Origin of the sequence: Streptomyces sp. NPDC052225 (genome assembly GCF_040679615.1) — a bacterium.
Classification (GTDB): Bacteria; Actinomycetota; Actinomycetes; order Streptomycetales; family Streptomycetaceae; genus Streptomyces.
On record NZ_JBFAVD010000011.1, the window covers coordinates 114,389 to 171,514 of the forward strand.

At 70.8% G+C, this 57,126-nt stretch carries 50 protein-coding genes and 2 tRNA genes (2 of these 52 only partly in view); 14 read left to right on the forward strand and 38 right to left on the reverse strand.

What is annotated here, in order from left to right; translation table 11 throughout:
• Together AB0L37_RS18365 and AB0L37_RS18370 are read left to right on the forward strand one after the other, a co-directional pair.
• On the forward strand, positions 1-1,082 hold the 3' portion of the coding sequence (locus AB0L37_RS18365) for a cytochrome b/b6 domain-containing protein (RefSeq protein WP_365505939.1). Its footprint begins 61 nt before the window's first position; only the last 1,082 of its 1,143 coding nucleotides appear in the window; its start codon lies beyond the left edge, outside the window; the stop codon is at positions 1,080-1,082.
• Entirely contained in the window at positions 1,079-2,665 is a 1,587-nt protein-coding gene (locus tag AB0L37_RS18370) for an NADH-ubiquinone oxidoreductase-F iron-sulfur binding region domain-containing protein (RefSeq protein WP_365505942.1), read from the forward strand. Before AB0L37_RS18365 ends, AB0L37_RS18370 begins: the two co-directional genes overlap by 4 nt.
• Positions 2,666-2,736: 71 nt before the next feature.
• Here AB0L37_RS18370 and AB0L37_RS18375 read toward each other — a convergent pair.
• A tRNA-Ala gene (locus AB0L37_RS18375) sits at positions 2,737-2,809 on the reverse strand.
• A 147-nt stretch (positions 2,810-2,956) separates the two neighbouring features.
• Between AB0L37_RS18375 and AB0L37_RS18380 the strand changes: the two genes are divergently transcribed.
• On the forward strand, positions 2,957-4,147 hold the full coding sequence (locus tag AB0L37_RS18380; RefSeq protein ID WP_365505944.1) for a glycosyltransferase 87 family protein: 1,191 nt from the start codon (positions 2,957-2,959) through the stop codon (positions 4,145-4,147).
• Here AB0L37_RS18380 and AB0L37_RS18385 read toward each other — a convergent pair.
• The 3 genes from AB0L37_RS18385 to AB0L37_RS18395 form a co-directional block, all read right to left on the reverse strand.
• Positions 4,116-4,349 (reverse strand): hypothetical protein, encoded by a 234-nt coding sequence (locus tag AB0L37_RS18385; protein WP_365505947.1) that lies wholly within the window; start codon positions 4,347-4,349, stop codon positions 4,116-4,118. The genes AB0L37_RS18380 and AB0L37_RS18385 overlap by 32 nt on opposite strands.
• 10 nt (positions 4,350-4,359) lie before the next feature.
• Positions 4,360-4,569, reverse strand: coding sequence for a hypothetical protein (locus tag AB0L37_RS18390; RefSeq protein WP_365505950.1), 210 nt, complete (start codon positions 4,567-4,569; stop codon positions 4,360-4,362).
• 88 nt (positions 4,570-4,657) lie between these two features.
• Entirely contained in the window at positions 4,658-6,130 is a 1,473-nt protein-coding gene (locus AB0L37_RS18395; protein ID WP_365505952.1) for an MFS transporter, read from the reverse strand.
• Positions 6,131-6,252: 122 nt separating this feature from the next.
• Here AB0L37_RS18395 and AB0L37_RS18400 point away from each other — a divergent pair, with 122 nt between their 5' ends.
• Positions 6,253-7,206, forward strand: a complete 954-nt coding sequence (locus AB0L37_RS18400; RefSeq protein WP_365505955.1) for a helix-turn-helix transcriptional regulator — start codon at positions 6,253-6,255, stop codon at positions 7,204-7,206.
• Positions 7,207-7,246: 40 nt separating this feature from the next.
• Here the strand turns inward: AB0L37_RS18400 and AB0L37_RS18405 are convergent.
• The 7 genes from AB0L37_RS18405 to AB0L37_RS18435 all read right to left on the reverse strand — a co-directional run bounded on the left by AB0L37_RS18405 (position 7,247) and on the right by AB0L37_RS18435 (position 11,532).
• Positions 7,247-7,319: transfer RNA gene (locus AB0L37_RS18405), tRNA-Ala, on the reverse strand.
• 143 nt (positions 7,320-7,462) lie between these two features.
• Positions 7,463-8,113, reverse strand: coding sequence for a histidine phosphatase family protein (locus tag AB0L37_RS18410; protein ID WP_365505958.1), 651 nt, complete (start codon positions 8,111-8,113; stop codon positions 7,463-7,465).
• Positions 8,110-8,568, reverse strand: a complete 459-nt coding sequence (gene rsfS / locus AB0L37_RS18415) for a ribosome silencing factor (protein WP_365505961.1) — start codon at positions 8,566-8,568, stop codon at positions 8,110-8,112. The genes AB0L37_RS18410 and rsfS overlap by 4 nt, the downstream gene beginning before the upstream one ends.
• A gap of 131 nt (positions 8,569-8,699) precedes the next feature.
• The gene (locus tag AB0L37_RS18420) at positions 8,700-10,346 is read right to left on the reverse strand and encodes an LCP family protein (RefSeq protein ID WP_365505964.1); all 1,647 of its coding nucleotides are present in this window, start codon (positions 10,344-10,346) and stop codon (positions 8,700-8,702) included.
• A gap of 25 nt (positions 10,347-10,371) precedes the next feature.
• Entirely contained in the window at positions 10,372-11,034 is a 663-nt protein-coding gene (gene nadD / locus AB0L37_RS18425) for a nicotinate-nucleotide adenylyltransferase (RefSeq protein WP_338696401.1), read from the reverse strand.
• A 45-nt stretch (positions 11,035-11,079) separates the two neighbouring features.
• The gene (locus tag AB0L37_RS18430; RefSeq protein ID WP_338696402.1) at positions 11,080-11,244 is read right to left on the reverse strand and encodes a hypothetical protein; all 165 of its coding nucleotides are present in this window, start codon (positions 11,242-11,244) and stop codon (positions 11,080-11,082) included.
• A 126-nt stretch (positions 11,245-11,370) separates the two neighbouring features.
• Positions 11,371-11,532: a hypothetical protein gene (locus AB0L37_RS18435; RefSeq protein ID WP_365505968.1), complete on the reverse strand. Its 162-nt coding sequence runs from the start codon at positions 11,530-11,532 to the stop codon at positions 11,371-11,373.
• Between the two features lie 97 nt (positions 11,533-11,629).
• On the opposite strand from AB0L37_RS18435, the gene AB0L37_RS18440 reads away from it, so the two are divergent.
• Positions 11,630-12,742 (forward strand): M48 family metallopeptidase, encoded by a 1,113-nt coding sequence (locus AB0L37_RS18440; protein WP_365505971.1) that lies wholly within the window; start codon positions 11,630-11,632, stop codon positions 12,740-12,742.
• A gap of 37 nt (positions 12,743-12,779) precedes the next feature.
• Here AB0L37_RS18440 and AB0L37_RS18445 read toward each other — a convergent pair whose 3' ends face one another.
• The 5 genes from AB0L37_RS18445 to proB form a co-directional block, all read right to left on the reverse strand.
• Positions 12,780-13,868 (reverse strand): hypothetical protein, encoded by a 1,089-nt coding sequence (locus AB0L37_RS18445; protein ID WP_365505974.1) that lies wholly within the window; start codon positions 13,866-13,868, stop codon positions 12,780-12,782.
• 78 nt (positions 13,869-13,946) lie between these two features.
• Complete coding sequence (locus AB0L37_RS18450; RefSeq protein WP_365505976.1) at positions 13,947-14,522, reverse strand: hypothetical protein; 576 nt, start codon at positions 14,520-14,522, stop codon at positions 13,947-13,949.
• A 68-nt stretch (positions 14,523-14,590) separates the two neighbouring features.
• Positions 14,591-15,880 carry a glutamate-5-semialdehyde dehydrogenase gene (locus AB0L37_RS18455; RefSeq protein ID WP_365505979.1) on the reverse strand — a complete coding sequence of 430 codons (1,290 nt, stop codon included), beginning with the start codon at positions 15,878-15,880 and terminating at the stop codon, positions 14,591-14,593.
• A gap of 77 nt (positions 15,881-15,957) precedes the next feature.
• Positions 15,958-16,434 (reverse strand): hypothetical protein, encoded by a 477-nt coding sequence (locus tag AB0L37_RS18460; protein ID WP_365505982.1) that lies wholly within the window; start codon positions 16,432-16,434, stop codon positions 15,958-15,960.
• A 169-nt stretch (positions 16,435-16,603) separates the two neighbouring features.
• Positions 16,604-17,731, reverse strand: coding sequence for a glutamate 5-kinase (proB, locus tag AB0L37_RS18465; RefSeq protein WP_365505985.1), 1,128 nt, complete (start codon positions 17,729-17,731; stop codon positions 16,604-16,606).
• Positions 17,732-18,004: 273 nt separating this feature from the next.
• Between proB and AB0L37_RS18470 the strand changes: the two genes are divergently transcribed.
• Positions 18,005-20,098 carry a hypothetical protein gene (locus tag AB0L37_RS18470; RefSeq protein WP_365505987.1) on the forward strand — a complete coding sequence of 698 codons (2,094 nt, stop codon included), beginning with the start codon at positions 18,005-18,007 and terminating at the stop codon, positions 20,096-20,098.
• Positions 20,099-20,216: 118 nt separating this feature from the next.
• A complete protein-coding gene (locus AB0L37_RS18475) occupies positions 20,217-21,200 on the forward strand; it encodes a teichoic acid biosynthesis protein C (RefSeq protein WP_365505990.1) in 984 nt (327 codons plus the stop codon).
• A gap of 88 nt (positions 21,201-21,288) precedes the next feature.
• Here the strand turns inward: AB0L37_RS18475 and obgE are convergent, their stop codons facing one another.
• From obgE to AB0L37_RS18510, 7 genes are all read right to left on the reverse strand, one after another.
• The gene (gene obgE / locus AB0L37_RS18480) at positions 21,289-22,737 is read right to left on the reverse strand and encodes a GTPase ObgE (protein WP_365505993.1); all 1,449 of its coding nucleotides are present in this window, start codon (positions 22,735-22,737) and stop codon (positions 21,289-21,291) included.
• A 148-nt stretch (positions 22,738-22,885) separates the two neighbouring features.
• Entirely contained in the window at positions 22,886-23,140 is a 255-nt protein-coding gene (gene rpmA / locus AB0L37_RS18485; protein WP_161306244.1) for a 50S ribosomal protein L27, read from the reverse strand.
• A 16-nt stretch (positions 23,141-23,156) separates the two neighbouring features.
• The gene (gene rplU / locus AB0L37_RS18490; protein WP_338696421.1) at positions 23,157-23,477 is read right to left on the reverse strand and encodes a 50S ribosomal protein L21; all 321 of its coding nucleotides are present in this window, start codon (positions 23,475-23,477) and stop codon (positions 23,157-23,159) included.
• 180 nt (positions 23,478-23,657) lie between these two features.
• Positions 23,658-24,986: a phospholipase D-like domain-containing protein gene (locus AB0L37_RS18495; RefSeq protein ID WP_365505998.1), complete on the reverse strand. Its 1,329-nt coding sequence runs from the start codon at positions 24,984-24,986 to the stop codon at positions 23,658-23,660.
• 268 nt (positions 24,987-25,254) lie between these two features.
• Positions 25,255-29,325 carry an Rne/Rng family ribonuclease gene (locus tag AB0L37_RS18500; protein ID WP_365506001.1) on the reverse strand — a complete coding sequence of 1,357 codons (4,071 nt, stop codon included), beginning with the start codon at positions 29,323-29,325 and terminating at the stop codon, positions 25,255-25,257.
• A gap of 250 nt (positions 29,326-29,575) precedes the next feature.
• Positions 29,576-30,364 (reverse strand): TIGR03936 family radical SAM-associated protein, encoded by a 789-nt coding sequence (locus tag AB0L37_RS18505; protein ID WP_365506004.1) that lies wholly within the window; start codon positions 30,362-30,364, stop codon positions 29,576-29,578.
• Positions 30,365-30,544: 180 nt separating this feature from the next.
• A complete protein-coding gene (locus AB0L37_RS18510) occupies positions 30,545-31,549 on the reverse strand; it encodes a hypothetical protein (RefSeq protein WP_365506007.1) in 1,005 nt (334 codons plus the stop codon).
• A gap of 145 nt (positions 31,550-31,694) precedes the next feature.
• Here AB0L37_RS18510 and AB0L37_RS18515 point away from each other — a divergent pair, with 145 nt between their 5' ends.
• The gene (locus AB0L37_RS18515) at positions 31,695-32,279 is read left to right on the forward strand and encodes a TerD family protein (RefSeq protein ID WP_365506010.1); all 585 of its coding nucleotides are present in this window, start codon (positions 31,695-31,697) and stop codon (positions 32,277-32,279) included.
• 72 nt (positions 32,280-32,351) lie between these two features.
• Here AB0L37_RS18515 and AB0L37_RS18520 read toward each other — a convergent pair whose 3' ends face one another.
• The 10 genes from AB0L37_RS18520 to AB0L37_RS18565 all read right to left on the reverse strand — a co-directional run bounded on the left by AB0L37_RS18520 (position 32,352) and on the right by AB0L37_RS18565 (position 45,211).
• A complete protein-coding gene (locus AB0L37_RS18520) occupies positions 32,352-34,307 on the reverse strand; it encodes a TIGR03960 family B12-binding radical SAM protein (RefSeq protein WP_365506013.1) in 1,956 nt (651 codons plus the stop codon).
• 41 nt (positions 34,308-34,348) lie between these two features.
• Positions 34,349-35,866, reverse strand: a complete 1,518-nt coding sequence (locus AB0L37_RS18525; protein ID WP_365506016.1) for a CYTH and CHAD domain-containing protein — start codon at positions 35,864-35,866, stop codon at positions 34,349-34,351.
• 199 nt (positions 35,867-36,065) lie between these two features.
• Entirely contained in the window at positions 36,066-37,268 is a 1,203-nt protein-coding gene (gene rodA, locus AB0L37_RS18530; protein ID WP_365506019.1) for a rod shape-determining protein RodA, read from the reverse strand.
• Positions 37,269-37,274: 6 nt separating this feature from the next.
• Positions 37,275-39,455: a penicillin-binding protein 2 gene (gene mrdA, locus AB0L37_RS18535; protein WP_365506022.1), complete on the reverse strand. Its 2,181-nt coding sequence runs from the start codon at positions 39,453-39,455 to the stop codon at positions 37,275-37,277.
• A gap of 49 nt (positions 39,456-39,504) precedes the next feature.
• Positions 39,505-40,179, reverse strand: coding sequence for a rod shape-determining protein MreD (mreD, locus tag AB0L37_RS18540; protein ID WP_365506024.1), 675 nt, complete (start codon positions 40,177-40,179; stop codon positions 39,505-39,507).
• An 18-nt stretch (positions 40,180-40,197) separates the two neighbouring features.
• Positions 40,198-41,148 carry a rod shape-determining protein MreC gene (gene mreC, locus AB0L37_RS18545; protein ID WP_365506027.1) on the reverse strand — a complete coding sequence of 317 codons (951 nt, stop codon included), beginning with the start codon at positions 41,146-41,148 and terminating at the stop codon, positions 40,198-40,200.
• A gap of 126 nt (positions 41,149-41,274) precedes the next feature.
• On the reverse strand, positions 41,275-42,294 hold the full coding sequence (locus tag AB0L37_RS18550) for a rod shape-determining protein (protein WP_111668333.1): 1,020 nt from the start codon (positions 42,292-42,294) through the stop codon (positions 41,275-41,277).
• Positions 42,295-42,630: 336 nt separating this feature from the next.
• Positions 42,631-43,044: a nucleoside-diphosphate kinase gene (ndk, locus tag AB0L37_RS18555; protein ID WP_338696446.1), complete on the reverse strand. Its 414-nt coding sequence runs from the start codon at positions 43,042-43,044 to the stop codon at positions 42,631-42,633.
• 287 nt (positions 43,045-43,331) lie between these two features.
• Positions 43,332-43,676: a DUF4233 domain-containing protein gene (locus AB0L37_RS18560; RefSeq protein WP_365506030.1), complete on the reverse strand. Its 345-nt coding sequence runs from the start codon at positions 43,674-43,676 to the stop codon at positions 43,332-43,334.
• 5 nt (positions 43,677-43,681) lie between these two features.
• Positions 43,682-45,211 carry a folylpolyglutamate synthase/dihydrofolate synthase family protein gene (locus tag AB0L37_RS18565; protein WP_365506033.1) on the reverse strand — a complete coding sequence of 510 codons (1,530 nt, stop codon included), beginning with the start codon at positions 45,209-45,211 and terminating at the stop codon, positions 43,682-43,684.
• A gap of 133 nt (positions 45,212-45,344) precedes the next feature.
• Here AB0L37_RS18565 and AB0L37_RS18570 point away from each other — a divergent pair, with 133 nt between their 5' ends.
• Positions 45,345-46,358: a rod shape-determining protein gene (locus AB0L37_RS18570; RefSeq protein WP_365506226.1), complete on the forward strand. Its 1,014-nt coding sequence runs from the start codon at positions 45,345-45,347 to the stop codon at positions 46,356-46,358.
• Positions 46,359-46,524: 166 nt separating this feature from the next.
• Here the strand turns inward: AB0L37_RS18570 and AB0L37_RS18575 are convergent, their stop codons facing one another.
• Positions 46,525-47,715, reverse strand: coding sequence for a histidine kinase (locus AB0L37_RS18575; protein WP_365506035.1), 1,191 nt, complete (start codon positions 47,713-47,715; stop codon positions 46,525-46,527).
• A 185-nt stretch (positions 47,716-47,900) separates the two neighbouring features.
• Between AB0L37_RS18575 and AB0L37_RS18580 the strand changes: the two genes are divergently transcribed.
• From AB0L37_RS18580 to AB0L37_RS18595, 4 genes are all read left to right on the forward strand, one after another.
• Positions 47,901-48,461 carry a hypothetical protein gene (locus tag AB0L37_RS18580; RefSeq protein ID WP_365506038.1) on the forward strand — a complete coding sequence of 187 codons (561 nt, stop codon included), beginning with the start codon at positions 47,901-47,903 and terminating at the stop codon, positions 48,459-48,461.
• A complete protein-coding gene (locus tag AB0L37_RS18585) occupies positions 48,458-49,177 on the forward strand; it encodes a response regulator transcription factor (protein ID WP_365506041.1) in 720 nt (239 codons plus the stop codon). The genes AB0L37_RS18580 and AB0L37_RS18585 overlap by 4 nt, the downstream gene beginning before the upstream one ends.
• A gap of 161 nt (positions 49,178-49,338) precedes the next feature.
• Entirely contained in the window at positions 49,339-50,382 is a 1,044-nt protein-coding gene (locus tag AB0L37_RS18590) for a glycosyltransferase family 2 protein (RefSeq protein WP_365506044.1), read from the forward strand.
• 33 nt (positions 50,383-50,415) lie between these two features.
• Positions 50,416-50,577 (forward strand): hypothetical protein, encoded by a 162-nt coding sequence (locus AB0L37_RS18595; RefSeq protein ID WP_365506046.1) that lies wholly within the window; start codon positions 50,416-50,418, stop codon positions 50,575-50,577.
• A gap of 69 nt (positions 50,578-50,646) precedes the next feature.
• Here the strand turns inward: AB0L37_RS18595 and AB0L37_RS18600 are convergent, their stop codons facing one another.
• Positions 50,647-53,277, reverse strand: a complete 2,631-nt coding sequence (locus AB0L37_RS18600; protein ID WP_365506049.1) for a valine--tRNA ligase — start codon at positions 53,275-53,277, stop codon at positions 50,647-50,649.
• Between the two features lie 115 nt (positions 53,278-53,392).
• On the opposite strand from AB0L37_RS18600, the gene AB0L37_RS18605 reads away from it, so the two are divergent.
• Complete coding sequence (locus tag AB0L37_RS18605) at positions 53,393-54,355, forward strand: hypothetical protein (RefSeq protein WP_365506052.1); 963 nt, start codon at positions 53,393-53,395, stop codon at positions 54,353-54,355.
• A 73-nt stretch (positions 54,356-54,428) separates the two neighbouring features.
• On the opposite strand, the gene clpX is transcribed toward AB0L37_RS18605, so the two are convergent.
• The 3 genes from clpX to AB0L37_RS18620 form a co-directional block, all read right to left on the reverse strand.
• A complete protein-coding gene (gene clpX / locus AB0L37_RS18610) occupies positions 54,429-55,715 on the reverse strand; it encodes an ATP-dependent Clp protease ATP-binding subunit ClpX (RefSeq protein WP_365506055.1) in 1,287 nt (428 codons plus the stop codon).
• 155 nt (positions 55,716-55,870) lie between these two features.
• Positions 55,871-56,530: an ATP-dependent Clp protease proteolytic subunit gene (locus AB0L37_RS18615; RefSeq protein ID WP_365506058.1), complete on the reverse strand. Its 660-nt coding sequence runs from the start codon at positions 56,528-56,530 to the stop codon at positions 55,871-55,873.
• Positions 56,531-56,592: 62 nt separating this feature from the next.
• Positions 56,593-57,126, reverse strand: partial view of an ATP-dependent Clp protease proteolytic subunit gene (locus tag AB0L37_RS18620; protein WP_365506229.1) — the 3' portion only. Its footprint extends 72 nt past the window's final position; the window shows 534 of its 606 coding nt (coding positions 73-606); its start codon lies off the right edge, out of view; the stop codon is at positions 56,593-56,595.

A 57,126-nucleotide genomic window follows, 5' to 3' on the forward strand; every position in this document is an offset into this window, starting at 1 on the left:
TCCGGGCGGCCCTCGACTTCACCACGGGCGTGCTCTCGCTGGTCTCCCTCACCGCGTCCGTGGTGTGGGGCCTGGTCGCGTCCGACCGCCTCTTCCTGACCTCCCGGCAGCGGCTGCTCGCCCAGGCCGTGCACCGGGCCACCGCGGTCGCCTCGATCGGCTTCCTGCTGCTGCACGTCAGCGTGAAGCTGGCGCTCGCCCATGTGACGCTCATCGGGGCGCTGATCCCCTTCGGGACGGGCGTCGCCGGCAGCAGCGGCCTGATCGGCCTGGGCGTGCTCGCGGGCCTCCTGATGGTGGCCACCGGCGTCACCGGCGCGCTGCGCAGTTCGATGGCCTCCCCGGCCCGCCTCGCCGCCCGCTGGCGCGCGACCCACATGCTCGCCTACCCGGCCTGGTGCATGGCCCTCGTGCACGGCTTGTATGCGGGCCGCGCCCCGAAGACGTACGTGATCGTCCTGTACTGCCTGTGCCTGCTCGCCGTCACCGGTGCGGTGGGCCTGCGCTCGGCTCCGCTGTCGGTCAAGCGCAAGGTGGCGGCGCGCATCCTGGAGTTCCTCGACCGCGGTCCGCGCGCGCCCCGTGACGTGGCCGAGCAGCCGCTGCCCGCCACCGCGCCTCCCTTGTCGGCCGCCGACGCCCCGGCCCGGCCCGCATCCGCCCCGGCCGGAGTGGGCTTCGCGGCCGCCTACCGCGCCGTCTCCGCCGCGCCCCGCGCGGAGGCCGCCACGCAATCGATGCCCTACGTAGACGTGGACCACGTGGTACCGGCCCAGACCGTCTACACGGAACCCGGGGAACCGGCGCCCACCCAGCGCTGGCCGGCCCCGTCCCCGCCGCCTCCCGCCGAGGCGCCCCGCTCGGCGTACGACCCGGCGTACGACACCCCTTATGGAGGCGTGCCCACGTATCCACCCTCCTACGGGGACACCGCGAACAGCGGCACCTACCCAAGCGCCTACCAGGGCACTTATGAAGGCGCCTACGACGACGGCAGCCCCCGGACCGAACCGCTCCCCGACCCCTTCCAGGCCCCCACGCCCGGCGAGCCCTGGACCACGCCCTACGGAGGCACGCAGTGAACACGGCGCTGCCCGACGTCCCCGAAGTCCGCGTCGTCGGCCTTCCCCAGCTCACGTCGGGGTTCGACCTCATGGAGCGCCTCGACCTCGACATGCACCTGAAGGTCCACGGCCCGCTGGAACCCCTGGCGGGCGAGCCGCTCGCGCGCCTGGCGCAGGCGGTGTCGCTGCGCGGGCGGGGCGGTGCGGGCTTCCCGTTCGCCAAGAAGCTGCGCGCCGTCGCCGAGTCGGCGATCCGGCGCGGCGTGCGCCCCGTGGTCGTCGTCAACGGCAGCGAGGACGAACCCGCCTGCCGCAAGGACACCGTCCTGATCAACCGGGCCCCGCACCTGATCCTGGACGGCGCCCTCCTGGTCGCCGAGGCGCTCGGCGCCCGCACCCTGATCGTGGGCGTGACCCGCGACTCCACCGAGGCATCCATGCGGGCGGCGCTCGCCGAGCGCGGTCTGACGAACCGCCGCAGCGCTCCGCTCCGCGCGCGCGTGCAGCGCAATCCCGTACGCATGGTGACGGGCGAGTCATCGGCGCTGATCCGCTCCGCGGACGGCGGCCCGCCGATGCCGCCCGGCCGCAAGGTGCGCGCCTCCGACTCCGGGGTCGGCGGCGCCCCGACGCTGCTGTCGAACGCCGAGACGTTCGCGCAGCTCGCCGTCGCCGCCCGCACGGGCCCCGAGCGCTACTGCCGCACGGGCCTGCACGACGAGCCCGGCACGATCCTTCTGACGCTCTCCGGGGCGGTCGCACGCCCGATGGTCCTGGAAGTCCCCTCCGGCGTACCGCTGCGCTACGTCCTCCAGCTCGCCGGCGCTCCCCCGCTGCCCCAGGGCGTCCTCACGGGCGGCTATCACGGCAAGTGGCTGGACGGGGTCGGCGCGCAGGACGCGATCGTCTCCCGGGCCTCTCTGGAGGCGTGCGGCGGCGCCCTGGGCGCGGGCGCGATCCTGCCGATCGGTCCGGACACCTGCCCGCTCGGCGAGTCGCTGAAGGTGGCGCAATGGCTCGCGTCGGAGAGCGCGGGCCAGTGCGGCCCCTGCTACCTCGGTCTTCCGGCGGCGGCGCGCGGCCTGGAGGACGTCCTGAACGGCGGCGGCCCCACGGCCCTGGAGGCGCTGCGCGAGGTCACCCGCGCGGTGAAGCGCCGCGGCGCGTGCAAGCACCCCGACGGTTCGGCGGCGTTCATCGAGTCGACGATCGCGGCGTTCACCGACGACCTGGCCGCGCACGTCCTGGGAGCCGGGTGCGGACGGCCGGTGCGCGGTGTGCTGCCGCTGCACAATCAAGCCCCGGCGAGTGCGGCGCCGAGCGGCAAGCGTCTCGCCGTCGACTGGACGCTGTGCCAGGGCCACGGCCTGTGTGCGGACATCGCGCCGGAACTGCTCCAGATCGGCCCGGACGGCTTCCCGACGGTCGCCGAGGCGGCGGTGCCCCGCTACTCGGAGGCGAACGCGGTGCGTGCCGTCCGTCGCTGCCCGGCACTGGCCCTGCGCATCGAGGAGGACCCGGCGGCCGCCGCATCCCGGCTCGCCCTGCCGCCCGCACTGCCTCCGGGCCGCGGCCGTGCCCGCCGACAAGTAGGCAGGTAGCCGGCCGTCCCAAAAGGCCCACACACACGAAAGCGGGCCATCCGATTCGGATGGCCCGCTCTCAATTCCTGTGGAGCTAAGGAGAATTGAACTCCTGACCTCCTGCATGCCATGCAGGCGCTCTACCAACTGAGCTATAGCCCCTTGCTTGGGTTCCGCCCGGTCTCCCTGTCGGTTTCCCCGGCGGCGACGCCAACATTACACGGTCCCCCCGGTGCATCACCAAATCGTTTCCCGTCTGCCCCGGTCTGTAGGCAAAGGTGTCGGATACGACCACTACTGTCGCCTCACGTGACCGTGCTCGTCCTGCCCCGCACCCACCGCCGTGTGCCGCTCGCCCTGGGCGCCTGCCTGCTCTCGTTCACGGCCTTCTGGGTCGCGCAGCGCGCCGCCGACGTCTCGATGATCGACTTACTGGTCTACCGGGCGGAGGGAGCGACCGTACGGGAAGGAGGCGACCTGTATGCGCTGCGTACGACGCACGCCCGCCTGCCGACCACGTACCCGCCGTTCGCCGCCCTGCTGTTCACACCGCTGACGCTCCTGGACGTCGCGACCATGAAGGCCGCCGCGACCGTCGCGAACCTCGCCCTCCTCGTCGGGTTCACGCATCTCTCCTTGCGGCTCGTGGGCCGCCACGCGCGCGTGGAGCACGGTTTGTGGGTGGCGGCCGGCGCGGTGTGGTGCGAACCGGTGTGGACGACGCTGCGCTACGGGCAGATCAACCTGCTCCTCGCCGTGCTGGTCCTGTGGGATCTGACCCGGCGCCCCGGACACCGCTGGGCAGGTGTCGGCATCGGCGTCGCCGCGGCGATCAAGCTGACCCCCGCGCTCTTCGCCCTGTTCCTGCTCTGTACGGGGATCACGCAGGCGGTGCGGGGCGGTGCCTGGCGGCCGTGGCTGCGTCCCGCGCGCGCGGCGGCGTACGCGTTCCTCGGCACCACCGCGCTGACGGCGCTCGTCCTGCCGCACGACTCCGTCCGCTTCTGGACCCGGATGGTCTTCGAGGCGGGCCGGGTCGGCCACGCCGAGGACACCGCCAACCAGTCGCTGCGCGGCGCCCTGGCCCGGCTCCTGCACACCGGCGACCCGGGCCTGTGGTGGGCCGCTGCCGCCGCCGTGACGGGGGCGCTCGGCCTCGCCGTGGCGGTCGCGGCGGCGCTGCGCGGGCGGCAGGCCCAGGCCGTCCTGGCGTGCGCGGCGACGGCCCTCCTGGTCAGCCCGGTCTCCTGGTCGCACCACTGGGTCTGGTGCGTGCCGCTGACCCTGTTCGTCTGGGAGTCGGGGCGGCACCGCGCGGCCGCCTTCATGGCGCTGATCTTCTGCTCGTACGCCCTGTGGTGGGTTCCGCACGGTCACGGCAGGCCGGAACTGCACCAGGACGGTGGGCAGTTGGCGCTGTCGGCGCTCTACGTAGGGGCGGGCTGCGCCTTCCTGGCGCTCTGCGGGGTCAGGCTGTGGCGAACGAGTAGAACCGCTTGAGGGTGCAGTGCTCGTCCAGGAGGCGGCCGTAGATCGGCTCGCCCTCCAGTTCCCGATACGTCTCGATCGGGTCGCCCTTTATGATCAGCGCCCGCGCGCACTCCTCGCACCAGTACTGGTACTCCGGATTCACCGGCTCCATGTCGCGCACGATGGGCGTACCGCTGTCGCACCAGTCGCACTTTCTCCTGTGTGCACCCATGTCGATCCGCTCAGCTCCAGCTGTGGCCGCAGGCCGTGCACACGTACGAGATCCCGCCGTTGTCACCCAGCATCTGGGCGACATGGGAGGAGCCGCAGGACGGACAGTTGAGGAGATGCGGGGCGTCTCCCGGGACGGTGTCGGAAGGGGTCGGGGGCTCGGTGGATATCACTGCCACGCCGAGGCGGCGGTCGGCCTCCTCGTTGATGCTCAAGGGCATCGCGTACTCCCTCCCGTCGGGCCGTCTTCGTCGGTCGGACGCAGCCCCCTTCCGGCCGTCCGATTCTGCCACGGCCGGAGCAATACGGTCAGCGACGCCTGCGTACCAGTCCGGACACGGCACCCAGGACCGCCGCCCCCGCCAGCGCGTAAGCGCACACCAGGAGCGCGTCCGACGATGAGTACGCCCCCAAAGGCCCCGATGCCTCAACGCGATTGAGGAAAAGTGTCCCGAAGGCGGCCACGCCGACGAGCTGGCCGAGCTGGGTCACGGTGGCGAGCAGCCCGCTGGCGTCGGCCGCGTCCTCGGGCCGTACCGCGGCCAGGGCCCGGGTGAGCGTCGGGCTGAAGCCGAGCGCGAGACCGGCACCGACCGCCGCGAACGAGACATAGAGCCAGAATCCGGCCCCTGCCCCGTCGCGCAGCGCGAGCCCGGTGCCGAGGCTGCCGGCCGCCGCGAGGGCGAACCCGCCCGGGATCATGGCCCGTTGGCATCCCTCGGGCCAGCGCCGCCAGGTCAGCCCCACGACGCCGAACACCACGGCGATCGGCGCGAAGGTGAGCCCCGCGCGCAGCGCGCTGTAGCCGAGCCCGGTCTGGACGTGCAGGGTCAGCGTGAAGAGGTACCCGGCGTTGACCGCCATCACGGCGAGCACCCGGAAGACGGCGAGGCCGATGCCGGGCAGCGCGAGCACCCGCGGCGCGATCAGCGGGGCGCCGCCGCGCCGGGCGAGCGCGGCCTCGTAACCGCGGAACAGGGCGAACAGCACGGCGGACGCGGCGAGGCAGAGCCAGGACCACAGCGGCCAGTCCTCCTCCTGTCCGAGCACCAGCGGGACCGCGCACAGCGAGACGGCGCCGCCGAGCAGGACGAGCCCCGGCAGGTCGAGCGGCCGGCCGCGCCCCTGTCCACGGGCCTCGGCGCGGGGCAACTCCCGCCGCCCGAGCGCGAGCAGAACGAGGCCGACGGGCACGTTCACCAGGAACACCAGGCGCCAGCCGGTGCCGAAGAGGTCGGCCGCGACCAGCACCCCGCCGAGGACCTGCCCGGCCGCGGCGCCCACCGCGAGCACCGCGGAGTACGCGCCGAGCGCCCGCACCCGGGCCTGGCCCGCGAAGTGGCGCTGGATGAGGCTGAGCACCTGCGGGATCATCAGCGCGGAGCCGACGCCCTGCACCATGCGGAATGCGATCAACTCGCCGCCGCTCTGCGCCAGTCCGCAGGCCAGCGACGCCGCGGTGAACACGGCGAGCCCGCCGAGCATGAGCCGCCGGTGCCCGAACCGGCCGCCGAGCCGCGCGCCGGTGATCAGCAGGACCGCGTACGTGATGGTGTACCCGGCGACGACCAGCTGCAACGCGGCGCCGGACGCGTCGAGTTCGATACGGATCGTGGGCGCGGCGACGTTCACGATGAAGACGTCGAGCACCGCCATGAACTGGACGGCGAGGACCACCGCGAGCAGCAGCCCGCGACCGGTTGAGGGGCCGTTGTCAGTGCCAGGGGCTTTACTGGATCCGGGAGTTGGGGACTGCGGACTTTCCGGGAGGGTTGTCGTCATGCGTCGAGCCTGACGGCGATCGGATACGGGTAACGAGAGCCCGCTGATGCTGGTACTGGCACCACCCGGTAGGCGCCTTCCGGGGCCTGGCACGGGCGCACACGATGGGGGATGTGACGACGATGACCACGACGGATCACACGGCCGCGACGACGCACGCGGCCACGACGGCACACGCGACGACGGACCGCACACCACCCCGCCCGGACCGCACACCACCCCGCGGCCGCGACCGCCGCAGGACGCGGCCCGAGCTGGCCGCCTTCCTCAAGAGCCGCCGCGCCCGCGTCACTCCGGCCGACGTCGGCATGCCCGCGGGCCCCCGCAGGCGCACCCCTGGCCTGCGCCGCGAGGAGGTCGCGCAGCTCTCCGGCGTCGGCGTCACCTGGTACACGTGGCTGGAGCAGGGCCGCCCGATCAACGCGTCACCGCAGGTCCTGGACGCGGTGGCGCGCACGCTGCGGCTCGACCGGCCGGAGCGGGAGCATCTCTACCACCTGGCGGAGGTGGCGTACGAGCCGGCGCGGGAGGCCACCTCGGAGGTCGTCGGCCCCGACATCCAGGGCATCATCGACGCGCTCGACCCGCTGCCCGCGGTGGTCTACAACGCCCGGTTCGACCTCCTGACGACCAATGCCGCCTACCGCGCGCTGTTCATCCTCTCCCCCGAGACCCTGCCCCGGCTGCCGAACGCACTGCGGACGCTGTTCCTCGCCCCCGAGGCCACCTGCCCCCTGGTCCTGCGGGAGGCGGAACTGCCGGTGATGGTGGCGACCCTGCGGTCGGGATACGGGCGGCATGTGGGCGAGCCGGCCTGGGAGGACTTCATACGCGAGCTGGCCAAGGCCAGCCCGTACTTCGCCGAGCTCTGGGAGAGCGGCGACGTCGTCCCGCCGGGGCCGCGCGTGAAGGTCTTCCGGCACCGGGCGGTCGAGGGCGAGCTGCGGATGACGTCGGCCTCGCTGTCGATCAACGGAATGCCGGAGTGCCGGATCGTCGTGTACTCGCCGGTCGACGAGGAGACCCACGAGCTCCTGGCGGCGGTGCGTGCGGACAACGAAAAATCCCGCCCCTGACGGGACGGGATCTTCGGTTCCTTCGAATCGGAACTTTCTGTGGAGCTAAGGAGAATTGAACTCCTGACCTCCTGCATGCCATGCAGGCGCTCTACCAACTGAGCTATAGCCCCTTGCTTTCGTCCGCTCCCCCGGTCTTTCCCCCGGCGGGCCGAACAAGAAGAACTTTAGCCTGCGACCTGCCGGAAAGTGAAATCCGGTCCCTGCTGCCCGCAGGGACCGGCCACAACCGCCTCGACCAGGGACGACCGAGGTCTCAGTCGTCGTCGCCGAGGACCGGCTCCGGCAGTGTGCCGGCGTTGTGCTCGAGCAGCCGCCAGCCGCGCGCGCCCTCGCCGAGGACGGACCAGCAGCAGTTCGACAGACCGCCGAGCCCCTCCCAGTGGTGGGACTCGAGACCCAGGAGGCGACCGATGGTGGTGCGGATGGTGCCGCCGTGGCTGACCACGACGAGCAGGCCGTTGTCCGGGAGCTTGTCCGCGTGCCGCAGCACGACGGGCGCGGCGCGGTCGGCGACCTCGGTCTCCAGCTCGCCGCCGCCCCGGCGCACGCTCTCGCCGCGCTTCCACGCGGCGTACTGCTCGCCGTACCGGGCGATGATCTCCTCGTGCGTGAGGCCCTGCCACTCACCGGCGTACGTCTCGCGCAGACCCTGCTCGTAGGCGGCTTCCAGGCCGGTCAGGGAGGTCAGCTCGGCGGCGGTCGCAGCGGCCCGCTTGAGGTCGGAGGCCACGACGGCGTCCGGCTTCAGGGAGGCGAGGAGCCGGGCGGCGCGCTTGGCCTGCGCGACGCCGGTCTCGGTCAGCTCGATGTCCGTGGTGCCCTGGAAGCGGCGCTCCAGGTTCCAGGACGTCTGGCCGTGGCGCCACAGGACGATCCGGCGGCCGCGGTGTGAACCGCTGGTCAAAGGACCTCACCGCCGAATTCGCGGATCTCCTCCGCATCCTCGGCGGCCTGCTCGCGCTGCGCGTGCTCGGCGCCCTTGCCACGGGTGGCCTTGGCGTCGGCGGGCAGGTCCAGCTCGGGGCAGTCCTTCCACAGGCGCTCGAGGGCGTAGAAGACGCGCTCCTCGCTGTGCTGGACGTGGACGACGATGTCGACGTAGTCGAGCAGGATCCAGCGGGCGTCGCGGTCGCCCTCGCGGCGGACGGGCTTGGCGCCGAGCTCCTTGTTCAGGCGCTCCTCGATCTCGTCGACGATCGACTTGACCTGGCGGTCGTTGGGCGCGGACGCGAGCAGGAAGGCGTCCGTGATGGACAGCACGTCGCTGACGTCGTAGGCGATGATGTCGTGCGCGAGCTTGTCGGCTGCCGCCTGTGCGGCAGTGGTGATGAGCTCCAGGGAACGGTCAGTGGCGGTCACTACAAGGCTTTCCGTCGGGGGTCAGGATCCCCCGGGCGATGCCTGACGGGGGTACCTCAAGGGTCTCACGGACCGCCGTACTGCCTCACGGCCTTCCCGGCGCCCCCGATTCGGGGGCGCCGGGGCCGGGATCACTTGCCGGTGTAGTCCTGGCCGAGGACCACGGAGACGTCCGCGTTCGCGGCCGCCTTGCCCTTCTTCACCGCCGTTGTCGGCAGGCCCAGCGTCTTGGCGACCTCGACGGCGTCCTGCTTGCGGGCGGCGTCGGCGTACGTGACCTGGGACGTCGGCACTGCGCCTGCGGTGCCGGCCGAGACGAAGGTGTAGCCGCCGTTGACGAGGCTGACGCGGGCGTCCTCGGCGCGGGCCTTGGCGCCGGTGGCGTTCCTGATGCCGACGCGCAGCGAGTCGCCGTCGGCCGGGGCCTTCACGGTTCCGCCGAGGACGTCCTTGACGACGGAGTTCGCGGCGGCGTCGGAGAGCGTGCCGTCGCTCCGGACCGGGAGCAGGGCGGTCTTGTAGTCGCCCTCCTTGGCGTGGTCGGCGAGCTTGGCGAGGAAGGCGCCGAGGTCCTTCTCGGTCAGCGACGGGTCGAGGATCTGGGCGAGCGTCTGCACGGTGGTGGTCGCGGCCTGCGGGTCGGACGACAGCTTGCGCAGCACGCCCTGCATGACCTGCCCGAACCGCATGAGCTGCGCGGTCTCGGCCTCGCCCTTGGCCCGGTAGGTGGCGTAGGCGACGGCCATCGGGCCGCTGAGGGTCTGCTGCTCGCCCTTGTGGACGAGGGTGGCGCCCTTCTTGTCCGGGTCGGGCACGTTCGCGTCGGTGTCGATGTCGATGTTGCCGACGAGTTCGACGAGGTTGTTCAGGTACGGGGTGTCCAGGCGCCAGGTGCCCTGGACGTCGGTGCCGAGGAGCGCGTCGATGGCATCGCTGGTGCCCGAGGAGCCGTCGTCGTCGACGGACTTGCCGAGCGTGGAGGTGGTGCCGTCGTCGCCCGACACGGCAAGGGAGTTGGGCAGCAGGACCGTGGTGCCCTGCTGGGTGGTGGTGTTGTTCACCAGGAGCGCCGTGGAGGTGGCGCCGCCCTTGGTGTTGTGCAGGTGGACGACGATGACGTCACGGTTCTGCGGTCCGGCCGCGACCGCGCCGCCGGTCTTCTTGGCGTCGTCCGACAGGAAGGGCAGCTTGCCCGCGGACCAGAGGTAGCCGATGCCGCCGACCACGCACAGGGCGAGGACGACGACGAGCGCGACGACGCGGTTGCGGCCGCGCCGCTTGGCCTCCTCGCGCCGCTCGCTGCGCGACTCGGTGAACTTCAGCCAGTCGATGACGTCTTCGGAGTTCTCGTCCGGTTCCTCGACGAACTGGAACTGCTCGGTGCGGTAGTCCCGGTCCTGCGCCGGCTCCGCCTCCTGGGGCGAGGGCGCCTGCTGCGGGATGTAGGCGGTGGCCTGCTGCTGCGGTACCTGCGGCGGGGCCTGCTGGGCGGCGACCCGCTGCTGCTCGCCGGTTCCGGCGGCCGCGCCGTACGGGTCGTAACCGCCGTGCTGCGCGCCACCGTAGGTGTCGTACGACGGTGAGGGCGCGGGCGCCTGCTGCACCGGCTGCTGCTGGCCGGTCGTGTACGGGTCGTAGCCGTATCCGTACGCCGAGTACTCTCCGGACCGCTCGTACGACGGCGCCTGCTGGACCTGCCGGTAGACCGGCTGCCCGAACTCGTCATAGCCGACCAGCTCGTACTGCTGCTGGTCGTAACCGTCGTATCGGTCGTTCACCGATGCCCCTCTCGGCGGTGCAGGGTCATTCGCCTCGGTACAGCTGGCGCTTGTCGATGTAGCGCACCACACCGTCCGGCACCATGTACCAGATGGGGTCGCCCTTGGCGACTCTGTCACGGCAGTCCGTGGACGAGATCGCGAGGGCGGGGACCTCGACGAACGAGACGCCGCCCTCGGGGAGTCCTGGGTCGGCGAGTGTGTGGCCCGGACGGGTCACGCCGATGAAGTGTGCCAGGGAGAAGAGCTCTTCGGTGTACCGCCAGGTGAGGATCTGGCCGAGAGCGTCGGCACCCGTGATGAAGAACAGGTCCGTGTCCGGATTGAGCGCGCGCAGATCGCGCAGCGTGTCCGTGGTGTACGTCGGCCCGCCGCGGTCGAGGTCGATGCGGCTCACCGAGAACTGCGGGTTCTCGGCGGTCGCGATGACCGTCATCAGATAGCGGTCCTCGGCCGGCGAGACCTTCTTGTCGCTCTTCTGCCAGGGCTGCCCGGTCGGCACGAACACGACCTCGTCGAGGTGGAACTGCGCGGCGACCTCGCTGGCCGCCACCAGGTGTCCGTGGTGGATCGGGTCGAACGTTCCGCCCATGACGCCGAGGCGTCGCTTGGTCGGTGAGGCCCACTCACGATCCGGGCCGCCGGCCGGGCTGTTGACCGGGCCGGTAGGCATGTCCTGCGCTCCCATGCGTGCAGAGCCTACTGGCCCGGTCCGAATGCTCGGTGCCCCGGCTCAGCGGTCGCGGTTGAAGCGCGTCGTGATCCACAGCAGCAGAAGCAGGATGACGAACGCGGCGCCACCCGTCATGAGGGGGCTGATGCTCTCGTGGTTGCCGCCGTGCTCGCCGCCCTCGGAGGCGAGAGTGGCCAGCTGGGCAGCGGTGCTGTGGAGGCTCATCTTCAGCAGGACCTATCCGGTGTGGGATCGGGATAAAGACTTCTGACCCATCGTAAGCGGGGGCACTCGCGCCGCTCACGCCGACTCTGCCGTACGGCCTCATCAGGAGCCGCGTCCGTACCCGCGTCAGTCGTCGCCGCGGTCGTCGTTCTTGTAGCCGCGCAGCAGGAACCAGGCGAGGAAGACCGCGCCGAGGACACCCACGATCAGCACGATGCGCAGCAGATTGCCGGCCCCTTGCTCCGCTGCGGCGCTGATGACGTGATCGAGGTGATCGGCATGATCCATGGGGGTTCGCTCCTTCTGTGTGCTGCCCCGTCACGGTATCTCCGCCTAGTGTGGAGTCCGTCTCGGGGGCACAACCACACACACCATGGGGGGCCGCATGCCCGACGTACCGAACGAAGAGCACGAGAACGTACCCAGTAGGCAGCGCAGGCGCTTCCCCGGGATCTCATCGCGGGCGTACGAGCACCCCGCGGACCGCTCCGCCCTCGTGGCACTGCGCAAGCTCACCGGCTTCGACACGGTCTTCAAGGCGCTGAGCGGTCTGCTGCCGGAGCGCAGCCTGCGCCTGCTGTTCCTGTCGGACTCGGTGCGCGTCTCCGACGAGCAGTTCGCGCACCTCAACGCGATGCTGCGGGACGCCTGTTACATCCTGGACCTGGAGAAGGTCCCGCCGATGTACGTCAACCAGGACCCGCAGCCGAACGCGATGTGCATCGGTCTCGACGAGCCGATCATCGTCGTGACGACCGGTCTCGTGGAGCTGCTCGACGAGGAGGAGATGCGGGCGGTCGTCGGTCACGAGGTCGGCCACGCGCTGTCGGGCCACTCGGTCTACCGGACGATACTGCTCTTCCTCACCAGCCTCGCGCTCCGCGTCGCGTGGATCCCGCTCGGCAACCTCGCGATCATGGCGATCGTGACGGCGCTGCGCGAGTGGTTCCGCAAGTCCGAACTCTCCGCGGACCGCGCCGGGTTGCTCGTCGGCCAGGACCTGCGGGCCTCCATGCGCGGCCTGATGAAGATCGCGGGCGGCAACCACCTGCACGAGATGAACGTCGACGCGTTCCTCAAGCAGGCCGAGGAGTACGAGGCCGGGGGCGATCTGCGCGACTCGGTCCTGAAGATCCTGAACGTGATGCCGCGCTCGCACCCCTTCACCACGGTGCGCGCCGCCGAGCTGAAGAAGTGGGCCGAGACCCGCGACTACCAGCGGCTGATGGACGGGCACTACCCGCGCCGCACGGAGGACAAGGAGACCTCGGTGACCGACTCCTTCCGCGAGTCGGCCGCGCACTACTCGGAGCACGTGAAGAACTCGAAGGACCCGCTGATGAAGCTGGTCAGCGATATCGCGGGCGGCGCCGGCGACATCGGCGGCCGGGTACGGCGCGGCTTCGGGAACTTCGGCGGGACCAACGGCGGGACCAACGGGGGCAGCAGCAACGGCGGGGGCAACGACGGCAACCACGGCACCCCTGACGACGAGTAGGCCCCTCCGGAAGCAACTCCCTTGAGACGTAAGGGAGTCACACGGACGGCTGGGCACTGGGTGCGAGCGCGCCGCACAGCGCGGACGCGGTCGCACTGCCCGTCGCGTACGGGTCGGTGCCCGCCGGGCCGTCCTTCTTCGCCGTCTGCCCCGCGAGCAGCGGATGCAGGTGCTCGGCCGAGTCGGCGGCGCAGGCGAGCGGCCCGGCCTGGACGTAGGACACGAGCAGTTCGGCCTGGTGGTTGCGCAGGTCGTCGCGGTCGAAGCGGAAGTGCAGCTCGCGCCGGACCGTGAACAGGGAGGCCTTCGCCCCGGCGACGGAGCCCGCGGGCCGCAGCGCGTACACGAACGTGTGGTCCGAGGTGACCTCGAGGGTGTCCGCGTCGGTCTCCGCCACGTGCAGGGCGCCCTGGACGCGGATGTGCGGGTCGGCGAGCTCGGCCTGCGCCGGGTCGAAGCGGATCAGCCAGCCGGTAGCCGCGTGCCGTCCGTCGGCGGCGGGCTTGTCGATGCTCTGGTCGAACTGGCCGAGCTGCTGCGGGTCGACGAGCGTACGCACCGGGCGCACGGACCCTCCGGTGAGCACGTCCGGGTCGAGCGAGGAGTCGACGAGGTAGTCCTTCGCGGTGGTCAGCGCGGTGACGACCTGGCTGTCGGAGAAGTGCGCGGTGCGCCGGGTCGACGTCGGCAGCTCTATGCCGCCGGCGGCGACGTGGAAGTTGGCCGCGGGGCTGTGCGCGTACAGCTCGGCGACGGAGGCGGAGCCCGGCACCTTGCCGGCCGGGGCGAGCGGTATGACGGTCATGCGCAGCGGGTCGGTGTGCCGGGCGACCGGGGCCGTGCGGTACGGGCTGCGGACGCCCATGTAGATCGCGGTGCCGAAGGCGATCATGATCAGGACGACGAGGATGACGGCCTGCCGGGTCAGGCCGCGGCGCAGCGCCGGGGTGCGGCGCACGGCGGGCGCGTGGTCGGTGATGCGCTCCTGTGCGGAGAACTCCTGGAGGCGGGCAGCCTTGACGAACGACTCGTCGAACACGACGGATCGGTATTCGTCCTCGCTTCCGCTGCCACCGCCGGGGGTGCCTTCCGGTGTCCCCTCCGGTGGGTCTCCTGGCCCGCCCATACCTTCAGGGTAGGTCTCCGGGACCTCAGGTAAACGCCCTGGTACACGACAAGTTCGGACAGGCTCCCACGCGCCTGCTCAGGGCGTGCGCGGGACCGCCGAAACCGCGGGCTGCGAGTAGTCGGCGGAGGCGGAGGGCGGGCCCGGCAGGCTCTTCTCCAGCTCGGTCGTCGCCGGTGGCGGCACCCGGTCCTGGCGGCCCGACGCGGCACCCCGGTAGACGGCGGTGAAGGCGAGGGCGACCATGCCGACCCCCATCAGCAGGGCGAGCGCCCAGGCGACGGGCCTGCGCCAGCGGACCATCCCGGAATACGGGCCGGGCCGGCCCTCCCGGGCGAGCTCTTCCTCGTACAGCTCGTCGAGGCCCCGGTCGAACTCGTCCGCGCCGTCGGCGAGGAACCCGTCCTCGTAGAAGTCGTCGTCGGGTCCGCGGCGTATGCGCGCCCTGCGGGCCTCGGACTCCTGGGCCTCTGCGCGCGCCTGGGCCGCGGCGAGCAGCCGCTCGACCGCGGTCGGCTCATGGACCTCGGCGGCCTTCACGAAGTCCTCGTCGAAGACCACGGAGGCGAACTCTTCGTCCCAGCCCCCGCGGTCGTGGTCGTCGTCGGGCTCCCAGCCGTCCGGAAACGGCCTGCCCCCCACGTCCTCCGGCACCCGTCCAGAGTAGACCGGAGGGGTCAATTTGGGCAGACGGTAAGGGAATTCACCTCACAAGAGTGCGCTTAACGGATGTGGCCGTCGCCCGTGACGATGTACTTGGTGCTGGTCAGCTCCGGCAGACCCATGGGGCCGCGGGCGTGCAGCTTCTGCGTGGAGATGCCGATCTCGGCGCCGAAGCCGAACTGGCCGCCGTCGGTGAACCGCGTCGAGGCGTTGACCGCGACCGTCGTGGAGTCGACGAGCTGGGTGAAGCGGCGGGCGGCCTGCTGCGAGGTGGTGACAATGGCCTCGGTGTGGCCCGAGGACCACAGGCGGATGTGCTCGACGGCCTTGTCGAGGTCGTCGACGACGGCGGCCGCGATGTCGTACGAGAGGTACTCGGTCTCCCAGTCGTCGTGCTGGGCCTCGACGACGGTCGCCTTGCTGGCGGGGGCGTACGCGAGGATCCGCGGGTCCGCGTGGACCGTGACACCGGCGTCGGCGAGCGCGTCGAGGGCGCGCGGCACGAAGGCGTCGGCGATGTCCTGGTGGACGAGGAGCGTCTCGGCGGCGTTGCAGACGGAGGGCCGCTGCGCCTTGGAGTTGATCAGGATGTCGACGGCCATGTCGATGTCGGCGTGCGCGTCGACGTACACGTGGCAGTTGCCGGTGCCGGTCTCGATGACGGGGACGATCGAGTTCTCGACGACGTTCTTGATGAGCGAGGCGCCGCCGCGCGGGATCAGGACGTCGACGAGGCCGCGGGCGCGCATCAGCTCGGTGACGGAGTCGCGGGACTCGCCGGGCACGAGTTGGATGGCGTCGGCGGGCAGGCCGCTGCCGCCGACGGCGTCGCGCAGCACGCGCACGAGCGCGGTGTTCGACTCGTACGCCGATGAGCTGCCGCGCAGCAGGACGGCGTTGCCCGACTTGAGGCAGAGGGCGGCGGCGTCCACGGTGACGTTCGGCCGGGCCTCGTAGATGATGCCGACGACGCCGAGCGGGACGCGGACCTGGCGCAGGTCGATGCCGTTCGGGAGGGTGTTGCCGCGCACGACCGTGCCGACCGGGTCGGGCAGGGCTGAGACGCCGCGCACGTCGGAGGCGATGGCGCGGACCCGCTCCGGGGTGAGCGTGAGCCGGTCGATGATCGACTCGGAGGTGCCGGCCTCGCGGGCGCGGGCGATGTCCTTGGCGTTGGCCTCGACGATCTCGGACGTACGGACTTCCAGGGCGTCGGCGATCGCCGCGAGGGCGTCGTCCTTCTCCGCGCGCGGCAGCGGGGCGAGGTCGTTCGCGGCGGCGCGGGCGCGGTAGGCGGCCTGGGTGACCGGGGTCAGCGAGTCGTACGGGTTCAGCGAAGGCGACGTCATGCTCCGCAGCGTAACGGGGGCACGGCACGCGTCCAGCACGCGTTTCGGGTGCTGAGACATGGCTCAAAACGGTCCGCTCAGAACGGGTGCACGCCCACCGGGGTGGCGGGCAGCGGGCCGTAGCCCTCCGCGATCCGCTGGTGGTAGGTCTGGCGGTCGATGACCTCCAGGCCGACGATCTCCCACGGCGGCAGCTGCGACGTCTGGCGGTGCTCGCCCCACAGGCGCAGGGCGACGGCCGCCGCGTCGTGGAGGTCGCGGGCCTCTTCCCAGTAGCGGATCTCCGCGTGGTCGACCGCGTAGCGGCTGGTCAGCAGGAAGGGGTGGTCGTGGGCGAGCTGTTCGAGACCGCGCCGGACCTCCGCGAGGGGTGCCTCGGCGCCGGAGACGCTGAGCGTGATGTGCCACAGCCGGGGGCCTTCTTCGGCCACCGTGTCCGTGGGTTCGCCGGCGGCTCCCTGCTCGTACGTCTCGCCCGCGGCCACGCTGGTCAGGGCCCGCCCCGCCGACCCTCGGGACCCTTTGGACACGGCCCCCGGGCGCGCTCGTCTCACGACGGCCTCCTTTGCGCAATGGTCGTGCGGAACTTCCCCTGAATGAACTCCCTGCCACAAGAGTTGACCAGGCCACGGAGCTTCGTGGGGTGGTTTTGGGGAAGGTCCCCCACGGGTGGCAGGCTTTCGGCCGCCCACGCAGGTGGTTTCGAAGGCGGACGGCCGCGTTTCAAGCCCGGAGGAGGACCAGGTCGTCCCTGTGTACGACTTCTCTCTCGTACGCAGGACCGAGGTCGCGGGCCAGTTCCCGCGTGGAGCGGCCGATCAGCTGAGGGATCTCCTTCGCGTCGAAGTTGACCAGACCGCGGGCCACGGCCCGGCCCTCGGGGTCGCGCAGCTCGACGGGGTCTCCGGCGCTGAACTCGCCCTCCACCGCGGCGATCCCGGCGGGCAGCAGCGAGGTGCGCCGCTCGACCACGGCCCGTACGGCACCGTCGTCCAGGGTGATCGCGCCCTGCGGCGTCGAGGCGTGCTGGAGCCAGAGCAGGCGGTCGGCGCTGCGGCGTCCCGTGCGGTGGAAGTACGTACCGGTGTCGCGGGCGGCGAGCGCGTCGGCGGCGTGGCTGGCGCTGGTGAGGACGACGGGGATGCCGGCCGCGGCGGCGATGGATGCGGCCTCGACCTTGGTGACCATGCCGCCGGTGCCGACGCCCGCCTTCCCGGCGGAGCCGATCTTGACGTGCGCTGTGTCGGCGGGCTCGCGCACCTCGGCGATGCGGGAGGTGCCGGGCTTCGAGGGGTCCCCGTCGTACAGGCCGTCCACGTCGGAGAGCAGGACGAGGAGGTCCGCGTGGACGAGGTGGGCGACGAGGGCGGCGAGCCGGTCGTTGTCGCCGAAGCGGATCTCGTCGGTGGCGACGGTGTCGTTCTCGTTGACGACCGGGAGCGCCCCCATCGCGAGGAGCTGGTCGAGGGTGCGCGAGGCGTTGCGGTGGTGGGCGCGGCGGGCCATGTCGTCGCTGGTGAGCAGCACCTGGCCGACGCGGACGCCGTAGCGCGCGAAGGAGGCGGTGTAGCGGGCGACGAGGAGCCCCTGGCCGACGCTCGCCGCGGCCTGCTGGCGGGCGAGGTCCTTCGGGCGGCGGGTCAGGCCGAGTGGCGCGAGGCCGGCGGCGATGGCACCGGAGGAGACCAGGACGATCTCCTTCTCCCCACCGCTTCTGTGCTTCGCGAGCACGTCCACGAGGGCATCGACGCGGTCCGCGTCCAGTCCCCCCGCGGCCGTGGTGAGCGACGACGATCCGACCTTGACCACGATCCGGCGCGCTTCCGCGACGCCTTGCCTTGCCCCTGACATGGCTCGCAATGTACGTGACGTAGTCATCCGGACGCTCTCGGGTTTCGAGGGGCGGACAGCGAGGCGGGCGGCCCTCTGCCACCCCGACGGGTATTTGGGCCCAAGCGTTCCGCACCCTTTGCCCCTTTATACGGTGATTGATGTCACGGAGGATTGCTACGGGACCGCTGAAAGTCATACGGTCAGTGGTCAGCCTTTTCACCGAGGCGGATCAACCCCCCGCAACCCCCTGTGGTCCCCCCACCCTCCGACCCCCTGCCAGGAGCCCAGCCCGTGCCCTCCGCCGGACTTGCCTCGCGCCGCGTCGTGCAGCTCTCAGTGCTGTTCGCGATGTTCGCGCTCTATGTGGCCCAGCTCGTCAGCGCGCTCGTTCCGTATGTACCCGTGTTCGTCGCCGCGAGTGCGGCCGGCCTTGCCCTCGACACGTATCTCCAGTTCAAGCAGCCGGGCCTGCTGTCCCTCCTGGGCAAGATCCGCTTCGACGTGACCGTGCGGCAGCTGCTGCGCGACATGCTGATCCTGGTCGGCCTGCTGCGCATCGACGGCATCGACCCGCTCGGCGAGCAGGCGCCGCTGCTCATCGCGCTGCTCGCCGTCTACGTCCTGCACTTCGGCTGCCAGGCCGCAGCGGTCCTGGTGCGCCGCACCCGCACGCTGCCGATCGTCACGCGCAACATCGACTCCTCGGCGCTGCGCCTGTCGGCCGCACCGCCGCGCATCCTGGCCCGGCGCGCCAGCCACCGCATGCTGGCCTTCTCGATCCCGGCCACCGCGGGCCTGCTGCTCACGGCCGCCACCACCGACGCCTTCTGGGGCGGCATCGGCATCGGCCTGTCGATCGCGCTGTTCGGCGGCGGCATGCTCTACCTGGCCACGTGGCTGCTGCCCAAGAAGCGGGCGCTGAGCGAGCAGAAGGTCATGGAGTGGCTGGACAAGTGGCTGGCCGCCTACAAGCCGACCGTGGCCATGTACTTCTCGGGCGGCACGACCTCCGCGTACCAGGCGAACATGTGGCTCTCCACGCTCGCCGACGTCGACGGCAAGCCGCTGATCGTGCTGCGTGAGCGCTTCATGGTGAACAAGATCGACGCGACCGACGTGCCGATCATCTGCTTCCCGAAGGTCGCCACGATGTTCTCCCTGGAGAACTCGACGCTGAAGATGATGCTGCACCCGGCGAACGCCGCGAAGACCTCGCAGGTGCTGCGCATCCCCACGATCAAGCACGCCTTCATCAACCACGGCGAGTCCGACAAGCTCAGCTCGTGCAACCCGTACGCGAAGGCGTACGACGAGGTGTGGGTGGCGGGCCCCGCGGCCCGCGACCGCTACCAGCTGGCCGACGTCGGCGTCGAGGACAAGGACGTCGTCGAGGTGGGCCGCCCGCAGCTCTCCCCGATCAAGGTCGGCACGGGCCCCGCGAAGGGCGCGTACACCACGGTCCTCTACGCCCCCACCTGGGAAGGCTGGGACGGCAACCCGGGCAACACGTCGGTGATCCTGGCCGGCGAGAACATCGTGCGGCACCTGCTCGCCGACGAGAAGGTGCGGCTGATCTACAAGCCGCACCCGATGACCGGTTCGCAGGTCCCCGCCGCGGGCGAGGCCAACCAGCGCATCATGGCGATGATCCGCGAGGCCAACACCCGCCGCTCCGGCGCCCGTCCGGGCCCCGAGGCCGCCGCCGAGCTGACCCGCGCCGCCGCGGCGCTCGACGAGCTGACCTCCACCGCGTTCCGCACCAGTGCGGACGAGATGGAGAAGATGATGCTCCAGGGCAAGCCCGAGGGCGGCCGTGCCGCGGCCGTCGCCGAGGCGATCGCCGCGTGGGAGCAGGCGTACTGGGCGTCGTTCCCCGAGTGGGAGCACCTCATCGTCACCGAGGCCCGTCCCGCGATCTTCACCTGCTTCAACCAGGCCGACGTGCTGATCTCGGACGTCTCCTCGGTCGTCTCCGACTGGCTGAGCAGCGAGAAGCCGTACGCCGTCGCCAACACCTCCGGCCTGTCGGAGACCGATTTCCGCACCGGCTTCCCGACGGTGAGCGCCGCGACGATCCTGACGCCCGAGGCAAAGGGCGTACCCGCCCTTCTCGCGGCCGTTCGCGGCGAGAGCGAGGATGTGTACGCCGAGGCGCGTCTGGAGCTCAAGGAGCACCTCCTGGGCCCCTCGGACCCGCCGTCCATGGACCGCTTCAACGGCGCCGTGCGCGCGCTGTGCGAGCGGGCCGACGAGCGCCGGGTGCGGATGGCCGAGCGCGGCGAGACGGAGATCCCCTCGCAGCGTGAGGACTCCGTCGAGGAGCAGGTCGCCGAGGCCATCGAGGCGGAGGCGGCGCCGGAGTCCGAGGACTCGGTCACGGCGTAGCCACAGCATGTGCACAACAAAGGGCCCGGGGTGATCACCCCGGGCCCTTTGCCATAGGCTCCGCGCGATCAAGGATCGGCCTCCCCAAAGGCCGACGTCCTTCTCGGGAGGATCCCCCATGACCCACATATCCCCGTCCCCCCTCACCCGCCGCGGGCTGCTCAAGGCGGGCGGCGGGCTCGGCCTCGCCGCGCTCGGCCTCGGTCTCGGCGCGCCGTCCGCGTCGGCGTCGGTGCCCTCGTCCCAGCGGTTCGACCTGACGCAGCCCTCGTACGACCTGTTCCGCTCCAAGACGCTGCACGACTCGACGGTCCAGCAGGGCTTCGCCTTCGACAACGTCAACCGGCGCCTGTTCGTCGCCCAGCGCACCGACGGCTCGTCCGAGACCGGCGGCGACCTGTGCATCACGCAGCTCGACTTCGCCGGCAACTACGTCGGCTACATGCACCTCCAGGGCTTCGGGCACGGCGTCTCGTTCGGCGCGCAGGGCCTGGGCTCGGACACGTACCTGTGGACCGAGGTCGACGCGAACTCCAACGGGTACGGCACCCGCCTCGCCCGCTTCAAGTTCACCGACGGCCAGACGCTGGGAAGCACGTCGTCGCTGCTGACCAAGTACGCGCCGATCTCCACGGCGAACGAGTACACCTGCGCCATCGACCCGGTCACCAACCGCCTGATCGTCCGCTACAACATCAGCGGCGACGGCAAGCACATCGCCGCCTACGACCTGGCCAAGGCGAGCCTCGGCGACTTCTCGGGCCGTCTGGTCGACTTCAAGCAGCCGGCGCTCGGCACCAGGTCGGCCACCTTCCAGGGCTACACGGCGTACGGCCAGTACCTGTACGTGATGACGGGCGACTCGTACGACGTCACGGGCGGCGTGGTCAACTCCGAGGTGCTCAGCATCAACATGAACACCGGCGCAGTCGCCGAGGCCCCCGTCATCACGAACGCGGGCTCGACGCTGTCCTTCCGGGAGCCGGAGGGCCTCGCGATCTACAAGACGGTCGACGGCGAGGTCCGCCTCTTCCTGGGCTTCGCCTCGGGCGACGCGGGCGACCGCCGCTCGAACCTCTTCTACAAGAACGTGCTGGTGTAGTTCGGCGCAAAAGGCAGGGCCGCACCCCGTGCCGGGGTACGGCCCTGCCTCGACCTCACGCGCAGAACGCCTGGGACGCCTGGGACGCCTAGAACGGCTTGAAGTCGTCGAACTCCTGCTGCGCCTCGTCCCGGGCCGCCTGGCGGTCGCGACGGCGCTGCTCGGCCGGGCGCGGGGCCTCCATACGGTGGTCCTCGCCACGGCGGCCGAGCATCTCGGCGCCCGCCATCATGGTGGGCTCCCAGTCGAAGACGACCGCGTTCTCCTCGGGGCCGATGGCGACGCCGTCGCCGTTGCGGGCACCCGACTTCATCAGGGCCTCTTCCACACCGAGGCGGTTGAGGCGGTCCGCGAGGTAACCCACGGCCTCGTCGTTGTTGAAGTCGGTCTGGCGCACCCAGCGCTCCGGCTTCTCACCGCGGACGCGGAACAGCGGCTCGCCGTCGACCTCTTCGCGGGTGACGGTGAAGCCCGAGTCGTCCACGGCCTTCGGGCGGATGACGATGCGGGTCGCCTCCTCCTTCGGCTTGGCGGCGCGAGCGGTGCCGACCAGCTCGGCCAGCGCGAACGACAGCTCCTTGAGGCCCTTGTGGGCGACGGCGGAGACCTCGAAGACGCGGTAGCCGCGCGCCTCCAGGTCGGGCTTGACCATCTCGGCCAGCTCCTGTCCGTCGGGCACGTCGATCTTGTTGAGGACGACGATCCGCGGCCGGTTCTCCAGACCCGCGCCGTACTCCCGCAGCTCCGCCTCGATGACGTCGAGGTCGGAGACGGGGTCGCGGTCGGACTCCAGGGTCGCCGTGTCGAGGACGTGCACGAGCACCGAGCAGCGCTCGACGTGGCGCAGGAACTCGAGGCCGAGGCCCTTGCCCTGGCTGGCGCCGGGGATCAGGCCCGGCACGTCGGCGATGGTGTAGACGGTCTCGCCGGCGGTGACCACGCCCAGGTTCGGGACGAGGGTCGTGAACGGGTAGTCGGCGATCTTCGGCTTGGCGGCCGAGAGCACCGAGATCAGCGACGACTTGCCCGCGCTCGGGTAGCCGACGAGCGCCACGTCCGCGACGGTCTTCAGCTCCAGGACGACGTCACGCATGTCGCCCTCGACGCCGAGCAGCGCGAAGCCGGGCGCCTTGCGGCGGGCCGAGGCGAGGGCCGCGTTGCCGAGGCCGCCGCGGCCGCCCTGAGCGGCGACGAAGGTGGTGCCCTGGCCGACGAGGTCGGCGAGCACGTTGCCCTGCTTGTCGAGGACGACGGTGCCGTCCGGCACCGGCAGGACCAGGTCCTGGCCGTCCTTGCCGGAGCGGTGGTCGCCCGCGCCGGGCGCACCGTTGGTGGCCTTGCGGTGCGGGGAGTGGTGGTAGTCGAGGAGCGTCGTGACGTCCTGGTCGACGACCAGGATCACATCGCCGCCACGGCCGCCGTTGCCGCCGTCCGGACCGCCGAGCGGCTTGAACTTCTCACGGTGGACGGAGGCACAGCCGTGGCCCCCGTTACCCGCGGCGACATGCAGCTCGACGCGGTCCACGAAGGTGGTCATTGGTCAGTGCCTCCTGGGGGTCCCCCCGGGCAAAGCTTGGGGGCGTACGGGAATGTCTACAGCTCAACACGCGAAAGGCGGACCCGCTTCCCGAAAGGGAAGTGAGGTCCGCCTCGCGAAAATCCGGGTCAGAAAGCCGTCAGGCGTTTCAGGCGACCGGGACGATGTTCACGACCTTGCGGCCACGGTGGGTACCGAACTCCACCGCACCGGCGTCGAGCGCGAACAGCGTGTCGTCCTTGCCACGGCCGACGCCGTTGCCCGGGTGGAAGTGGGTGCCGCGCTGGCGGACCAGGATCTCACCGGCGTTCACGGTCTGACCGCCGAAGCGCTTCACACCGAGCCGCTGAGCATTGGAATCGCGCCCGTTCCGAGTGGACGATGCGCCCTTCTTGTGTGCCATGTCTCAGTCCCTACCCTTACTTCGCAGCCGCGGGGATCTCAGTGACCTTGATCGCCGTGTACTGCTGGCGGTGGCCCTGACGACGGCGGTAGCCGGTCTTGTTCTTGTAGCGAAGGATGTCGATCTTCGCACCCTTGTGGTGGTCCACGATCTCGGCCTGAACCTTGATCCCGGCCAGCACCCACGGGTCGCTGGTCACGGCGTCGCCGTCGACAACGAGCAGCGTAGAGAGCTCTACGGTGTCGCCAACCTTGCCGGTGGAAATCTTGTCAACCTCAACGATGTCGCCGACAGCAACCTTGTGCTGGCGACCACCGCTGCGCACGATGGCGTACACGCGGATCTCTCTTTCGCTCGGAACGGAACCCCCGCAGTCCAGCCGCACGAGGCGGCCTCTCCGGGCGGACCCGCCCGGAGGAAAAAGGTTTACGGGAGTGAGGCGCGTCTATGGACACGCCGACGGTCAAGGTTACGGGTCACCCCTCAGAAGGGTCAAACCGGCCCCTCGACCGCGGGCTCACGTGGTCTTGACCTCACCGTCCTGCGGGAGGGTCTTGACGCCCTTGCACAGGTTCGTGTTGTCGGAGACGCCCGGGTAGGCGACGTTCCAGACCCGGTTGAAGTGCTGCACGTACGTGTCGTGCACCGAGTCGTCGTCGATCTTGACGTACGCCTCGTCGTTCTCGCGCAGCGCCGGGTTCGAGGCGTTCTGCGAGCCGGTGAACGTGATCTTGTTGCGGGCGCCGTCGTACATGCCGTCGATCGCCACGTACTTGGTGTGGATGATGAACGGCGTCGCGAGCTTCGCGCCCGGGTTCAGCGGGTCGCGGTCGTCGTTGTAGCAGCGCACCGGCGGGGCGCCCGTGGAGTGCATCGACGTCCAGGTGCCGCTGTCGGCGGTCGCGTACTCGATCTGGACCGTGCAGCCGGCCTTCTTCAGCGAGACGAGCTTGTCCGCGATGGCCTGCCGGGTGATCTGGAAGATCGCGGCGCGCACGACGGTCCGCTTGGTGGTGCCGGTCGTCGCGTCCTTGTACGTGCAGGAGACGTTGTTGAGGACCGAGTACAGCGTGTCCGAGGCGTTCGTCGTGCCGGCCCGCGGGAAGAAGTACGCCTTGTAGTGGCCGTTGCTGACCGTGCGGTAGTCCCAGTTCGCCCAGTCCTTGGCGACCATGTCCGCGAAGTAGTCGGAGTAGGCGCCGTACAGGACCTTGTTGTTGGGCAGCTGGAGCGCGTCGTTGAAGAAGCGCGTGCTCGCCGACGGCGTCGAGTTCGACGTGGTCTGCACGACGACGTTCGTGGCGCCCTCGACGGCCGAGAACAGCCAGAACTTGTTGTGCATGATCGACTTGCCGAACTTGGGGTCGCCCAGGCACGACTTGTCCTGCGGGCACAGCGTCACGAAGGACGAGGCGGAGGGGCTGGTGCCGAGGAGCGTCACCAGCTGCGAGTACATCGTGTTGTCCGGGCGGTCCGTCTTGCTCGACGAGTCGAGCAGGATCTGCACGTTCACTCCGCGCGCCTTCGCCCGCTTGAGGGCGTCGACGACCGACTGCTCCCACACGTGGTAGACGGCGACCTTGATGTACGAACCCGGCAGCGCGGCGTCCGTCAGCTGGATCAGCCGGGTCCGGATCGCGTACTGCTCGGACTGCGTCCCCAGCGGGTTGTTGAAGAGCGGCCCCTCGGTCCACGTCGGCGTCTCGGCCGACGCGGTGGACGCCGAGACCCCCGCCTGCACGCCGGCGGCGGAGAGCACGGTGGCGATCGCCACCGCCTGCCGCCCGCCCTTGGCCGGCTTCACGGCCCGGTGTCGTCCCGTGCCCCGCAGACGCACGTGCGTCATCACAACCCCTCCCCTGGCACGAGCGTCCGTCTCCCCAACCGACGCCCCTGCATTCACTACTACGACTACATGAGTTTTACAGGTAGTTGACCGTGCTCCAAGAGGCAGGGGTCGAATCCGGTGTTCTTTGGTGCCTCTCTGATCGCGTGCGTCACCGAAAACCACGGCAATGCCCGACTTGCGCGCGCAGCACGCACAAAAGGCGACGCCCCCGCACAGCGCGCTGCTGTGCGGGGGCGTCGCCCCGCCCGGTCTCCCGGGCTGTGCCTCAGGCCTCGTCGGCCGCGGCCGAGACGGACTGCGGCGACTGCTGCTCGGCCGCCGCGGTCTTCTTCGCGGTCGTCTTCTTGGCAGCCGTCTTCTTCGTGGCTGCCTTCTTGGCCGTGGTCTTCTTGGCGGCGGTCGTCTTCTTGGCAGCCGTCTTCTTGGTGGCCGCCTTCTTCGCCGTCGCCTTCTTGGCCGTCTTACGGGCCGTCTTCTTGGCGGCGGGCGCCTCCTCCGCCTCGACCTCGGCCTGGACCGTCTCGTCCGGCTTCGGCTCCTCGGCCGGCGCCTCCGTGGCCGACGGGACGACCAGGACGGCCGCCTCCTCGGGCGCGGTGGGCGCGGCGGCCTTGCGGACGGCGCGGCGGCGCGGACGGGCCGGAGCGGCCGTCTCGGGCTCGGCGGCCTTGGGCTCCTCGGCCACGACGGGCTCCGGCTCCTCGGCCTTCACCGGCTCGGTGACCGTCACCGCGACGACCTCTTCCGAGGACGCCTTGGGAGACCCGGCCGGAGCGGACGCCTTGCGGGTCGCACGACGGCGCGAGCGGGGCGCGGGGGCCTCCTCCTGCACGGGCTCCTGTACGGGCTGCACAGGCTCCTGTACGGGCTCGGGCCGCTTCGACTCCTCGGCGACCGGCTCGGGAGCCGTCTCCGCCTTCGGGGCACCGGCCGGGGCCGACGCACGGCGCGTGGCACGGCGGCGCGAACGCCCGCCACGACCACCGCTCGCCGCGGCCTCCGCCTCGGCGGGGCTGGAGTACAGCTCCTCGTCCGGAACGAACTCCGGCTCGTCCAGCGCCACGGGAGCGGCCACCTCCGCGGCGACCTCCGCCTCGGTCTCCGGCTCGGTGTCGACGGCCTCGACCTCGTGCGTGTGCTCGTGGCCCTGCTCGCCGCCGTTGCCGCCGCGGCCGCGCTTCTTGCGCTTGCCGCCGCCACCGGCGGACGTGGGCTGCTCCATGTGCACGATGACGCCACGGCCGTTGCAGTGCACGCAGGTCTCGGAGAAGGACTCCAACAGGCCCTGGCCGACGCGCTTACGCGTCATCTGGACCAGGCCCAGCGAGGTGACCTCGGCCACCTGGTGCTTGGTCCGGTCCCGGCCCAGGCACTCCAGCAGACGGCGCAGCACCAGGTCCCGGTTGGACTCCAGGACCATGTCGATGAAGTCGATGACGACGATGCCGCCGAGGTCGCGCAGCCGCAGCTGACGCACGATCTCCTCGGCCGCCTCGAGGTTGTTCCTCGTCACGGTCTCTTCGAGGTTGCCGCCCTGGCCGGTGAACTTACCGGTGTTGACGTCGACCACGATCATGGCCTCGGTCTTGTCGATCACCAGGGAGCCGCCGGAGGGCAGCCACACCTTGCGGTCGAGCGCCTTGGCGAGCTGCTCGTCGATCCGGTACGTCGCGAAGACGTCGACCTCGGACGTCCACTTGGACAGCCGGTCGGCCAGGTCGGGCGCCACGTGGTTGACGTAACCGTGGATGGTGTCCCACGCCTCGTCACCGCTGACGATGACCTTGGAGAAGTCCTCGTTGAAGATGTCGCGCACGACGCGGACGGTCATGTCCGGCTCGCCGTACAGCAGGCTCGGCGACGACGTCGAGATCTGCTTGGCCTTCTTCTGGATGTCCTCCCACTGCGCCTGGAGACGCTCGACGTCACGGCGCAGCTCGTCCTCGCTCGCGCCCTCGGCGGCGGTGCGCACGATGACGCCCGCGTCCTCGGGGACGATCTTCTTGAGGATGGTCTTCAGACGCGCGCGCTCGGTGTCGGGCAGCTTGCGGCTGATGCCGGTCATCGAGCCCTCGGGCACGTAGACCAGGTAGCGGCCGGGCAGCGAGACCTGCGAGGTCAGGCGGGCGCCCTTGTGGCCGATCGGGTCCTTGGTGACCTGTACGAGCACGGACTGGCCGGACTTCAGGGCGGACTCGATGCGGCGCGGCCCGTTGGCCATGCCGAGCGCCTCGAAGTTGACCTCACCGGCGTAGAGCACCGCGTTGCGGCCCTTGCCGATGTCGATGAAGGCGGCCTCCATCGACGGCAGCACGTTCTGGACCTTGCCCAGGTACACGTTGCCGACGTACGAGGTCGACTGCTCCTTGTTGACGTAGTGCTCGACGAGGATGTTGTCCTCGAGCACGCCGATCTGGGTGCGCTCGCCGTTCTGGCGGACGACCATCACGCGCTCGACGGCCTCGCGGCGCGCCAGGAACTCGGCCTCGGTGATGATCGGGACGCGACGGCGGCCCTGCTCACGGCCTTCGCGACGGCGCTGCTTCTTGGCCTCCAGACGCGTGGAGCCCTTGATGGACTGCACCTCGTCGGCGGAGGTGGACCGCTCGGCGTGGCTGTCCTTCTTGCGCGGCTCGCGGACCTTGACGACGGTGCGCTCCGGGTCGTCCGACGACGTGTCGGCCTCGACCGAGCTGTCACCGGCGCGACGGCGGCGACGACGACGGCGACGGCTGCTGCTGGAGCCGGACCCGCCGGACTCCTCGCGCTCGTCCCCGTGCGCCTCGTGCTCGTCGGCCTCGTCCTCGGCGTCGTCCGCGTCCTCGGCGTCCTCGTCGGAGCCACCGGACTCGGCATCGGCGTCCGCGGACTCGCCGCGGCGACGGCGGCGGCCACCGCGACGGCGGCGACGGGTCGGCCGGTCACCGTGCTCGTCGTGGTCGTCGTGGTCGTCGTGGTCGTCGCCCTGCTCGTCCTGCTCGTCGTCCACGGCCTCGGCCTCGGCGGCGGGCTCCGGCTCGGGCTCGACGGCCTGCGGGGCGGCGGGCTGCTCGTCGGAGGCGCGACGGCGGCGGCGACGGCGCGGCCCCTGCTCCTCCTCGGCGGCCGGCTCGGCGACGGGCGCGGCCACCGCGACGGGGGCCTGCTCCTCCTCGGCCACCGGCTCCTCGGCGGCCTCGGCCGCGGCAGCGGCGGCGGCGCGCTCCGGCGTCTGGAACATCGGCTCGGTGAAGACCGGCGCCTGGAACACGGCGACGGACGGACGCTTCGGGCGGACGCCCTCCTCGTCCCGGTCGCCCTTCGACGCGGCCTTGCCGGACTTCGCGCCCCGGGCGGCCTTCGGCTCGGCGAAACCGCCGGCGGCCTTACGGGTGGCGCGGCGACGCCCACGACGCGGCTCGGTGTCCTCGGCGGACTCGGTGACCTCGGGGGCGGCGGGGGCCTCGGCGGCCTCCGGCTCCTGCCGCTCGGCGGCGACCACGTCCGCGACCTCGGGGGCGGCGGGCGTCGACACCGTACGGGTGGCACGGCGACGGCGACGCGGGGCCGCGTCCTCGGCCGGAGCCTCAGCGGCCTCGGCGGCCTCAGGAACCTCGGCGGCCACGGGAGCCTCGGCCTCCGGAGCCTGCGGCGCCTCCGGCGTGGCGACGGCGCGGGTGGCACGGCGACGCGAACGGCGCGGCGCGGCGTCCTCGGCCGGAGCCTCGGCGACCGGCGCCTCGGCGACGGGCTCGGCGGCCGGCTCCTCGGCCACGTCGGCCTCCGGCGCCTCGACGGCGGGAGCGGTGGTGGTGCGGGTGGCGCGACGACGGCGGCGCGGCGCGGGGGCCTCGGCCTCCGGCGCTTCCTGCGCTTCCGCGACGACGGGCTCGGCGGCGGCCTCGGCGGCCTGCTCCGCGGTGGGCGTGGCCACGGCGCGGGTGGCACGGCGACGTGAACGGCGCGGCGCGGCATCCTCGGCCGGAGCCTCGGCGGCGGCCGGCTCAGCCGGCTCAGCCGGCTCAGTGCTCTCTGCGGGCTCGGCCACGACCGTCTCGGCCTGCGCCGCGGCCGGCGAACCGGCGGGCGCGGAGGAGCGACGGGTGGCGCGACGGCGCGGGCGCCCGGCGGACGTGGCGTCCTGTGCCGGGGCCTCAGCGGCCGGAGAAGTCTCGGGGGTCTCGGCCTCGACGGCCTCGTCGGTGGCGGCCGGTACGGCCGGCGCGGCCACGGTCTCGGCGGCGGTGCCCTGCGGCGGGCCCGCGGGGCGCGACGCGGCCCGGCGCCGGCGGCGCGGGGGCAGGGTGTCGCTGGGGCTGTCCACGTCGGGCGTGGTGGATTCGATCGGCTCGGGCATGCGGGTGTATCTCCCGTCAGGCCCCCGGGCGCCGCGCCTGGTCCATGACCGGTGACGTCCGCGGCTCGCTCGCGCTGTAGTGGAGCGCGAGGGCCGCCGGTCCGGGGCGCGGGCGCCGCACGGGGGCTCTCTGTCTGTTCTCGCCGGTTCCGGTACGCGATGTACGTACGGCCTGGCGAAAGTCCTTGGGTGGGTGCGCTGCCCGACCCAGGTGGCTCCCGAGTACGAGGGCGGCGCTACGACGACCGCCTTACGCGGAACCTTCCACGGCAGGCACCGGCGCGGCGGCAGTTCCTGCGGCCTCCCCCTGAGGGGTGGCCCGGTCTGCCTCGCGGTCGGGCGCGAGCGGGTCGGTCACCGTGCCGGTCTCTTCATCGAAAAGCCCCTGCGCCAGCCTGGTCACCGCTGCGGGGACCGGCGGCGCCAGGTCGGCCACGGCGCGGAGACCGGACAGGACGTCGTCGGGTCGAACGGCGGGCGTCACGTGCCGAACAACCAGGCGCAGTATCGCACAGGCCTTGTCGCTCGGCCTATCAGCCGGGACATCCGCCACCGCATCGAGGCTGACGACAGCCTCGCGGGCGTCGAACGTGCGCATCCCGTTCTTCGTCCGGCGCTGCACCTCGACGGTCTCGGCGGCGCGGAACGCCTCCGCGGCGCGCGCGGCCTTCTCGACCGTCACGCCGTCGAGCCGCAGCTCCCACACGGAGGCGGTGAGCCGGTCGGCCAGACCCGAGGTACGGGCCTCGACGGCGTCGATGATGTCGAGCCCGACGGGCATCGACTCGTCGAGCAGCGCCTTCAGCTTCTCGGGGTCGCGCGGCGCGGTGAGCGCGATCTCCAGGTACTCGGCCTCACTGCCCGTGCCGGTGGGTGCGGCATTGGCGTACGACACCTTGGGGTGCGGCGTGAACCCCGCCGAGTACGCCATGGGCACCTCGGCGCGGCGCAGCGCACGCTCGAAGGCGCGCTGGAAGTCACGGTGGCTGGTGAACCGGAGGCGGCCGCGCTTGGTGTAGCGCAGGCGGATGCGCTGCACCGCGGGTGCGGGCGGCGGGCCTACGGGCTGTCGCTTGCCCAGGGGAACTTCTCCTCGTGTACGCGATTCCAGGCGCCTGTCGATCCCCGCGCGAGCGGGGACCACGTCCGGGCCGACGCCTGACCGGTGTCGTGATCCGGACCATCCCCGCGTGTGCGAGGACTTCTCACGCCTGACCCTCTACTCAAGGGTACGCGTTTCCACGGCCTGTGGTTCCCGCCCGCCCCTGACCTGCGGTTCCGCCACCCGGGGCGCGCCGAACAGCATGCGGCGGACCTCCATGCGGGCCTGGCGGACACTCGCGCGGATCTCCCGGCCCAGGCGGACGGCGGGGCGCCACACCTGGTCGCGCACGGCGTGCCCGAGCGGAGTGAGCACGCTGCGGTACGTCCAGCGCACCGGTTCCACGAAGAGCACCCGCAGCAGCCGCCCGAGGAACCGGCCGACGGCGAGCGACACATACCCCGCCACGCGCCACGCATGCCCGAGCGCGTCCCGGATCTCCCGTCCGAGGACGGCCAGGACCCGCCCGACCGGCACGAGCACCCAGCGCCACAGCGCGAGGGCGGGCAGCACGACGGTCCACCGGACGAGTGTCACCACCGTCCACCGGAGCGCGTGCCCGACCGGCGTCAGCACGTACACGTAGAACCCCACCAGCGGCACCACGACCAGCACCCGCCCCAACCACGCGAGCCCACGCCCGAGAGCCTCGACGCCTGCCCCCAACTGCCGCCCCAGCCACGCCAGTCCACGCCCGAGCGGAACAAGCGCGTGCCGCCACAGGGCCACCCACGGCCAGACGAGGACCGCGCGCGCGAGCCAGACGAGTCCGGCCCCGAGCGGCGTGAGGACGTACGCGTACAGCCACACCGCGGGCACCACGACCAACACCCGCCCCAGCCACGCCAGTCCGCGCCCGATCGGCAGCAGCACGTACCGGCCCAGCATCATCAGCGGCCACACGAACACCGCGAACAGCACCGCCCCGATGCCGCGCGCGAGCGGGACGAGCGCCTTCTCGTGGACGAAGCGGCCGCCCACGACGAGCGCGTCCCACACCAGCCGGACCGGCACCACCAGAACGAGCACCACGATCCGCACCGGCAGGCGGATCGCCGCGACCAGGCAGCCCTCAGGGGCGGCGACGACGGGCGCGGGCTCCGGGCGCTTATCCAAGTCCATGCCCTCTCAGACGTGCGGGAAGGCGCTGTGGATGCAGGTCCGGCCTGTCATGTTTCGCCCACCCCGGCGTAGCCTGCCCGGACACAAACGTCGTATGTTCGGGCAGTCTGCGCATCGCAGTCCCGCAGAAGGGGGAGATTCACGCATGATCACGCTCACCAAGGAAGACGGCCCGGCGGACCTGGACGGTGTCACGCACCTGTCCATCGGAGTGTCCTGGGACCCGACCTCAGGGAGCAGCGGCGGAGTGCTCGGCTCCCTGCGCCGCAAGCAGGGCACCGACCTCGATCTGATCGCCATCGCCATGGCCGGCGGGGACCCGGTACGCCTCGCGGGCCTCGACTCGCTGGACCCGATGGGCAACGGCTCGCTGGTGCACAGCGGTGACAACCAGACGGGCAAGGGCGAGGGCGACGACGAGACGGTCACCGTCGAGTTCTCGCGGATCCCGCCGAACATCACGTCGGTGGTGTTCATCGCGGCCGCGTACAAGAAGGGCAGTTCGTTCACGAAGGCCCGCAACATCAGCTTCAAGGTCTACGACGCCACGGGCGGCAGCACCCAGCAGGTCGCCGACATCTGGCCGAGCCTGCTCAGCGCCGACAACGGCTGCGCGGTGGCCAAGGCCATGCGCGTCGGCGCCAGTTGGAAGCTTGAGGTCATCAACACCACGGGCAAGATCAAGCAGGGTGACGAGCACGCCCTGATGCGGTTCGCGGCGAGCAAGTAGCCGTACACGGACGCGCGGAAGGGGCGGCCGGTTGTCTCCAACCGGCCGCCCCTTCGCGTGGCGTGAGGCGCCCTACTTGACGACCGTCAGCGGGAGCAGCTTCTTGCCCGTCGGGCCGATCTGGATGTTCGTGTCCATCGCCGGGCAGACACCGCAGTCGAAGCACGGCGTCCAGCGGCAGTCCTCGACCTCGGTCTCGTCGAGCGAGTCCTGCCAGTCCTCCCAGAGCCAGTCCTTGTCGAGACCGGAGTCCAGGTGGTCCCAGGGCAGGACCTCCTCGTACGTGCGCTCGCGCGTCGTGTACCAGTCGACGTCCACGCCGTACGCGGGCAGCGTCTTGGCGGCGCACTCCATCCAGCGGTCGTAGCTGAAGTGCTCGCGCCAGCCGTCGAAGCGGCCGCCGTCCTCGTAGACCGCGCGGATCACGGCGCCGATGCGGCGGTCACCGCGCGAGAGCAGGCCCTCGACGATGCCGGGCTTGCCGTCGTGGTAGCGGAAGCCGATGGAACGGCCGTACTTCTTGTCGCCGCGGATCTTGTCGCGCAGCTTGGTCAGCCGCGCGTCCGTCTCCTCGGCGCTCAGCTGCGGCGCCCACTGGAACGGGGTGTGCGGCTTCGGCACGAAGCCACCGATCGACACCGTGCAGCGGATGTCGTTCGATCCGGAGACCTCGCGGCCCTTCTGGATCACGTTCATCGCCATGTCGGCGATCTGCAGGACGTCGTCGTCGGTCTCGGTCGGCAGGCCGCACATGAAGTACAGCTTCACCTGACGCCAGCCGTTGCCGTACGCGGTGGCGACGGTCCGGATCAGGTCCTCCTCGCTGACCATCTTGTTGATGACCTTGCGCATACGCTCACTGCCGCCCTCGGGGGCGAAGGTGAGGCCGGAGCGGCGGCCGTTGCGGGTCAGCTCGTTGGCGAGGTCGACGTTGAAGGCGTCCACGCGGGTCGACGGGAGGGAGAGCCCGATCTTGTCTTCCTCGTACCGGTCGGCGAGGCCCTTCGCGATCTCACCGATCTCGGTGTGGTCGGCGGACGACAGGGACAGCAGGCCGACCTCCTCGAACCCGGTCGCCTTGAGGCCCTTCTCCACCATCTCGCCGATGCCGGTGATGCTTCGCTCCCGCACGGGGCGCGTGATCATGCCGGCCTGGCAGAAACGGCAGCCGCGGGTGCAGCCACGGAAGATCTCGACGGACATGCGCTCGTGGACGGTCTCCGCGAGCGGCACGAGGGGCTGCTTCGGGTACGGCCACTCGTCGAGGTCCATGACGGTGTGCTTGGACACGCGCCACGGCACACCCGACTTGTTCGGCACGACGCGGCCGATGCGGCCGTCGGGCAGGTACTCGACGTCGTAGAAGCCCGGAACGTAGATGTTCCCGGTCTTCGCGAGACGGAAGAGGACCTCCTCGCGCCCGCCGGGACGGCCCTCGGCCTTCCACGCGCGGATGATCTCGGTCATGTCGAGCACGGCCTGCTCGCCGTCACCGATCACCGCGGCGTCGATGAAGTCCGCGATCGGCTCCGGGTTGAAGGCCGCGTGGCCGCCCGCGAGGACGATCGGGTCGTCGATCGTGCGGTCCTTCGACTCCAGCGGGATGCCCGCCAGGTCGAGCGCGGTCAGCATGTTCGTGTAGCCGAGCTCGGTGGAGAAGCTCAGCCCGAAGACGTCGAACGCCTTCACCGGACGGTGCGAGTCGACCGTGAACTGCGGAACCCGGTGCTCGCGCATCAGCGCTTCCAGGTCCGGCCACACGCTGTACGTGCGCTCGGCGAGGACGCCCTCGCGCTCGTTCAGGACCTCGTAAAGGATCATGACGCCCTGGTTGGGCAGTCCGACCTCGTACGCGTCCGGGTACATCAGCGCCCAGCGGACGTCGCAGGACTCCCACGGCTTGACCGTGGAGTTGAGCTCTCCGCCGACGTACTGGATCGGCTTCTGCACATGCGGGAGCAGCGCTTCGAGCTGCGGGAACACAGACTCGACGACTGTGGGCGCCGCGGCGGCGGCTTCGGCAGGCATAACCGTGGACCTTTGTGAGCTGACAGGGGTGACCCTCAAGCCTAACCCGCCGAAAGCCCGGGTTCCGCCGCCCGAGCCCACACCCCCGGCAGCTCCCGCTCCCGGTCCGCCGCTGCCGCGAGTTCCTCCCCGTAGAGCAGACCCCACGTGAACGACGTCTCGCCCGCCGCGTGGGACTGGATCGCGAGGTCGCGCAGTGCCTCGCGGGCGACGACGGAGTCCTGGTGGTCGCCGAGGACGCTCTGGACGGCCTTCATGCGCTTGGCGAACTTCTTGGCCTGCTTGCCGAGTACGGGGACAGCGGCCTCTGCGGCGTAGCGGGCGCGCTTGGCGGCCTTGCGGGCCTCGTGCATGGCGATGTCGCGGTCGGTGCCGGGGTCCAGGGCGAGGGCGTGCTCGACGCGGGCGGCGAGGCGGGCGTGGTCCTTGAGCGCGGCCTTGGCGAGGACCTCGGCGGCGGGGCCGTGCGCCCTGCGCAGCAGGGGCGGGGCGGCGAGGAGCGCGTCCAGGCCGTCCAGGAGTGCCAGGTAGCGCTTGCTGTCGAGGACGGCGACGGTGTGGCGGCGGGAGCCCTGGCGCCGGGCGACCGTCCAGATCCGCAGCCGGCCGCGGACCGGGCCGAGGAGCAGGGTGCGGGGCAGTGCGTCGATGCGGGTCGTGATCCGCTCGGTCAGTACCTCGCGGTCGCGGTCGATGCCGAGCTCGGCGCCGAGCCACTTCAGTTCCTCGGCGACGGGCTCGGTGACGGCCGGGTCGAGGAGTTTCCTGTACGTCTTGAACGCGCTGCGCATCCTGCGGGCGGCGACCCGCATCTGGTGCACGGAGTCCGGCAGGTCGCGGCGGACGGCCGGGTCGAGTTCGACGAGGGCGTCGCGCTGGGCGCGCAGGTGGGCGAGGACGTGGTCGCCGGCTGTGGTGGGGGCGTCCGCCGGGCGGGCCTTCGCGCCCTTCACCGCTCCGGTCTCCGCCAGGGCGCGGGCCAGTTTCGAGGTGGAGCCCGAGCGTTCGACGCCGGCTTTGCGCAGGCGTTTCTCGACCTTGTCGAGGAAGGCCGGGTCGCCGTCGTCGGCGAGTTCGACCTCGATCTCGGCCCATTCGGCGGTGCGCTCGCCGTCGGCCCGTTCGGCGCGGACGGCGTCGACGCTCACCTCGGCGAGCAGGGAGCCGTCGGCGGCGGTCAGGTGGGTGACGTGCCGGGACGACAACAGCCGTACGACGGGGGCGAGTTCGTCGCCGCGTACCCGGGAGCGGACGAGGCCCGCGAGTGCGCGGGGCAGGTCGTCGGAGAGCGGGGCGCGTACCTCGTCGCGGGCGTCCGCCTGCACGGCGACGGGCAGTTTCAGATGCCAGCCCGCGTCGTCGCCTCCGGTGCGGCGGCGCAGGGTGATCTTGTCCGCGGCGAGACGTTGGTCCTCGGTGTCGTAGTACACGGCGTCGAGTTCCATGACGCCCTTGTCGATGACGGCCTCGACTCCGGGGACCTTGCGCAGGTCGGGCAATCGGAAGTTCCCGGCCGGGGCGTCGTACTTCCGCTCGATCTCGCGCTTCGTCTCCGCCATAGCCTGAATCTAGACGGCAACAGGGCGCCCCGAAAGGGGCGCGGGGAACTGCGCGACCAGCCACGACGGTGCCGCGCCCACTCACAAGCGCTACCCGCAACGGCGCTGAGGCCTGGGGCTCTGCCCCAGACCCCGCTGCTCGATCGCCGCAGGGGCTGGAATGGCCCGGCGACGCTGCTTCCGCCGAGCCGCCGGAGGCCTACGCCGACATCGGCCGCTGCACCCTGATCGACTGCAACAGGCCCACCGCCACCCACACCGCGAACATCGACGAACCTCCGTACGAGACGAACGGCAGGGGCAGGCCCGCGACCGGCATGATGCCGAGCGTCATGCCGACGTTCTCGAAGGCCTGGAAGGCGAACCAGGCGATGATGCCGGCGGCGACGATCGTGCCGTACAGCTCCGTCGTCTCGCGGGCGATCCGGCAGGCCCGCCACAGCAGGATGCCGAGGAGCAGCAGGATCGCGCCCGCGCCGACGAAGCCGAGTTCCTCGCCGGCCACCGTGAAGACGAAGTCGGTCTGCTGCTCGGGCACGAACTGGCCGGTGGTCTGCGAGCCGTGGAAGAGGCCGGCGCCGGACAGTCCGCCGGAGCCGATCGCGATGCGCGCCTGGTTGGTGTTGTAGCCGACGCCGGCCGGGTCGAGCGCCGGGTTGGCGAAGGCGGCGAAGCGGGCGATCTGGTAGTCGTCGAGGACGCCGAGCTGCCAGACGGCGACCGCGCCGGCCGCGCCGACGCCGATGAGGCCGAGGACCCAGCGGTTGGAGGCGCCGGAGGCGAGCAGCACGCCGAGCACGATCATCACCATGACCATGACGGACCCGAGGTCCGGCATCAGCATGACGACCATCATGGGGACGGCGGCGAGGCCGAGGGCCTGGAGGACGGTGCGGTGGTCGGGGTACTCCCGGTCGCCCGCGTCGACGCGGGCCGCGAGCAGCATCGCCATGCCCAGGATGATCGTGATCTTCACGAACTCGGAGGGCTGGAGCGAGAATCCGCCGCCGACGATGATCCAGGCGTGCGCGCCGTTCACGGTGGCGCCGAGCGGGGTGAGGACGAGCAGCACGAGGAAGACCGAGAGCCCGTACAGGATCGGCACGGCGGTGCGCAGGGTGCGGTGGCCGAGCCAGATCGTGCCCACCATCAGGGCGAACCCGATGCCGGTGTTGAGCAGGTGGCGGAAGAGGAAGTAGTACGGGTCGCCCTGGTTGAGCTCGGTGCGGTTGCGGGTCGCCGAGTAGACGAGCGCCGCGCCGATCATGGACAGCGCGACGGCCGAGAACAGGATCGGCCAGTCGAGCCTGCGCACCACCGAGTCGCGGGCCATGAGCCGGGACATGGTGGAGCGCTGCTGCGGCCCGTAGCCGGAGACGGAGAAGCCGTTGGTGCCGGCCATGGTGGGTCAGTCCCTCCTGCTGTACGTGGAGGTGGGCAGGCCGGCCGCCAACTCCTGCTGCGCCGGCGGCTCTTCCTTGTTCGGCTCGTACGGCTTGATCTTCGGGGAGTCGATCGAACCGTCGGACTCGATCTTCGGCAGGGACTTCTGCGGCTCGGGCAGCAGCGCCTTCTTCAGGTCCTGCTTGCCGCTGCTGTCGAGGCCGTAGATCGCGTCGTAGATCTTGCGGACGGCGGGCCCGGACGCACCGGAACCCGTACCACCCTGGGAGATCGTCATCACGATCGAGTAGTCCTTGGTGTACGTCGCGAACCACGACGTCGTCTGCTTGCCGTAGACCTCGGCCGTACCGGTCTTGGCGTGCATCGGGATCTTGTCCTGGGGCCAGCCGCCGAAGCGCCAGGCCGCCGTGCCGCGGGTCGCCACTCCCGCCAGTGCTCCGTCTATCTCGTCGCGGGTCTTCTTGGTCATCGGGAGCTTGCCGTTGACCTTCGGCTTGATCTCCTGGACCTGCTTGCCGTCGGCGCTGACGATGGCCTTGCCGACCTCGGGGGCGTGCAGCGTGCCGCCGTTGGAGATGGCGGCGTAGATGGACGCCATCTGGATCGGGGTGACGAGGGTGTCGCCCTGGCCGATGGAGTAGTTGACCGCGTCACCGGCGCGCATGAGGTTGCCTTCGAGGCAGTTCTCGTACGACAGGCGCTGGACGTAGTCGCCGTCCTTCTTGCCGGCCTTGCACCAGGCGTCCTTGTTGGCGTTCCAGAACCGCTGCTTCCACTGGCGGTCGGGGATCCGGCCGGTGACCTCGTTGGGGAGGTCGATGCCGGTCTCCTTGCCGAGGCCGAACTGCTTGGCGGTCTTGTAGAACCAGTCCTGGGTGTCCTTGTTGCCCTTGAGGCCGCCGTCCTTCTTCCACTCCTCGTGAGCGAGGCGGTAGAAGACGGTGTCGCAGGAGACCTCCAGGGCGCGGCCCAGCGAGATCGGCCCGTACCCCTTGGACTCGAAGTTCTTGAAGACCTGGCTGCCGATGGAGTACGAGCTGGAGCAGTCGTAGTTCCCGTCGAACGCGTACCCGGCGTTGACCGCGGCCGTCGTCGGGATGACCTTGAAGATCGAGCCGGGGGCCGCCTGGCCCTGGATCGCGCGGTTCAGGAGCGGGTAGTTGGACTTCTTGCCGGTGAGCTTGGCGTAGTCCTTGCCGGAGATGCCGCCGACCCAGGCGTTCGGGTCGTAGGCGGGGTTGGACGCCATGGCGACGACGCGGCCGGTCTTGGCCTCCATCACGACGACGGCGCCGGAGTCGGCCTTGTAGTTCTCGCCGGTGTTCTTGTCGAACTCGTGGCGGGCGGCCTTCATCGCCTCGTTCAGCTCGTACTCGGCGACGGACTGGACGCGTGCGTCTATCGACGTGACGACGTTCGCTCCCGGTTCGGCCTTGTCGCTGTTGGCGCGGCCGATGACGCGGCCGAGGTTGTCGACCTCGTAGCGGGTGACACCGGCCTTGCCGCGCAGCTGCTTGTCGTACGTGCGCTCGAGGCCGGAGCGGCCGACCTGGTCGGAGCGGAGATACGGGGAGTCGCTGTCCTTGGCCTTCTCGATCTCGGCGTCGGTGACCGGGGAGAGGTAGCCGAGGACCTGCGCGGTGTTGGAGCCGCCGGGGCCCGCGTAGCGGCGTACGGCGGTGGGTTCGGCGGTGATGCCGGGGAAGTCCTCGCCGCGCTCGCGGATCTGGAGCGCCTGCTTGGGCGTCGCCTCGTCGGTGATCGGGATGGGCTGGTACGGCGATCCGTTCCAGCAGGGCTGCGGCGTCTTGGCGTCGCAGAGGCGGACCTTCTCCTCGACCTCCTTGGGCTTGAGGCCGAGGACGCCGGCGAGCTTGGTGAGGACGGCCTTGCCGTCGTCGTCCATCTTCATCAGGTCGGTGCGCGAGGCGGAGACGACCAGGCGCGTCTCGTTGTCGGCGATGGGCACGCCGCGGGCGTCGAGGATCGAGCCGCGCACGGCGGGCGTGACGACCTGCTGGACGTGGTTGCCGGAGGCTTCCTTGGCGTACTCGTCGCCGTTGCGGATCTGGAGGTACCAGAGGCGGCCGCCGAGGGTGAGCAGCAGGGAGAGGACGAGGATCTGCAGGACGATGAGCCGGATCTGGACGCGGGGCGTCCGTCCTGTCTCAGGAATATTGGTCATGGGCGCAGCCCATTCGCTGGAAGGGCGGTGGTGGGCGACGGGTGGGCGGTCACAGGCGCTTGACCCCCTTGATGCGTCCCGCGCGGGCGGAGCGCGCCTTGACGGCCTTCATGCGCAGGCCGCCTCGCTGGCCGCCGATGCGCAGTCCGGTGCCGGAGGAGAGCCAGCCGGCGGAGACGTCGGCGGCCTTGCCGGTGCCGCCGCCGGCCTCGGCCAGCGGATCGTTCTCGGCGCGTCTGGCGAGCGCCATGACGCCGGGCACGACGAACGGGGCGAGCAACAGGTCGTAGAGCGCGGCGGTGAACAGCAGGCTGCCGAGGCCGACGTGGCGGGCCGCGGTGTCGCCGACGAGCGCGCCGACGCCCGCGTACAGCAGGGTCGTGCCGACGGCGGCGGCGACGACCACGAGCATCGGCCCGGACGCCGTGCGCAGCCGGCCGTTGTCGGGCTTGGCGAGTCCGGCGAGGTAGCCGATGACGCAGAGCACGAGGGCGTAGCGGCCCGCGGCGTGGTCGGCGGGCGGGGCGAGGTCGGCGAGGAGTCCCGCCCCGAAGCCGATGAGGGCGCCGCCCACATGCCCGTACACGAGCGCCAGACCGAGGACGGTCAGGAGCAGCAGGTCCGGCACGGCGCCGGGGAGTTGGAGCCTCGCGAGGACGCACACCTGGATGACCAGGGCGACGACGACGAGGGTGGTGGAGAGCAGCATCCGGTTGAAGCGCATGGTTCTTGCTCCTCCTGACTACTGCTCGTAGCCGTTGTCGGCGGCGTTGCCCGCGGGTGCGGACGGGGTGACGGTGACCGTCACGGTGGGGGCCGGCTTGGGCTTGGCGGGCTTGGCCGGCAGGACCTCGTCGCGCGGGTCGCTGCGCGGGGCCTGGACGACGATGCCGACGATGTCGAGCTTGGTGAACCCGACGTACGGCTGGACGTAGACGGTACGGGTCAGGTCGCCGCCGGACGGATCGACGCGGACGACCCTGCCGACCGGGACGCCGGGCACGAACGGCTTGTCGGCCTGGGAGCCGAACGTGACGAGCCGGTCGCCCTTCTTGACCTTCGCCTTGCCGTTGAGCAGCTGGACGCGGAGCGGACGGTCGCCCTGCCCGGAGGCGAAGCCGAGTTCGTCGGTCTTCTCCATGCGGGTGCCGACGGTGAAGTCGGGGTCGTTGGCGAGCAGGACGGTGGCGGTGTTCGGGCCAACCGTCGTGACGCGGCCGACGAGCCCGTCGCCGTTCAGTACGGTCATGTCGCGCTTGACGCCGTCGTTGGCGCCGGCGTCGATGGTCACCGTCCAGGAGAAGCCCTGCGCGGACCCTATGGCGATGACCTGGGCGCCCTTGATTCCGTACTGGCCCGCGCCCGCCGTCTTCAGCATGGTGTCGAGCTGGCGGATCTTGCTGCGGTTGCGGTCGTCGCTGCCGAGCTTGGCCTTCAACGCGGCGTTCTCGCGCTCCAGTTGGCCGATGCGGTCGTGCCGCTTGCCGGAGTCGCGGACCGCGCTTATGGCGTTGCCGATGGGGTCCACCGCGCCGGAGACGCCGTTCTCCACCGGCCCGAAGACCGTGGCGGCGGCCTGTCGGGCACCGTCGACCGGCGAGTCCTCGCCGCCGCGGATGTCCACCGTGATCAGTGCGAACGCGATGGCGATCAGCAGCACCAGGAGCAGCCGGCTCTCTCGTGTGTCCCTCACGTGCGGCGGCCGTGCCTTCCTCATCGAAATGCGGGGAATTCTTGTGCCTTGCCTCTATATCAACGATCCGCCGCACGAAGTGGCAGGCACTCGTACGGCGGACCCCCCTTTTAGGGGCGCGTCAGATCATCTGCGCGGCGAGGCGTCAAGCACCTGTTGCAGCGCCTCGAACTCCTCGACGCACTTGCCGGAGCCGAGCGCCACGGAGTCCAGCGGGTCCTCGGCGATGTGGATCGGCATGCCGGTCTCCCGGCGCAGCCGCTCGTCGAGGCCGCGCAGGAGAGCACCGCCACCGGTGAGAACGATGCCGCGGTCCATCACGTCACCGGACAGCTCGGGCGGGCACTTGTCGAGGGTCGTCTTGACCGCGTCCACGATCGCGTTGACCGGTTCCTCGATGGCCTTGCGGACTTCCGCCGCCGAGATGACGACGGTCTTCGGAAGGCCGGAGACGAGGTCGCGGCCGCGGATCTCGGTGTGCTCGTCGTTGTCCAGGTCGTACGCGGAGCCGATCGTGATCTTGATCTGCTCGGCCGTCCGCTCGCCGAGGAGGAGCGAGTACTCCTTCTTGATGTGCTGGATGATCGCGTTGTCCAGCTCGTCGCCGGCGACACGGATGGACTGTGCCGTGACGATTCCGCCGAGCGAGATGACGGCGACCTCGGTGGTGCCGCCGCCGATGTCCACCACCATGTTGCCCGTGGCCTCGTGGACGGGGAGGCCGGAGCCGATGGCCGCGGCCATGGGCTCCTCGATGATGTGCACCTGGCGGGCACCGGCCTGCGAAGAGGCCTCGATGACCGCGCGGCGCTCTACGCCGGTGATGCCGGAGGGCACGCAGACCACGACTCGGGGCCGGGCGAGGTAGCGCCGCTTGTGGATCTTCAGGATGAAGTAGCGGAGCATGCGCTCGGTGATCTCGAAGTCGGCGATCACACCGTCCTTGAGCGGACGGACCGCCACGATGTTGCCAGGGGTGCGGCCGATCATTTTCTTGGCTTCGGCGCCCACCGCGAGGATGCCACCGGTGTTGGTGTTGATCGCGACCACGGACGGCTCGTTGAGTACGATCCCGCGGCCCCTGACGTACACCAGCGTGTTGGCGGTCCCGAGGTCGACAGCCATGTCACGGCCGATGAACGACATTGAGTTCCCCATCAGGATTCGTCTGGCCTTCCCAAGTGGAGCGTTTGATTGCTTGTCAGGTAGGCGAGAGGGTGGACGCGGTGTGGCGTGGAGGCTCCATCGTAGTCTCGCCTGCACAGTCACGGCGCGAGGGTCTTCGCCATTGTCAGCAGATGAATCCCCGCCCCGCTAATGGGGACGTGCCGACGGAGGGTCGCGTTCCCCCAATCGGGGCGCATATGCCAAAGGAGCGGCCCGAATTCTCGGACCGCTCCAGGTCAGTGGCGCCCTATGACTGACGTCGTGTCAGAAATCGACTTCCGCCGGTCTCACGGAGCGGACAGGTGACCGCGGGTCCTAGGCGAGACCGGGGAAGAAGATCTTCAGCTCGCGCTCGGCGGACTCCTCGGAGTCGGAGGCGTGGATCAGGTTCTCGCGGACGATGACGCCGAAGTCGCCGCGGATGGAGCCGGGGGCGGCGGCGATCGGGTCGGTCGGGCCGGCGAGCTGGCGGACGCCCTCGATGACGCGCTCACCCTCGACGACCAGGGCGACGACCGGGCCGGACGACATGAACGCCACCAGCGGCTCGTAGAACGGCTTGCCCTGGTGCTCGCCGTAGTGCTGCTCCAGCGTCTCCTGGCTCAGGCTGCGCAGTTCGAGAGCGCTGATCGTCCAGCCGGCCTTGCGCTCGATACGGCCGATGATCTCGCCGATCAGGCCACGGCGGACCGCGTCGGGCTTGAGCAGGACGAGCGTGCGCTGGGTCATGGTGGCTGGACTCCTTGTACGGCCTGGATGTGCGGTGAGGGCCGAGATTACAGGGGGTTACCGGGGGCGGGTCATCTGGGTTTGGCTAGGCGCCGTAGGGGGTGGGGCTTGTGGGGCGGGTGCGGCTTTCGTCGGGGCTGGTCGCGCAGTTCCCCGCGCCCCTGGAGGCTTGCGGCTTCGCCGCTTGCCTCCATCGGGGAAATGCGACGCGAAGCGTCTGCATTTCAGGGGCGCGGGGAACTGCGCGAGCAACCCCCACCGGGCCGCAGCCGAAGCACGACCGAAACCTACGCGGCGCTCGGACCCTGCTCCGCCCAGCGGGCCTTCGCCTCGTCGATCTTGCGGCCGAAGTGGATCGACGCCCACCACAGGCCCGCGAAGCACGCCCCCAGGAAGAACATCATCGGGACGACGAAACCGCTGAGGATCAGGGCGATCTGGAGGGCCCAGCCCAGCTGGACGCCGCCCGGCCGGGTCACCATCCCGCACAGCACCACGCTGAGCAGCATCGCGACCCCGCACACCGTCCACACCGCACCGGCCGACAGGCTGTCGTCCTTCATCGCCACGAGCCCGGCGAAGCCGATGATGAAGAACTCCCCGATCAGGGTCGAGGAACACAACGTACGCACAGCGATCAGCCCTTCCCCAGCAACAGCCTGGCCTCGCCGACCGTGATCACGGATCCGGTGACGAAGACTCCCCCGCCCGCGTACTCGCCCTCTTCCTCGGCGAGCGTGATCGCGGCCTCCAGCGCGTCGTCGAGGCGCGGCTCGACCTGGACGCGGTCGTCGCCGAACACCTCCACCGCGATGGCCGCCAGTTCGTCGGCGTCCATGGCGCGGTGGCTGGAGTTCTGCGTGATCACGACCTCCGCGAAGAGCGGCTCGAAGGCCTCGAGGAGTCCTCGTACGTTCTTGTCGCCGCTGGCTCCGACGACGCCGATGAGCCGGCTGAAGTCGAAGACCTCGCTGATCGCCTCGGCGGTGACGCGGGCGCCCGCCGGGTTGTGCGCGGCGTCGAGCACGACGGTCGGCGAGCGGCGCACCACTTCGAGGCGGCCCGGCGACGTCGCCGTGGCGAACGCCTTGCGGACCGTGTCGATGTCGAGCGGCTCGACCCGCTCCGCGCCGACGCCGAAGAACGCCTCGACGGCGGCGAGCGCCACCGCCGCGTTGTGCGCCTGGTGGGCGCCGTGCAGCGGGAGGTAGATCTCCTCGTACTCGCCGCCGAGGCCGCGCAGCGTCATGAGCTGTCCGCCGACGGCGACCTGGCGCGAGACGACGCCGAACTCCAGGCCCTCGCGGGCCACCGTCGCGTTCGCCCCGACGGCCTTCTTGAGGATCACCTGCGCCGCGTCCACCGGCTGCTGCGCCATGATCACGGTGGCGTCCTGCTTGATGATCCCGGACTTCTCGCCGGCGATCTCGCCGGGCGTGGAGCCGAGCCGGTCGGTGTGGTCCAGGTCGATGGGGGTGATGACCGCGACCGAGCCGTCGATCACGTTCGTCGCGTCCCAGCTGCCACCCATGCCGACCTCGACGACCGCGACGTCCACGGGCGCGTCGGCGAAGGCGGCGTACGCCATGCCGGTGAGGACCTCGAAGAAGGAGAGCCGGTACTCCTGCTGGGAGTCGACCATCTCGACGTACGGCTTGATGTCCTCGTACGTCTCGATGAAGCGCTCGTACGAGATGGGCGCCCCGTCGAGGCTGATGCGCTCGGTGACGGACTGGACGTGCGGCGAGGTGTACCGGCCGGTGCGCAGCTCGAATGCGCCGAGGAGCGCCTCGATCATGCGGGCCGTGGACGTCTTGCCGTTCGTCCCCGTGATGTGGATCGAGGGGTACGCCTTCTGCGGCTCGCCGAGCACGTCCATCAGGGCCGCGATGCGGGCGACGGACGGCTCCAGCTTCGTCTCGCCCCAGCGCGTGGCCAGGTCGGCCTCCACCGCGTGCAGCGCCTTCTCCACCTCGGGGTCCTGCGGGCGCGCCGGGATGCCGTCGCCCTGCGGCGGGCCGCCCTGCGTGCGCAGGGTGCGGCTGCCCGCCTCGATCACCGCGAGGTCGGGGTCGCGGTCGGTCTCGGCGCCCACGATCTCCTCGAAGGCGTCGGCGGGGTCGGCGGGCTCGTGGTCGTCGCTGTCGCGCGGGGGGAGGTCACTCACGTACGCCAGTCTACGGAGCCCCACCGACAGCGGCACGGACGCCACCTGCCGAGCGGGTTCGGGACTTTCGGCCTGTCCGTTTCGGGACTTTGGTCCCGCCGGATCACAGTGTCACCCTGCAAACTTGGCGATCATGGACATAGGCATCGATCTCGGCACCGCCAACACCCTGCTCTACGTGCGCGGTCAGGGCATCGTGCTCAACGAACCCTCGGTCGTCGCCGTCAGAGAGGGCGGGCGCGGCGGTGTGCTCGCCGTGGGCACCGAGGCGAAGGAGACCATCGGGCGCACCCCGGGGTCGATCACCGCGATCCGGCCGCTGCGCGACGGCGTGATCAGCGACTACGAAGCGGCCGAGGAGCTGATCCGGCACTTCGTCCGCAAGGTGGTGCCGGGGCGGCGTCCCCGTACGCGCATGGTGGTGTGCGTGCCCAGCGGCGTCACGCCCGTCGAGCGGCGGGCCATCGTGCACGCGGCGCAGCGGTCGGGGGCGAAGGCCGTGCATCTGATCGAGGAGCCGATGGCGGCGGCGATCGGGGCGGGGCTTCCGGTAGCGGAGCCGCGCGGGTCGATGGTCGTCGACATCGGCGGCGGCACGAGCGAGGTGGCCGTGATCTCGCTGGGCGGCGTCGTCACGTCGCAGTCGCTGCGGGTGGGCGGCGACCGGCTCGACGAGGCGATCACCGACTTCGTACGCAAGGAGCACGGGCTGCTCATCGGGGAGCGGACGGCCGAGGACATCAAGATCGCGATCGGTTCCGCGTGGCCCGTGCCCGGCGAGGAGGCGTTCGAGATGCGGGCGTTCACCGTGCGCGGGCGGGAGAAGGTCGCGGGGCTGCCGAAGACGGTGGAGCTGACGGTGCGCGAGGTGCGCTCCGCGCTCGACGAGCCGGTGGAGGCGATCATCTCGGCGGTGCGGGCGACGCTGGAGGAGTGTCCTCCGGAGCTGTCCGGTGACGTGATGGAGCACGGGATCGTGCTGACCGGCGGGGGTGCGCTGCTGCCGGGCCTCGATCTGCGGATCGCGTCCGCGACGGGGATCCCGGTGTTCGTGGCGGACGATCCGCTGGACAGCGTCGCGCTGGGGTGCGGGAAGTGCGTGGACGACTTCGACGGGCTCGAGCGGATGCTGAGCGCGGCCGCTTAAGCCCCTGCGGCGATTGAGCAGCGGGGTCCGGGGCGGAGCCCGGGCCGTTGCCGGTCGGGCTTCGTCAGCGAGCGCAGCGTCGTCGTGGTTGCTCGCGCAGTTCCCCGCGCCCCTTCAGGCCGCGCCCACGCGGCGGAGCCGCATATCGATACAGCCCCGCGCCCCTTCAGGGCACTGACCTCGCCGGGATCTCGGCGGTCACCGCGTACACCCCGTCCCGCTCGCCGCAGGCGAACGTGCCGCCCATCGCGTGGACCCGTTCCGCCATCCCCGCCGTGCCGGTGCCCGCCGAGACCGGGGCCGTGGCGGGGAGCGCGGCCGGGGCCGGGTTGGTGACCGTCACGCGCAGGCGTTCGGGGGTCAGCGTCACCGTCACGTCGACGGGGAGGCCGGGCGCGTGCTTGGCCGCGTTCGTGAGGCACTCCTGCACGACCCGGTAGACCGCAGCCTGGCGCAGCGGCGACTGATGGTGGGCGGCGGCGGCGACGTGCAGGCTCACCGCGTTGCCCGCGGTGCCGGTCTCGCGGGCGAGGCGGGGCAGGGCTTCGAGGCCGGGGGTGGGCGCGCCGCCGCCCCTGCCCCGGCGTACGACGATCTCGTTCAGGAGGAGGTGCGCGCGCCGCGCCGTCTCGGACAGTTCGTCGAAGTCCTGTTCCCAGGGCTCGCCGCGGGCCCTGCGCGACAGCACCTCCGCGCGCACGGCGAGCAGGGTCAGCTCGCGCCCCACGAAGTCGTGCACGTCCCCCGCGACACTGGTCCGCTCCCCCTGCACGGCCTGGAGGAGCGCGGTCTCGGCGCGCTCCTGCTCCAGGGCGAGGACGAGGTCGCGCCGGTTCGCGGCGATGCCGACGCCTGTCGCGAGCACCCCGATCGGCACGACGAGCGCCAGGAACTGGCTGACCGTCTCCCCGCGGTGGGCGGGCCAGTTCGGCAGCGCGTACGACACACAGGCCACGACGAGATAGCCGCAGCAGGCCAGGATGCCCGCGGCCCTGCCCCGGTAGCGGGCGACGGAGTACAGGGCGAACTGGATCAGTGTCACCTCGTGCAGCCAGCCGAGGAAGAGCAGTGCGACGGCGTACGGGAGCCAGGGCCCCCACGGCACCCTGCGGCGAAGGAGCAGGGTCGCGGCGCCGAGCGCGAGGGCGACGGTGGCGGTCGCGCCGCTGAGCGCGTTGTCGGCGCGGGCGAGGCCCGGGATGTCCAGGCTCATCAGGGCGAAGCAGCCGCCGGCGGTGAGCAGGTCGACGGCGTGCGGGGTGCCCCGCCAGCGCTCCAGGCGCGGCCACTGCCGCCCCAGACGACGTCCCGCGGCCGTCGCCCGGCGCAGCGCGGAGGTGGCGGCCCGGTCGTGCATGGTCCCCATCATCCAAGGTCCGCGGCGGTGCCGCAGCGCCGCGGCCGGGCCCGCCCCGCGCTGCCCGCCGCCAACGTCGCACCCTGTGCGGACAGTTCGCGCCGGCGCGTCCATCCGCCGTAAACCGTTCCGTCCTGCGGCGCGGTGACCGCCCGGCTCCGGCGCCCTGGGGGTCCAATCTGACCATGTGGTACGCACATCAACCCGCCCGCAGGACACGGCAGATCATCGGTGACGGCGCGGCCCTCCTGTGGACCGCGGGGTGGGCCGTGACCGCGGCCGTCGCGCACCGGCTCTTCACCGCGGCGGCCCCGCACCCCCAGCCCCGCCTCCCCCTGCTCGGCCCCCGGATGAACGGCACCCTGCACGATGTCGCCCGGGCCGGTGACCGGCTCGCCGACGCCGCCCCCGCGGGCGCGGGCCCCGCGCAGCTGCTCGCGCTGGTCGCCGCAGGCGCCCTGTTCGCCGTACCGGTGGGGCTGCTGCTCGTGCTGTGGCTGCCGCGCCGGCTGCGCTGGGTGCGGCAGGCCGCCGCCGCCCGGGACCTCGCGGCCACCGAGGACGGCCGCGAACTGCTCGCGCTGCGCGCCCTGCTCCGTCCCCTCGACGAGGTAGGCCGCACCGCCGACGCGCTTCCCGACAGCACCCCGGGCAGCCTCGCCGAGGGCTGGCGCGAGGGCGACCCGGCGACCCTGGACGCGCTGGCCGCGGCGGAACTCGTACGGCTCGGGCTGCGCGCGGCGTGACGTACCGCGGGCCCGGGGAGCGGGCGCTGCCGATGCTGCTGGTGGCGATGCCGGCCGTCTCCCAGCAGTGGGCGCTCGACGAACTCCGGGACCCCCGGTTCACCTACCACCTGGCGTCGACCGGCCGGGAGGCGCTGCGCGATCTGTACCGGTACCGGCCGGACCTGCTGGTCCTGGGGATGTACCTGCGCGACCCCGGGCCCTGGGACGTGCTGCGCCGGGTGCGGGAGATGACCGAGGACCTGCGCGTCATGGTGATCGACCGCGACTACCGGGAGGCGGTCGCGGTGCGCGCCCTGGCGAGCGGGGCCGACGACTATCTGTGGGCCACCATGTCGCGGCCCTTCGGCAAGGCGCAGGTGCTCGCCCGCCTGCGCCGCGCCCGCCCCGTGGCCCCCGCCGCCCAGCTGATCGAGGACGGCCGCCTCAGCCTGGACGTCGTCACCCACGAGGCCTCGGTCGCCGGCACGTTCCTGCCGCTGACCCCGCTGGAGTTCGACGTCCTGGAGATCCTGGCCCGCAACCCCGGCCAGGTGCTCACCCCGGTCCAGCTCCTGGACCGGGTCTGGAAGAACCCGGCCGAGGGCAGCCCCGCCAAGGTCCGCTACGTCGTGCTGCGCCTGCGCCGCGCCTTCGAGAAGGCCACAGGATCCCCCGCCCCCATCGAGACGGTGCGCGGCGTCGGCTACCGCTACCGGCCGCCGCAGCAGCAATGACGTAGGACCCGGGTCCAACGACCCGAACCGCTCCTGACCTTCCGCCTGCCACATTCGTGCAACATTGAACCAACACGGCTGCCACACCACCGGCCCACAGTCGACGGCGTCGTACGGATTCCTCGTACGGCACGGACGACTGAGCAAGGGACGGCTCGGCAATGGCACTGGTCGCGGTGATCCCCGCACACGACGAACAGGACCGCATCGGCATCGCGCTCGCCGGACTGCGACAGCAGACCGTGCGGCCCGACCGGACCGTGGTCGTCGCCGACAACTGCACCGACGCGACCGAGGAGTTGGCGCGCGCGGCCGGCGCCGAGGTCTTCGTCACCGAGAGCAACCGGCACAAGAAGGCCGGCGCCCTCAACCAGGCCCTCGCCACCCTGCTTCCCGCGCTCGCCGACGACGACGCGGTCCTGGTCACCGACGCCGACTGCTCGCTCGACCCGGAGTTCCTCGCGGTCGCCCTCGACCACGTCGCCCTCGGCTACGGCGGCGTCGGCGGGGTCTTCCGCGGCGACGAGGGCGGTGGCTTCGTCGGCCACCTCCAGCGCAACGAGTTCGCCCGCTACGCCCGCGACGTCGCCCGCCTCGACGGCAAGTGCCTCGTCCTGACGGGCACCGCCGCCGTCTTCCCGGTCCGCGTCCTGCGCGAGATATCCGCCGCGCGGCTCGCGGCGACCCTGCCCACGGGCGACGGCGCGGGCGGCGTCTACGACACCACGGTCCTCACCGAGGACAACGAACTCACCTTCGCAGTCAAGCACTTGGGGTACGACGTCATCTCCCCGGCCGCGTGCACCCTGGTCACCGAGGTCATGCCGACCTGGCGCGCCCTGTGGCGCCAGCGGCTGCGCTGGAAGCGCGGCGCCGTCGAGAACTGCTTCCAGTACGGCCTGACCCGCGTCACCTGGCGCTACTGGGGCCGCCAACTCCTCACGTTCCTGGGCGTGTTGGTGACCTTCGTCTACCTGTCCACCCTCGTGTGGGCGCTCAGCACCGGCGGACTGCACATGCAGCTCTTCTGGCTGGCGATCACCGGCGTCTTCGTCGTCGAACGCGTCGTGACCGTACGGCTGCGCGGCTGGCGCCAGATGCTCGTCGCGGCCTCGATGTACGAGCTGGTCCTCGACTTCTTCCTCCAGGCCTGCCACGGCAAGGCGTACGCGGACGCGCTGCTGCGCCGCAAGAAGGCCTGGTAACTCCCCCACTTCCTCTTGCCTCTTGGAGCTCTCATGTACGACAACGTCTCCTCCGCCGCGGCCGCGGGCACCGTCGCCTCGGGCGGCACCCTCGCCGCGACCGGCGCCCAGGTGATGTGGCTGTTCCTCGCCGCGTTCGCGCTGATCGCGGTCGGTACGGCGATAGCCCGCATCGTGCCGCGCGGAAAGAAGTAGCGGCCGCACGCCAAGGCCCCCGGAACCGTGCGGTTCCGGGGGCCTTCGCCGTTCAGTGCCGTACGGGCGTCACGCCTGCGGCAGTCGCTCCAGCTGCGCCTGGATACGGGCGATGTCCTCGTCCGCCTTGGCCAGGCGCGCCCGGATGCCCTCGACGACCTTCTCGGGGGCCTTGCCGAGGAACTTCTCGTTGCCCAGCTTGCCCTCGGCCTGCGCCTTGTCCTTCTCGGCGGCGGCGAGGTCCTTGGCGAGGCGCTTGCGCTCGGCCGCCACGTCGATCGCGCCGGACAGGTCGAGCGCCACCTCGGCGCCGGCCACCGGCAGGGTGGCGGTGGCCGCGAAGCCCTCGCCCTCCTCCTGGAGCTTCAGGAGCTGACGGATCGCCGGCTCGTGCGGGGCGAGCGCGGTGCCCGCCAGGGTCAGGCGGGCCGGGACGCGCTGGCCCGGCTTCAGACCCTGCTCGCCCTTGAAGCGGCGGACCTCGGTGACGACCTGCTGGACCGTCTCGATCTCCCGCTCGGCGGCCTCGTCGCGGAAGCCGGAGTCCTTCGGCCAGTCGGTGACGACGATCGACTCGCCGCCGGTCAGCGTCGTCCACAGCGTCTCCGTGACGAACGGGACGACCGGGTGGAGCAGACGCAGCGTCACGTCGAGGACCTCGCCGAGGACACGGCCCGAGACCTTGGCCGGCTCGCCGCCCGCCATGAACGTCGTCTTCGACAGCTCGACGTACCAGTCGAAGACCTCGTCCCACGCGAAGTGGTAGAGGGAGTCGCTGAGCTTGGCGAACTGGTAGTCGTCGTAGAAGGCGTCGACCTCGGCGACCGTCTTGTTGAGCCGCGACAGGATCCAGCGGTCCGTCGCCGTCATCTCGGACGGGTCGGGCAGCGGGCCCTCGATCGTCGCGCCGTTCATCAGCGCGAAGCGGGTCGCGTTCCAGATCTTGTTCGCGAAGTTGCGCGACGCCTGGACCCAGTCCACGCCGATCGGCACGTCCGCGCCCGGGTTGGCGCCGCGGGCCAGCGTGAACCGGACGGCGTCCGAGCCGTACTCGTCCATCCAGTCGAGGGGGTCGACCGCGTTCGGGTTCGACTTCGACATCTTCTTGCCGAACTCGTCGCGCACCAGACCGGTCAGGGCGACCGTCTTGAACGGGATCTGCCCGTCCATCGAGTAGAGGCCGAACATCATCATCCGGGCGACCCAGAAGAAGATGATGTCGTGCCCGGTCAGGAGCACATCGGTCGGATAGAACTTCGCGAGGTCCTCGGTCTCCTCCGGCCAGCCCAGCGTGGAGAACGGCCACAGACCGGACGAGAACCAGGTGTCGAGGACGTCCTCGTCCTGCGTCCAGCCCTCGGCCTCGGTGCCCGGCGGCTGCTCGTCGGGACCGACGCAGACGACCTGGCCCTCGGGGCCGTACCAGACGGGGATGCGGTGGCCCCACCACAACTGCCGGGAGATGTTCCAGTCGTTGAGGTTGTCGACCCAGTCGAAGTACCGCTTCTCCATCTCCTTGGGGTGCAGGGTGACCCGCCCGTCGCGGACCGCGTCACCGGCGGCCTTGGCGAGCGTCTCGACCTTGACCCACCACTGGAGCGAGAGGCGCGGCTCGATGGTGGTCTTGCAGCGCGAGCAGTGACCGACGCTGTGCACGTACGGGCGCTTCTCGGCGACGATCCGGCCCTGCTCGCGCATCGCGGCGACGATCGCCGAGCGCGCCTCGAACCGGTCGAGGCCCTCGAACGGTCCGGACACGGTGATGACCGCCCGCTCGTCCATGACGGTCAGGGTCTCGAGGTTGTGGCGCTGCCCGATCGCGAAGTCGTTCGGGTCGTGCGCGGGCGTGACCTTCACGGCGCCGGTCCCGAACTCGGGGTCGACATGCGTGTCGGCGACGACCGGGATCGTCCGGTCGGTCAGCGGCAGCTTGATGCGCTTGCCGATGAGGTGCGCGTACCGCTCGTCGTCCGGGTGGACGGCGACGGCGGTGTCACCGAGCATCGTCTCGACGCGGGTCGTGGCGACGACGACGGTGTCGTCGCCCTCGCCATACTTCAGCGAGACCAGCTCGCCGTCGTCGTCCTGGTAGTCGACCTCGATGTCCGAGATGGCCGTCAGACAGCGCGGGCACCAGTTGATGATGCGCTCGGCGCGGTAGATCAGACCGTCGTCGAACAGGTCCTTGAAGATCTTCTGAACGGCGCGGGACAGGCCCTCGTCCATGGTGAACCGCTCGCGCGACCAGTCGAGACCGGCGCCAAGTCGCTTGAGCTGCCCGAGGATCCGGCCGCCGTACTCGTTCTTCCACTGCCAGGTCTTCTCGACGAAGGCCTCGCGGCCGATGTCGTGCCGCGACTTGCCCTCCTCGGCGAGCTGCTGCTCGACCTTGTTCTGCGTCGCGATACCGGCGTGGTCCATGCCCGGCAGCCAGAGCGTCTCGTATCCCTGCATGCGCTTGCGGCGCGTCAGGGCGTCCATGAGCGTGACCTGGTACGCGTGGCCCAGGTGGAGCGCGCCCGTGACGTTCGGCGGCGGGATGACGATCGTGTACGGCTCCTTGTCGCTCTTGGCGTCAGCCGTGAAATAGCCCCGGTCCACCCAGCGCGCATACAGCGTCCCCTCTACCTCGGCCGGCGCGTACTGGGTCGGCAGTTCGGAGGTGGGCGCTGGGTTCTGCTGCTGAGAGTTCTCGGTCACGGGCCCAGTTTAGAGGGGTCACAAGCCTGTACTGAAACCGAATCCGGTGGCCCGGACCGCACGTGCGTACGTCAGGATGTCGGAAGCACATAAACCTCGGGAGGGAACCCCAGTAATGAGCCACAACCAGCCGGGCCCGTACGGAGGCCAGCAGCCCCAGCAGCCCGGGCCTTACGGCCAGCAGCCGCAGCAGGGCCCCTACGGCCAGCAGCCCCAGGCTCCGCAGCCCGGCTACGGGTACCCGCAGCAGGCCCCGCAGGGCGTCCCGCCGCAGCAGCCGGGCGCCTACCCGGGCCAGCAGCCGGGCGGCTACAGCCAGCCCCAGCAGCCCGGCCCCTACGGCCAGCAGCCGCAGCAGGCCCCGTACGGCCAGTACCCGCCGGCGCCTCCGGCGGGCGGCGGCAAGAAGAAGACCGGCATCATCATCGCGGCGGTCGCGGTCGTGGCGGCGATCGGCGTGGGCGCGTACTTCATGTTCGGCGGGGGCGGCAGCGCGTCGGTGGCGGACGACGGCGCGCACAAGCTGACGACGCCGGCGACGGTTCTCGGTGAGTACAAGAAGGACACCAAGGACAACGACGGCTTCGACGAGCAGGACATGAAGGACGCCGAGAAGGACGGCCTGAAGAACGGCAAGCCGGTCTCCGCGTCCTACCAGGCCGGGGACAAGTCCAACCCGCTGGCCGGCAAGATGCTCCAGTTCCAGGGCGCCTACGGCGAGATCGACGACCCGGAGAAGCTCGTCGACGGCATGTTCGAAAAGGGCGCGCTGGAGATGGCCAAGGACAGCGGCGACGACGGCAAGGTCACCTTCGTCGGTGACCCCACCGACTACAGCACCGACGACGTCGTCCTGAAGTGCCAGGACGTCAAGATCGAGAACACCGGTTCCTCGGCCGGCACCAGCGGTGCCCCCAAGGTGATGCACATGCCGGTCTGCATCTGGAGCGACCACAGCACCATGGCCATGGTCATGTCCGCCGAGATCACGGACATGATGGCCGGCAAGACCCCGGACCTGAAGGCGGCCTCCGACATCGCCGCCAAGCTCCGCAAGGAGATCCGCGTCCCCGCATGACGGACGCCCGGACATGACGAGGGGCCCCGGTCGGACATCCGACCGGGGCCCCTCTGCGTCAACTGCCGTACGGCTACGCGGACTTCTGCTCGCCGCTGCCCGTACCCCGCACGTCGCGCGGAATCAGCGTCGGGTTCACGTTCGAGTGAACGGCCTCTGCCGTGATGACGACGCGGGCGACGTCCTTGCGGGACGGGACCTCGTACATCACCGACTGGAGGACTTCCTCCATGATGGCGCGCAGGCCGCGCGCGCCGGTGCGGCGCAGGATCGCCTGGTCGGCGATGGCCTCCAGGGCCTCGCGCTCGAAGTCCAGCTCCACGCCGTCGAGTTCGAAGAGGCGCTGGTACTGCTTGACCAGTGCGTTGCGCGGCTCGACGAGGATCTGGAGCAGAGCCTCACGGTCCAGGTTGTGCACGGACGTGATGACGGGGAGACGGCCGATGAACTCCGGGATCATCCCGAACTTCACCAGGTCCTCCGGCATGACCTCCTGGAACTGGTCCTTCTCCTCCAGCTCGCGCTTGGAGTGGATCGTCGCGCCGAAGCCGATGCCCTTGGCGCCGGCCCGCGACTCGATGATCTTCTCCAGACCGGCGAAGGCGCCGCCCACGATGAACAGCACGTTCGTCGTGTCGATCTGGATGAACTCCTGGTGCGGGTGCTTGCGTCCGCCCTGCGGCGGCACGGAGGCGGTGGTGCCCTCCAGGATCTTGAGCAGCGCCTGCTGGACGCCCTCGCCACTCACGTCACGCGTGATCGACGGGTTCTCCGACTTGCGGGCCACCTTGTCGATCTCGTCGATGTAGATGATCCCGGTCTCGGCCTTCTTGACGTCGTAGTCGGCCGCCTGGATCAGCTTCAGGAGGATGTTCTCGACGTCCTCGCCGACGTAGCCCGCCTCGGTGAGCGCCGTGGCGTCGGCGATCGCGAACGGCACGTTCAGCATCCGCGCCAGCGTCTGGGCCAGCAGCGTCTTGCCCGAGCCCGTGGGGCCCAGCAGCAGGATGTTGGACTTCGCGAGTTCGATCGCGTCCTCGCGGCTCGCCGCTCCGCCGTTCTCACCGGCCTGGACGCGCTTGTAGTGGTTGTAGACCGCGACCGAGAGCGCCTTCTTGGCGGCTTCCTGGCCTACGACGTAACCCTCGAGGAATTCGTAGATCTCGCGCGGCTTCGGGAGCTCCTCCCACCGCACTTCGCTCGTCTCGGCGAGCTCTTCCTCGATGATCTCGTTGCAGAGGTCGATGCACTCGTCGCAGATGTATACGCCGGGACCTGCGATGAGCTTCTTGACCTGCTTCTGGCTCTTGCCACAGAACGAGCACTTGAGCAGATCGCCGCCGTCACCGATGCGTGCCACGAGGTGCTTCCCCTTCGCCTGGGAGACGCCACGTTCAGCGGCTCCTGGTGCCTGTATCCGACGGTACCTTGCCGGGCCCCCCGTTCGGGCCCCCCTTGGCACGGTTCACTTTGACGTGAACCGCGCCAGGGGATGGCAGACGATACAGCCCGCGCTTACGCGATCGCCTCGTTGTTCATCTTGCGCGTCGAGATGATCTGGTCGACCAGGCCGTACGCCAGGGCGTCCTCGGCCGTGAGGATCTTGTCGCGCTCGATGTCGTCGCGGATCTTCTCGATCGGCGTCGTCGAGTGCTTGGCCAGCATCTCTTCCAGCTGCGTACGCATCCGGAGGATCTCGTTGGCCGCGATCTCCAGGTCGGAGAGCTGCTCACGGCCGGTGCCGCCGGAGGGCTGGTGGATCAGCACGCGGGCGTTCGGCAGCGCCATGCGCTTGCCCGGGGTGCCGGCGGCGAGCAGGACGGCGGCCGCGGAGGACGCCTGACCCATGCAGACCGTCTGGATGTCCGGCTTCACGAACTGCATCGTGTCGTAGATGGCCGTGAGGGCCGTGAACGAGCCGCCGGGGCTGTTGATGTAGATGGAGATGTCGCGGTCCGGGTCCATCGACTCCAGGCACAGCAGCTGCGCCATGACGTCGTTGGCGGACGCGTCGTCGATCTGCACGCCGAGGAAGATCACGCGCTCCTCGAAGAGCTTCGCGTACGGGTCGTACTCGCGCACGCCCTGCGAGGTGCGCTCGACGAAGCGCGGGATCACGTAGCGGTTGTCGACCTGCGGACCCTGGTACAGGCCGCTGCCGGGGATGTTGTTCATGGTCGGTGTTCCGTCCTGGTGAGGGTGGGCTGGGTGGCTGTGCCGGGGGGTGATCGCGATGATCAGGCCCCGGTACCGCCGCCGCCCGGAACGCCCGTAGCGGCAGTGATGATCTCGTCGATGAGGCCGTACTCCTTGGCCTCCTCGGCCGTGTACCAGCGGTCGCGGTCACCGTCACGGATGATCGTCTCGATGGTCTGGCCGGAGTGCTCGGCCGTGATCCTCGCCATGCGGTGCTTGGTACGAAGCAGGTACTCGGCCTGGATCTTGACGTCCGAGGCGGTACCGCCGATGCCGGCGGAGCCCTGGTGCATCAGGATGTCGGTGTTCGGGAGCGCGAAGCGCTTGCCCGCGGTGCCACCGGTCAGCAGGAACTGGCCCATCGAGGCGGCCATGCCCATGCCGATGGTGACGACGTCGTTCGGGATGTACTGCATGGTGTCGTAGATCGCCATGCCGGCCGTCACCGAGCCACCGGGGCTGTTGATGTAGAGGAAGATGTCCTTGTCCGGGTCGGCGGCAAGGAGCAGCATCTGCGCGGTGATCTTGTTGGCGATGTCGTCGTCGACCTGCTGGCCGAGGAAGATGATCCGCTC

What these genes read in the sequence shown, in the direction of transcription:
- AB0L37_RS18435 (WP_365505968.1), bottom strand. Translation starts at nt 11,532, where the DNA reads ATGGATCATGCCGATCACCTCGATCACGTCATCAGCGCCGCAGCGGAG.
- AB0L37_RS18520 (WP_365506013.1), bottom strand. Translation starts at nt 34,307, where the DNA reads ATGCCTGCCGAAGCCGCCGCCGCGGCGCCCACAGTCGTCGAGTCTGTG.
- AB0L37_RS18550 (WP_111668333.1), bottom strand. Translation starts at nt 42,294, where the DNA reads ATGTCGTTCATCGGCCGTGACATGGCTGTCGACCTCGGGACCGCCAAC.
- rpmA (WP_161306244.1), bottom strand. Translation starts at nt 23,140, where the DNA reads ATGGCACACAAGAAGGGCGCATCGTCCACTCGGAACGGGCGCGATTCC.
- AB0L37_RS18495 (WP_365505998.1), bottom strand. Translation starts at nt 24,986, where the DNA reads ATGACGCACGTGCGTCTGCGGGGCACGGGACGACACCGGGCCGTGAAG.
- AB0L37_RS18580 (WP_365506038.1), top strand. Translation starts at nt 47,901, where the DNA reads ATGTGGTACGCACATCAACCCGCCCGCAGGACACGGCAGATCATCGGT.
- mreD (WP_365506024.1), bottom strand. Translation starts at nt 40,179, where the DNA reads ATGCGCTTCAACCGGATGCTGCTCTCCACCACCCTCGTCGTCGTCGCC.
- AB0L37_RS18590 (WP_365506044.1), top strand. Translation starts at nt 49,339, where the DNA reads ATGGCACTGGTCGCGGTGATCCCCGCACACGACGAACAGGACCGCATC.
- AB0L37_RS18445 (WP_365505974.1), bottom strand. Translation starts at nt 13,868, where the DNA reads ATGGGCGGGCCAGGAGACCCACCGGAGGGGACACCGGAAGGCACCCCC.
- AB0L37_RS18575 (WP_365506035.1), bottom strand. Translation starts at nt 47,715, where the DNA reads ATGCACGACCGGGCCGCCACCTCCGCGCTGCGCCGGGCGACGGCCGCG.
- AB0L37_RS18430 (WP_338696402.1), bottom strand. Translation starts at nt 11,244, where the DNA reads ATGAGCCTCCACAGCACCGCTGCCCAGCTGGCCACTCTCGCCTCCGAG.
- AB0L37_RS18390 (WP_365505950.1), bottom strand. Translation starts at nt 4,569, where the DNA reads ATGCCCTTGAGCATCAACGAGGAGGCCGACCGCCGCCTCGGCGTGGCA.
- mrdA (WP_365506022.1), bottom strand. Translation starts at nt 39,455, where the DNA reads ATGACCAATATTCCTGAGACAGGACGGACGCCCCGCGTCCAGATCCGG.
- AB0L37_RS18595 (WP_365506046.1), top strand. Translation starts at nt 50,416, where the DNA reads ATGTACGACAACGTCTCCTCCGCCGCGGCCGCGGGCACCGTCGCCTCG.
- AB0L37_RS18400 (WP_365505955.1), top strand. Translation starts at nt 6,253, where the DNA reads ATGACCACGACGGATCACACGGCCGCGACGACGCACGCGGCCACGACG.
- AB0L37_RS18515 (WP_365506010.1), top strand. Translation starts at nt 31,695, where the DNA reads ATGATCACGCTCACCAAGGAAGACGGCCCGGCGGACCTGGACGGTGTC.
- proB (WP_365505985.1), bottom strand. Translation starts at nt 17,731, where the DNA reads ATGTCAGGGGCAAGGCAAGGCGTCGCGGAAGCGCGCCGGATCGTGGTC.
- AB0L37_RS18510 (WP_365506007.1), bottom strand. Translation starts at nt 31,549, where the DNA reads ATGGACTTGGATAAGCGCCCGGAGCCCGCGCCCGTCGTCGCCGCCCCT.
- AB0L37_RS18395 (WP_365505952.1), bottom strand. Translation starts at nt 6,130, where the DNA reads ATGACGACAACCCTCCCGGAAAGTCCGCAGTCCCCAACTCCCGGATCC.
- ndk (WP_338696446.1), bottom strand. Translation starts at nt 43,044, where the DNA reads ATGACCCAGCGCACGCTCGTCCTGCTCAAGCCCGACGCGGTCCGCCGT.
- AB0L37_RS18500 (WP_365506001.1), bottom strand. Translation starts at nt 29,325, where the DNA reads ATGCCCGAGCCGATCGAATCCACCACGCCCGACGTGGACAGCCCCAGC.
- AB0L37_RS18525 (WP_365506016.1), bottom strand. Translation starts at nt 35,866, where the DNA reads ATGGCGGAGACGAAGCGCGAGATCGAGCGGAAGTACGACGCCCCGGCC.
- AB0L37_RS18475 (WP_365505990.1), top strand. Translation starts at nt 20,217, where the DNA reads ATGACCCACATATCCCCGTCCCCCCTCACCCGCCGCGGGCTGCTCAAG.
- AB0L37_RS18455 (WP_365505979.1), bottom strand. Translation starts at nt 15,880, where the DNA reads ATGACGTCGCCTTCGCTGAACCCGTACGACTCGCTGACCCCGGTCACC.
- AB0L37_RS18440 (WP_365505971.1), top strand. Translation starts at nt 11,630, where the DNA reads ATGCCCGACGTACCGAACGAAGAGCACGAGAACGTACCCAGTAGGCAG.
- AB0L37_RS18570 (WP_365506226.1), top strand. Translation starts at nt 45,345, where the DNA reads ATGGACATAGGCATCGATCTCGGCACCGCCAACACCCTGCTCTACGTG.
- rodA (WP_365506019.1), bottom strand. Translation starts at nt 37,268, where the DNA reads ATGGCCGGCACCAACGGCTTCTCCGTCTCCGGCTACGGGCCGCAGCAG.
- AB0L37_RS18615 (WP_365506058.1), bottom strand. Translation starts at nt 56,530, where the DNA reads ATGAACAACATCCCCGGCAGCGGCCTGTACCAGGGTCCGCAGGTCGAC.
- obgE (WP_365505993.1), bottom strand. Translation starts at nt 22,737, where the DNA reads ATGACCACCTTCGTGGACCGCGTCGAGCTGCATGTCGCCGCGGGTAAC.
- AB0L37_RS18385 (WP_365505947.1), bottom strand. Translation starts at nt 4,349, where the DNA reads ATGGGTGCACACAGGAGAAAGTGCGACTGGTGCGACAGCGGTACGCCC.
- AB0L37_RS18605 (WP_365506052.1), top strand. Translation starts at nt 53,393, where the DNA reads ATGAGCCACAACCAGCCGGGCCCGTACGGAGGCCAGCAGCCCCAGCAG.
- nadD (WP_338696401.1), bottom strand. Translation starts at nt 11,034, where the DNA reads ATGGGAGCGCAGGACATGCCTACCGGCCCGGTCAACAGCCCGGCCGGC.